This is a genomic window from Bradyrhizobium roseum (assembly GCF_030413175.1).
Classification (GTDB): domain Bacteria; phylum Pseudomonadota; class Alphaproteobacteria; order Rhizobiales; family Xanthobacteraceae; genus Bradyrhizobium; species Bradyrhizobium roseum.
The window spans coordinates 5,948,398-6,006,068 of sequence record NZ_CP129212.1; the positions used below are offsets into that span (position 1 = coordinate 5,948,398).

The 57,671-nt window shown below is 64.8% G+C and carries 44 protein-coding genes, 1 other RNA gene and 3 pseudogenes (2 of these 48 only partly in view); 14 read left to right on the forward strand and 34 right to left on the reverse strand.

Features of this window, described 5'->3' with window-relative positions; genetic code table 11:
* Positions 1-764, reverse strand: the 5' portion of a protein-coding gene (locus tag QUH67_RS28140) for a helix-turn-helix domain-containing protein (RefSeq protein ID WP_300942731.1). The gene continues 772 nt to the left of window position 1, outside the view; the window shows 764 of its 1,536 coding nt (coding positions 1-764); it begins with the start codon at positions 762-764; the stop codon falls past the left edge of the window.
* Between the two features lie 157 nt (positions 765-921).
* Here QUH67_RS28140 and QUH67_RS28145 point away from each other — a divergent pair, with 157 nt between their 5' ends.
* A complete protein-coding gene (locus QUH67_RS28145; RefSeq protein WP_300942732.1) occupies positions 922-1,764 on the forward strand; it encodes a class I SAM-dependent methyltransferase in 843 nt (280 codons plus the stop codon).
* Positions 1,765-1,839: 75 nt separating this feature from the next.
* On the opposite strand, the gene QUH67_RS28150 is transcribed toward QUH67_RS28145, so the two are convergent.
* Positions 1,840-2,013, reverse strand: coding sequence for a DUF1328 domain-containing protein (locus QUH67_RS28150; protein WP_300942734.1), 174 nt, complete (start codon positions 2,011-2,013; stop codon positions 1,840-1,842).
* Between the two features lie 289 nt (positions 2,014-2,302).
* Between QUH67_RS28150 and QUH67_RS28155 the strand changes: the two genes are divergently transcribed.
* From QUH67_RS28155 to QUH67_RS28170, 4 genes are all read left to right on the forward strand, one after another.
* Complete coding sequence (locus QUH67_RS28155) at positions 2,303-4,954, forward strand: ATP-dependent helicase (protein ID WP_300942736.1); 2,652 nt, start codon at positions 2,303-2,305, stop codon at positions 4,952-4,954.
* Between the two features lie 137 nt (positions 4,955-5,091).
* Positions 5,092-6,015, forward strand: a complete 924-nt coding sequence (locus QUH67_RS28160) for an ABC transporter ATP-binding protein (protein WP_300948200.1) — start codon at positions 5,092-5,094, stop codon at positions 6,013-6,015.
* Entirely contained in the window at positions 6,012-6,773 is a 762-nt protein-coding gene (locus QUH67_RS28165) for an ABC transporter permease (protein WP_300942738.1), read from the forward strand. Before QUH67_RS28160 ends, QUH67_RS28165 begins: the two co-directional genes overlap by 4 nt.
* Positions 6,774-7,096: 323 nt before the next feature.
* A complete protein-coding gene (locus QUH67_RS28170) occupies positions 7,097-7,885 on the forward strand; it encodes a L,D-transpeptidase (RefSeq protein ID WP_300942740.1) in 789 nt (262 codons plus the stop codon).
* 41 nt (positions 7,886-7,926) lie between these two features.
* On the opposite strand, the gene QUH67_RS28175 is transcribed toward QUH67_RS28170, so the two are convergent.
* Complete coding sequence (locus tag QUH67_RS28175; protein ID WP_300942741.1) at positions 7,927-8,385, reverse strand: DUF6691 family protein; 459 nt, start codon at positions 8,383-8,385, stop codon at positions 7,927-7,929.
* Positions 8,386-8,388: 3 nt separating this feature from the next.
* Positions 8,389-8,814, reverse strand: a complete 426-nt coding sequence (locus QUH67_RS28180) for a YeeE/YedE family protein (RefSeq protein ID WP_300942743.1) — start codon at positions 8,812-8,814, stop codon at positions 8,389-8,391.
* Positions 8,815-8,961: 147 nt separating this feature from the next.
* Between QUH67_RS28180 and QUH67_RS28185 the strand changes: the two genes are divergently transcribed.
* The gene (locus tag QUH67_RS28185; RefSeq protein ID WP_300942745.1) at positions 8,962-9,363 is read left to right on the forward strand and encodes a carboxymuconolactone decarboxylase family protein; all 402 of its coding nucleotides are present in this window, start codon (positions 8,962-8,964) and stop codon (positions 9,361-9,363) included.
* A 43-nt stretch (positions 9,364-9,406) separates the two neighbouring features.
* On the opposite strand, the gene QUH67_RS28190 is transcribed toward QUH67_RS28185, so the two are convergent.
* Positions 9,407-11,695 carry a fused MFS/spermidine synthase gene (locus QUH67_RS28190; RefSeq protein ID WP_300942747.1) on the reverse strand — a complete coding sequence of 763 codons (2,289 nt, stop codon included), beginning with the start codon at positions 11,693-11,695 and terminating at the stop codon, positions 9,407-9,409.
* A 156-nt stretch (positions 11,696-11,851) separates the two neighbouring features.
* Here QUH67_RS28190 and QUH67_RS28195 point away from each other — a divergent pair.
* Positions 11,852-13,465: pseudogene (locus QUH67_RS28195) on the forward strand (phytoene desaturase family protein); the annotation flags it as partial.
* A gap of 141 nt (positions 13,466-13,606) precedes the next feature.
* Here the strand turns inward: QUH67_RS28195 and QUH67_RS28200 are convergent.
* Complete coding sequence (locus QUH67_RS28200; protein WP_300942749.1) at positions 13,607-13,771, reverse strand: Flp family type IVb pilin; 165 nt, start codon at positions 13,769-13,771, stop codon at positions 13,607-13,609.
* Positions 13,772-14,308: 537 nt separating this feature from the next.
* On the reverse strand, positions 14,309-14,473 hold the full coding sequence (locus QUH67_RS28205; protein WP_300942751.1) for a Flp family type IVb pilin: 165 nt from the start codon (positions 14,471-14,473) through the stop codon (positions 14,309-14,311).
* Between the two features lie 196 nt (positions 14,474-14,669).
* Between QUH67_RS28205 and QUH67_RS28210 the strand changes: the two genes are divergently transcribed.
* The gene (locus QUH67_RS28210) at positions 14,670-15,560 is read left to right on the forward strand and encodes a 50S ribosomal protein L11 methyltransferase (RefSeq protein WP_300942753.1); all 891 of its coding nucleotides are present in this window, start codon (positions 14,670-14,672) and stop codon (positions 15,558-15,560) included.
* Between the two features lie 4 nt (positions 15,561-15,564).
* Here the strand turns inward: QUH67_RS28210 and QUH67_RS28215 are convergent, their stop codons facing one another.
* Positions 15,565-15,756: a hypothetical protein gene (locus QUH67_RS28215; RefSeq protein ID WP_300942755.1), complete on the reverse strand. Its 192-nt coding sequence runs from the start codon at positions 15,754-15,756 to the stop codon at positions 15,565-15,567.
* A gap of 245 nt (positions 15,757-16,001) precedes the next feature.
* Between QUH67_RS28215 and QUH67_RS28220 the strand changes: the two genes are divergently transcribed.
* Together QUH67_RS28220 and QUH67_RS28225 are read left to right on the forward strand one after the other, a co-directional pair.
* The gene (locus QUH67_RS28220) at positions 16,002-17,837 is read left to right on the forward strand and encodes an aminopeptidase P family protein (RefSeq protein ID WP_300942757.1); all 1,836 of its coding nucleotides are present in this window, start codon (positions 16,002-16,004) and stop codon (positions 17,835-17,837) included.
* 264 nt (positions 17,838-18,101) lie between these two features.
* Positions 18,102-19,379 (forward strand): multidrug effflux MFS transporter, encoded by a 1,278-nt coding sequence (locus QUH67_RS28225; RefSeq protein WP_300942759.1) that lies wholly within the window; start codon positions 18,102-18,104, stop codon positions 19,377-19,379.
* A 181-nt stretch (positions 19,380-19,560) separates the two neighbouring features.
* Here the strand turns inward: QUH67_RS28225 and ligA are convergent, their stop codons facing one another.
* The 21 genes from ligA to rsmH form a co-directional block, all read right to left on the reverse strand.
* A complete protein-coding gene (gene ligA / locus QUH67_RS28230; protein WP_300942760.1) occupies positions 19,561-21,717 on the reverse strand; it encodes an NAD-dependent DNA ligase LigA in 2,157 nt (718 codons plus the stop codon).
* 107 nt (positions 21,718-21,824) lie between these two features.
* Positions 21,825-23,510: a DNA repair protein RecN gene (gene recN, locus QUH67_RS28235; RefSeq protein WP_300942762.1), complete on the reverse strand. Its 1,686-nt coding sequence runs from the start codon at positions 23,508-23,510 to the stop codon at positions 21,825-21,827.
* A gap of 196 nt (positions 23,511-23,706) precedes the next feature.
* Positions 23,707-24,615 (reverse strand): outer membrane protein assembly factor BamD, encoded by a 909-nt coding sequence (locus tag QUH67_RS28240; RefSeq protein WP_300942764.1) that lies wholly within the window; start codon positions 24,613-24,615, stop codon positions 23,707-23,709.
* Positions 24,616-24,922: 307 nt separating this feature from the next.
* Positions 24,923-25,882: a UDP-3-O-acyl-N-acetylglucosamine deacetylase gene (lpxC, locus tag QUH67_RS28245; RefSeq protein ID WP_300942766.1), complete on the reverse strand. Its 960-nt coding sequence runs from the start codon at positions 25,880-25,882 to the stop codon at positions 24,923-24,925.
* A gap of 351 nt (positions 25,883-26,233) precedes the next feature.
* The gene (gene ftsZ / locus QUH67_RS28250; RefSeq protein WP_300942767.1) at positions 26,234-28,048 is read right to left on the reverse strand and encodes a cell division protein FtsZ; all 1,815 of its coding nucleotides are present in this window, start codon (positions 28,046-28,048) and stop codon (positions 26,234-26,236) included.
* 90 nt (positions 28,049-28,138) lie between these two features.
* Positions 28,139-29,458: a cell division protein FtsA gene (gene ftsA / locus QUH67_RS28255; protein WP_300942768.1), complete on the reverse strand. Its 1,320-nt coding sequence runs from the start codon at positions 29,456-29,458 to the stop codon at positions 28,139-28,141.
* Positions 29,455-30,444 carry a cell division protein FtsQ/DivIB gene (locus QUH67_RS28260; RefSeq protein ID WP_300942769.1) on the reverse strand — a complete coding sequence of 330 codons (990 nt, stop codon included), beginning with the start codon at positions 30,442-30,444 and terminating at the stop codon, positions 29,455-29,457. Before QUH67_RS28260 ends, ftsA begins: the two co-directional genes overlap by 4 nt.
* Positions 30,445-30,751: 307 nt before the next feature.
* On the reverse strand, positions 30,752-31,744 hold the full coding sequence (locus QUH67_RS28265; protein WP_300942770.1) for a D-alanine--D-alanine ligase family protein: 993 nt from the start codon (positions 31,742-31,744) through the stop codon (positions 30,752-30,754).
* Positions 31,744-32,667, reverse strand: a complete 924-nt coding sequence (gene murB, locus QUH67_RS28270; RefSeq protein ID WP_300942771.1) for a UDP-N-acetylmuramate dehydrogenase — start codon at positions 32,665-32,667, stop codon at positions 31,744-31,746. The genes QUH67_RS28265 and murB overlap by 1 nt, the downstream gene beginning before the upstream one ends.
* A gap of 2 nt (positions 32,668-32,669) precedes the next feature.
* Positions 32,670-34,073 (reverse strand): UDP-N-acetylmuramate--L-alanine ligase, encoded by a 1,404-nt coding sequence (gene murC / locus QUH67_RS28275; RefSeq protein ID WP_300942772.1) that lies wholly within the window; start codon positions 34,071-34,073, stop codon positions 32,670-32,672.
* A gap of 160 nt (positions 34,074-34,233) precedes the next feature.
* Positions 34,234-35,337 carry an undecaprenyldiphospho-muramoylpentapeptide beta-N-acetylglucosaminyltransferase gene (murG, locus tag QUH67_RS28280; RefSeq protein ID WP_300942773.1) on the reverse strand — a complete coding sequence of 368 codons (1,104 nt, stop codon included), beginning with the start codon at positions 35,335-35,337 and terminating at the stop codon, positions 34,234-34,236.
* A 50-nt stretch (positions 35,338-35,387) separates the two neighbouring features.
* Positions 35,388-36,539, reverse strand: a complete 1,152-nt coding sequence (gene ftsW, locus QUH67_RS28285) for a putative lipid II flippase FtsW (protein ID WP_300942774.1) — start codon at positions 36,537-36,539, stop codon at positions 35,388-35,390.
* 78 nt (positions 36,540-36,617) lie between these two features.
* Positions 36,618-37,358, reverse strand: coding sequence for a hypothetical protein (locus QUH67_RS28290; protein ID WP_300942775.1), 741 nt, complete (start codon positions 37,356-37,358; stop codon positions 36,618-36,620).
* A 324-nt stretch (positions 37,359-37,682) separates the two neighbouring features.
* The gene (locus QUH67_RS28295; RefSeq protein ID WP_300942776.1) at positions 37,683-39,032 is read right to left on the reverse strand and encodes a DUF5107 domain-containing protein; all 1,350 of its coding nucleotides are present in this window, start codon (positions 39,030-39,032) and stop codon (positions 37,683-37,685) included.
* 134 nt (positions 39,033-39,166) lie between these two features.
* Positions 39,167-40,567, reverse strand: a complete 1,401-nt coding sequence (murD, locus tag QUH67_RS28300) for a UDP-N-acetylmuramoyl-L-alanine--D-glutamate ligase (RefSeq protein WP_300942777.1) — start codon at positions 40,565-40,567, stop codon at positions 39,167-39,169.
* 31 nt (positions 40,568-40,598) lie between these two features.
* Entirely contained in the window at positions 40,599-41,705 is a 1,107-nt protein-coding gene (gene mraY / locus QUH67_RS28305) for a phospho-N-acetylmuramoyl-pentapeptide-transferase (RefSeq protein ID WP_300942778.1), read from the reverse strand.
* 182 nt (positions 41,706-41,887) lie between these two features.
* Entirely contained in the window at positions 41,888-43,270 is a 1,383-nt protein-coding gene (locus QUH67_RS28310) for a UDP-N-acetylmuramoyl-tripeptide--D-alanyl-D-alanine ligase (protein ID WP_300942779.1), read from the reverse strand.
* Positions 43,267-44,724 (reverse strand): UDP-N-acetylmuramoyl-L-alanyl-D-glutamate--2,6-diaminopimelate ligase, encoded by a 1,458-nt coding sequence (locus QUH67_RS28315; RefSeq protein WP_300942780.1) that lies wholly within the window; start codon positions 44,722-44,724, stop codon positions 43,267-43,269. Before QUH67_RS28315 ends, QUH67_RS28310 begins: the two co-directional genes overlap by 4 nt.
* A 46-nt stretch (positions 44,725-44,770) precedes the next feature.
* Positions 44,771-46,522 carry a peptidoglycan D,D-transpeptidase FtsI family protein gene (locus QUH67_RS28320; protein ID WP_300942781.1) on the reverse strand — a complete coding sequence of 584 codons (1,752 nt, stop codon included), beginning with the start codon at positions 46,520-46,522 and terminating at the stop codon, positions 44,771-44,773.
* The gene (gene ftsL / locus QUH67_RS28325; RefSeq protein ID WP_300942782.1) at positions 46,519-46,911 is read right to left on the reverse strand and encodes a cell division protein FtsL; all 393 of its coding nucleotides are present in this window, start codon (positions 46,909-46,911) and stop codon (positions 46,519-46,521) included. The genes QUH67_RS28320 and ftsL overlap by 4 nt, the downstream gene beginning before the upstream one ends.
* A gap of 3 nt (positions 46,912-46,914) precedes the next feature.
* Positions 46,915-48,093, reverse strand: a complete 1,179-nt coding sequence (gene rsmH, locus QUH67_RS28330; RefSeq protein WP_300942783.1) for a 16S rRNA (cytosine(1402)-N(4))-methyltransferase RsmH — start codon at positions 48,091-48,093, stop codon at positions 46,915-46,917.
* Between the two features lie 363 nt (positions 48,094-48,456).
* Here rsmH and QUH67_RS28335 point away from each other — a divergent pair, with 363 nt between their 5' ends.
* Together QUH67_RS28335 and QUH67_RS28340 are read left to right on the forward strand one after the other, a co-directional pair.
* Positions 48,457-49,245, forward strand: a complete 789-nt coding sequence (locus tag QUH67_RS28335) for an N-acetylmuramoyl-L-alanine amidase (protein WP_300942784.1) — start codon at positions 48,457-48,459, stop codon at positions 49,243-49,245.
* A gap of 127 nt (positions 49,246-49,372) precedes the next feature.
* Complete coding sequence (locus QUH67_RS28340) at positions 49,373-51,661, forward strand: heavy metal translocating P-type ATPase (RefSeq protein ID WP_300942785.1); 2,289 nt, start codon at positions 49,373-49,375, stop codon at positions 51,659-51,661.
* Between the two features lie 105 nt (positions 51,662-51,766).
* Here QUH67_RS28340 and QUH67_RS28345 read toward each other — a convergent pair.
* The 4 genes and pseudogenes from QUH67_RS28345 to QUH67_RS28360 form a co-directional block, all read right to left on the reverse strand.
* A pseudogene (locus tag QUH67_RS28345) lies at positions 51,767-52,411 on the reverse strand (RNA polymerase sigma factor); the annotation flags it as partial.
* Between the two features lie 52 nt (positions 52,412-52,463).
* Positions 52,464-53,903 carry an IS1182 family transposase gene (locus QUH67_RS28350; protein WP_300942786.1) on the reverse strand — a complete coding sequence of 480 codons (1,440 nt, stop codon included), beginning with the start codon at positions 53,901-53,903 and terminating at the stop codon, positions 52,464-52,466.
* Between the two features lie 64 nt (positions 53,904-53,967).
* Positions 53,968-54,576 (reverse strand): annotated as a pseudogene (locus QUH67_RS28355) (RNA polymerase sigma factor); the annotation flags it as partial.
* A gap of 6 nt (positions 54,577-54,582) precedes the next feature.
* A complete protein-coding gene (locus QUH67_RS28360; RefSeq protein WP_300942787.1) occupies positions 54,583-54,933 on the reverse strand; it encodes a YciI family protein in 351 nt (116 codons plus the stop codon).
* Between the two features lie 146 nt (positions 54,934-55,079).
* Between QUH67_RS28360 and rnpB the strand changes: the two genes are divergently transcribed.
* Together rnpB and QUH67_RS28370 are read left to right on the forward strand one after the other, a co-directional pair.
* Positions 55,080-55,498: RNase P RNA component class A (gene rnpB / locus QUH67_RS28365), an RNA gene on the forward strand.
* Between the two features lie 294 nt (positions 55,499-55,792).
* Positions 55,793-57,133, forward strand: coding sequence for an acyl-CoA dehydrogenase family protein (locus QUH67_RS28370; protein ID WP_300942788.1), 1,341 nt, complete (start codon positions 55,793-55,795; stop codon positions 57,131-57,133).
* Here the strand turns inward: QUH67_RS28370 and QUH67_RS28375 are convergent.
* On the reverse strand, positions 57,097-57,671 hold the 3' portion of the coding sequence (locus tag QUH67_RS28375; RefSeq protein WP_300942789.1) for a helix-turn-helix transcriptional regulator. 55 nt of this gene lie beyond the right edge of the window; 575 of the gene's 630 nt are visible here — the last part of the coding sequence; its start codon lies off the right edge, out of view; it ends in the stop codon at positions 57,097-57,099. The genes QUH67_RS28370 and QUH67_RS28375 overlap by 37 nt on opposite strands.

Here is a 57,671-nt window from a genome sequence, read left to right on the forward strand (position 1 = left end):
TTTCGCAGCGCGTGATCGATCTCGGCCAACCGCAGACTTGGCTGCAGCGCCGCCGCGATCCGGGCCGCAAGATGTTCGCCACTTGCCGTTTCGTCGCGCAGGACGCCATCGGCGCGATGTGCCCAGAGCTGGCGGCCGGTTTCGGTGTCGATCAGCCTGACGACGAGCTGGGTGTGGACGCCCGTGCCCCTGATCGCGGCGGTCAGGAGATGGCGGGCCACCCGCGTCCCGGTGACGACCGAAATCCCGGCGCGGGTCAGTGCAGCGACGAGATCGTCGGCCAGATCGGCAGCCATCTCGCGATTTTCCACCGACGCCTCGATTGGCCCGAACGCCATTGCCGGCCGGTCCCGGGCCGGCACAAGCATGGGGGGCATTCGGCCGAGCGAGGCGGTAAAGGCGGCCTGCCGCGTCAGCGTCTGCGATGGTGTCTCGCCGTAGCGACGGCGGTACGCGATCGAGAATCGCCCGAAATGCGGAAAGCCGCAGCGCAGCGCCACGTCCATGATCCTGACGCCGGGCGTCCCCTGCAACAGCTCGCGCCGGGCGCATTCGAGCCCGATCTCACGCAGCGCGGCGCGCGGGGTCTTGCCGATAAAGCTCAGGAACTGGCGTTGCAAGGTCCGGCCGGAAGTGCCGGCAATGGCAGCCAATTCCGTCAGCCGCCATTTGCGGCCGAGATTGCCACGCATTGCATCCAACGCGCGCCTGACCCCGCGGGGCACCGGCGACGTCGCCGACGAAATGTCCTGACTGGTAATCATCCGCAACTCCGAAGGTCCCTGGTTGTAGGTCCCCGGATCGGCCGAAAGGTTCACGATCGGGATAGCCGTGTCGCGAAGTGGATAGGCGTCTGAAGCTCCCCCGGCCTAAGCCCGGATGGCGCCCCACCGTCAGATCCACGCCTCAAGGAGCAAGCACATGGTTACATCCACTGCCGTCAAGACCGAACAATCCGGCCAGATCGACCTTTCCGCCCTCAAGACCAAGCAGCACGGCGCCTGGTCGTCCGGCGACTATGCCATTGTCGGCACCACACTGCAGATCGTCGGCGAGGAGCTGTGCGAGGCGCTCGACCTCCGGGCCGGCCAGAAGGTGCTCGACGTCGCCGCCGGCAACGGCAATGCGACGCTCGCCGCCGCGCGCCGCTGGTGCGAGGTGACCTCGACCGACTATGTACCGAGCCTGCTCGAACGCGGCCGCGCGCGTGCCACGGCGGAAGGCCTGTCGGTCCAGTTCAGGGAAGCCGATGCGGAAGCGCTCGACTTCGGCGACGCGACATTCGACGCCGTGCTCTCAACCTTCGGCGTGATGTTCACGCCGGATCAGGACCGCGCAGCCGCCGAGCTGATGCGGGTATGCAAGAGCGGCGGCAAGATCGGCCTCGCCAACTGGACTCCGGAGGGCTTTATCGGGCAGTTGTTCAAGACGCTCGGCAAGTACCTGCCGCCGCCGGCCGGCGCGAAATCGCCGGCGCTGTGGGGAACGCAGGCGCGCATCACGGAGATGTTTGACACGTCCGCGGCTTCCATCAAGACCGAGCGGCGTCAATTCACGTTCCGCTACCGTTCGCCGATGCACTTTCTCGACGTGTTCAGGACCTACTATGGCCCGACGCTGAAAGCCTTTGCCGCACTTGATGAAACCAACCAGCGCCGCCTCGCCGACGATATCCTGAAACTGATCGCCTCGATGAACCGCGCCGAGGATGGCACCATGGTGCTGCCGAGCGAGTATCTGGAGATCGTCATCGTCAAGCGCTGACGGCCGTCAAAAAATATCGGGGCGGCAACGGCCGATTCAGCCGTCACCGCCCCAATATCAATTCAGCGGCTTGCGCTAAGCGTTGCCTCGTCCGCGCACCAGCCCGACCACCGCCGAGACCAGGAACAGGACGATGGCGATGAAGAAGATCGCCTTGGCGATTTCGATGGAGACGCCGGCGACGCCCCCGAAGCCCAGAATACCCGCGATCAACGCGACGACCAGAAACGTAACGACCCAGCTCAGCATGACACCACCTCGATTGTCTGTTGCTCTCGCGACGACGGCGACTGCAGTGTCGCGCACCGACTGACTGAACAATTCAGCGCGAAAACGAAGGTTCCGGCGTGGGAAACCCCGAAATTTCACGATTCGGGCGGAACAAAATCGCGGGCCTGTCCCGAAATCCGGACTGCAAAAGCGCCGGGATAAAACCTGTCAAAACGACCGGACAGGCCCTATATGGCCCTTAATCCCTGCTATGAAGGCTCCCCTTATCCGCCTCACGGTGCCATCGTGGGGCCAAGACGATTCGAGCATGACCGAGCCGAGCAAACTGCCCCATCGCGACGTCCCCGAGCACCAGCCCGCGGCTGGCGGCATCGCCGCGCGTGCGCGGGCGGCGGCGGGTCCGCAATACCTGAACGGGCTCAATCCGGAGCAGCGCGACGCGGTCGTGACGCTGGATGGGCCGGTTCTGGTGCTGGCCGGCGCCGGCACCGGCAAAACCCGCGTGCTGACCACCCGGATCGCGCACATTCTGAGCCAGGGCCGGGCGCGGCCGCAGGAAATCCTGTCGGTGACCTTCACCAACAAGGCGGCGCGCGAGATGAAGCTCCGGCTCGGCCAGATGCTGGGCCAGGCGGTGGAAGGCATGCCGTGGCTCGGCACCTTCCACTCGATCGGCGGCCGTATCCTCCGTTTCCACGCCGAACTGGTGCAGCTCAAATCCAATTTCACCGTGCTCGATGTCGACGATCAGGTCCGGCTGCTCAAGCAGCTGCTGCAGGCCGAGAACATCGACGACAAGCGCTGGCCGGCGCGCATGCTCGCCGGGGTGATCGACGGCTGGAAGAACCGCGGGCTGACGCCGGCGCAGGTGCCGGCAGGCGAAGCCGCGATGTTCGGCAACGGCAAGGGTGGCAAGCTCTATGCGAGTTACCAGGAGCGGCTGAAGATCCTCAACGCCGCCGATTTCGGCGATCTGCTGCTGGAGAACATCCGGCTGTTTCGCGAGCATCCCGACGTGCTGCGGCAGTACCAGAACCGGTTCAAGTTCATTCTGGTCGACGAATATCAGGACACCAACGTCGCGCAGTATCTGTGGCTGCGGCTGTTGTCGCAGGCCCCGTCGCGGCCGGGCGTGCCGCTCTCGGCGGTGATCCCGGGGGATCTAACCTCGCCCCGCTTGCGGGGAGAGGTCGGATTGCAAAGCAATCCGGGTGAGGGGGAGTCTCCCCGCGCTGAGCTCGTGGAGGCAGCCCCTCACCCCGACCCTCTCCCCGTAAAGGACGGGGAGAGGGAGAAGATCGCACCTTCCGCCCCCCTCAAAAACATCTGCTGCGTCGGCGACGACGATCAGTCGATCTATGGCTGGCGCGGCGCGGAGGTCGACAACATCCTGCGCTTCGAGCACGATTTTCCCGGCGCCAAGGTCATCCGTCTGGAGCGCAATTACCGCTCCACCGGCCATATCCTCGCCGCCGCCTCGCATTTGATCGCACACAATGAAGGCCGGCTCGGCAAGACGCTGCGCACCGAGGATGTCGACGGCGAAAAGGTCACCGTCACCGGCTCCTGGGATTCGGAAGAGGAAGCGCGCGCCATCGGCGAGGAGATCGAGGAACTGCAGCGCGCGGGCGAAAACCTCAACGAGGTCGCGATCCTGGTGCGGGCCTCGTTCCAGATGCGCGAATTCGAAGATCGTTTTGTGACGCTCGGCCTGCCCTATCGCGTGATTGGCGGCCCGCGGTTTTACGAACGCGCCGAAATCCGCGATGCGCTGGCGTATTTGCGCGTGATCAATTCGCCCGCCGACGACCTCGCCTTCGAGCGCATCGTCAACGTCCCTAAGCGCGGGCTCGGCGACGCCACCGTGCAGATGTTGCACGACCACGCCCGTAAGCGCCGCATTCCGCTGTTCGAGGCGGCGCGTGCCGTGGTCGAGACCGACGAGCTGAAGCCGAAGGCGCGCGGCAGCTTGCGCGATCTCATCCTGCATTTCGACCGCTGGCGCGCACAGCGCGAGGTGACTTCGCATACGGAACTCGCCGAAATCGTGCTCGACGAGAGCGGCTATACCGAGATGTGGCAGAAGGACCGCTCGGCCGACGCCGCCGGCCGGCTCGACAACCTCAAGGAACTCGTGCGCTCGATGGAAGAGTTCGAGAACCTGCAAGGCTTTCTCGAACATATCTCGCTGGTGATGGACCGCGACGGCGGCGCCGCGGACGAGGCCGTGTCGCTGATGACGCTGCATTCGGCCAAGGGGCTCGAATTCGACAACGTGTTCCTGCCCGGCTGGGAAGAAGGCCTGTTTCCGAGCCAGCGCACGCTCGACGAACAGGGCCGCGCCGGCCTCGAGGAAGAGCGCCGCCTCGCCCATGTCGGCCTCACGCGTGCGCGCCGCCGCGCCAAGCTCTATTTCGCCACCAACCGCCGCATTCACGGCACGTGGTCGACCACGATGCCGTCGCGCTTTCTCGACGAGCTGCCGTCGGCCAACGTCGAGATCACGGAATCCAAGGGTGGCTCCGGCTGGGGTGGTAGCGGCGGCTACGGCCCGTCGCGCTTCGACAACGTCGAATCCTTCGGCTCCAGCTACGAGACGCCGGGCTGGCAGCGCGCGCAGGCCAACCGCAACCGCGGCCAACAGGGCGGCCGCGGACAGGCCCGCGGCGGCTTTGAGGAAAACCAGTCGCCATTTTCAGGCAGCGATCATTCAGGTTCGCGGGGCGATACCTTCTCGGGCGGCGGCTTCTCGCGCACCAAGCGCGGCCCGATGGTGATCGAAGGCGAGCTGGTCGCGAAATCCACCGGCACCGTTTCCGAATTCTCGCTCGATGACCGCGTTTTCCACCAGAAATTCGGCTACGGCAACGTGGTGAAGATCGACGGCAACAAGCTCACGATCGCGTTCGAGAAAGCCGGCGAGAAGAAGGTGGTCGATAGTTTCGTAGCGCGGGCTTAAAGGCTATAATTTTTCCCCGCGCGATTGAACAAGCGGCACAGCGTTCCTATCTCCCGGTTCCCACCCATCCTCCGCCTCGACCCGGCCGATGCGCCGCCTCGACGCGCCACCTTTCATTTCAGACTGCCATGCTCGCGATGCCATCCATCATATCCGTCTCCAATCTCTCGAAGACCTACGGCTCCGGGTTCAAGGCGCTGAACAACATCAATCTGGACATCAAGTCCGGCGAGATCTTTGCGCTGCTCGGGCCGAACGGCGCAGGCAAGACGACGCTGATCAGCATCATCTGCGGCATCGCCAATCTGAGCGAGGGCAGCGTCACGGTGGCAGGCCACGACATCAACCGGGACTATCGCGCCGCGCGGTCGATGATCGGGCTGGTGCCGCAGGAACTGCACACCGACTCCTTTGAAACCGTGTGGGCCACCGTCAGCTTCAGCCGCGGCCTGTTCGGCAAGCCGAAGAACCCGGCGCACATCGAAAAGGTGCTCAAGGACCTGTCGCTGTGGGACAAGAAGGATTCAAAGATCATCACGCTCTCCGGCGGCATGAAGCGCCGCGTGATGATCGCCAAGGCGCTGTCGCACGAGCCGAAGATCCTGTTCCTGGACGAGCCGACCGCGGGCGTCGACGTCGAACTGCGCAAGGGCATGTGGGAGGTAGTGCGCACGCTGCAGGCCGCCGGCGTCACCATCATCCTGACCACGCATTACATCGAGGAAGCCGAGGAGATGGCCGACCGCATCGGCGTCATCAACAAGGGCGAGATCATTCTGGTCGAGGACAAGGCCGGACTGATGCAGAAGCTCGGCAAGAAGGAGCTGAAGGTGCATCTGCAGAGCCGGATCGATGCAATCCCCGCCGCGCTCGCCCCCTACAATCTCGAACTGGCCGACGAGGGCCACGCGGTGATCTACGACTACGACACCAAGGGCGACCGCACCGGCATTACCAGCCTGCTCAATGACCTCCGCAATGCCGGCATTCGCATCTCGGACCTCGACACAAGGCAGTCATCACTCGAAGACATCTTCGTCAGCCTGGTGAAAGCGCCATGAACTATCGTGCAATCCGCGCCATCTACCTGTTCGAAATGGCCCGCACCTGGCGCACGCTGCTGCAGAGCATCGTCTCGCCGGTTGTCTCCACCTCGCTCTATTTCGTGGTGTTCGGCGCCGCGATCGGCTCGCGCATCACGGAAGTCGAGGGCGTCAGCTACGGCACCTTCATCGTGCCGGGACTGGTCATGCTGTCGGTGCTGACGCAGAGCATCGCCAACGCCTCGTTCGGGATCTATTTCCCGAAATTCGTCGGCACCATCTACGAAATATTGTCGGCGCCGATTTCCTATTACGAGATCGTGATCGGCTATGTCGGCGCGGCGGCGACCAAGTCGATCATCCTGGGCCTGATCATCCTCGCCACCGCGGCGCTGTTCGTGCCGCTGCACATCATGCATCCCTGGTGGATGCTGACCTTCCTGGTGTTGACCGCGGTGACCTTCAGCCTGTTCGGCTTCATCATCGGCATCTGGGCCGACGGGTTCGAGAAGCTGCAGATGATCCCGATGCTGGTGGTCACGCCGCTGACCTTCCTCGGCGGCAGCTTCTATTCGGTGAACATGCTGCCATCGGGCTGGCGCACCATCACCCTGCTCAATCCGGTGGTCTATCTGATCTCGGGGTTCCGCTGGAGCTTTTACGAGATCGCCGACGTCAGCGTCGCGCTGAGCCTCGGCATGACGATCGGCTTCCTCGTCATCTGCATGGTGCTGGTGTGGTGGATCTTCCGCACCGGATACCGGCTGAAGAACTGATGGTGCTGTAGTGCTGTAGCCCGGGCGAGCGAAGCGACCCCGGGAACAGTGCTCACAAACGCACGGCTATTCCATTTCGCGAACACCGTCCCCGGATATCGCTCCGCTCATCCGGGCTACGGATACTACGGATACGCTCCCACTCGCGAAAATGTCAGCACTTTGCCGCCGGTTGCGCCGTGCTGCGGCCTTGTTTGTGCCGCGGCAGGCGTTAACGATTACCCGTGCTGTTTCTGGAACCAGTACCGGTTTCGCGGCATAGTGTGGGCCGGGGACGGAGAGAGCCGGCAGCTTAGCTCAAAGGCCTGGAGGCCAAAGGTAAAATGCGTTCCTTCCTCATCGCCGTTACCGCCCTGACGCTGTTTGCATCGGGCGCCGCCCAGGCCAAAGTCGCCATCACCGTCGACAAGGACAACCAGCAGATGACCGTCGCCGTCGATGGCGTCGAGACGTATCGCTGGCCGGTGTCGTCGGGGCTACCGTCCTACGAAACGCCGAACGGCAGTTTCCGCGCGTTCCGGATGGAGGAGGACCACTACTCCAAGGAATTCGACGAAGCGCCGATGCCGCACGCGGTGTTTTTCACCAAGCTCGGCCACGCCATTCACGGCACCGACTCCGTCAACCGCCTCGGCTCGCCGGCGTCGCATGGCTGCGTGCGGCTGTCGCGCGAGAATGCCGCAAAACTGTTCGCGCTGGTGAAGGAGCAAGGCGTGCTCAACACCACGGTGACGCTGTCAGGCTCGTCGCAGGTGGCGCTGGCGCGCAATCCGCGGCCGCGCGTCAACACCGCCGTGGCCCGCCGCGCGCCGCTGCCGCAATACGAACAGCAATACGACGCTGCCGGCGATCCCACGGTGATTACGCCGCCGACTCAGCGCGTCGTGCCGCAGACCCAGGCGCGCGCCGACGATGGCTATATCTATCCCGCCGACGGTTCTTCCAACGAGGCGCGTTATCCGGCCCCGCCGAGCCGTCGCAGCTACGACACCCAAGCCTATCAGCAGCAGCCGCAGCAACAATATTACGACAACCGCGGCTACGTGCCGGCCCCGCAGGGCTACTACTACCAGCCGCTGCAAACCTATCAGCCGCGCGGGCTGTTCAACTAGCCGGGACTTTGATGCGGCTGGATTGATCTCCGGCCGCAGTCTCAACCGTCCGTCGCGCCCGCGAGCTGCCGATCGCGTTGGGCGTTCGGCCGCCGCTGTTGCCAGACGTCGTGAGCCATCATCCCCGCCGCCATCGCGCCGACGAAAACGATGATGCCGGGCGACAGGCTGGCGATGCTTTCCAGCGCCGGCCCCGGACACAGGCCGACGAGGCCCCATCCGATTCCGAACAGCGCGGCCCCCGCCACCAGTGGCAGATCGATGCCTGATTTGCCCGGCCGAAAATATTGGCCGGCAAACCACGGCCGCGCGCCGCGATCGGCCAGCCTGAAACCAGGCACCGACACCGCGAGCGCCGCGGCCATCACCACGGCGAGGCTCGGATCCCATGCACCGAAGATATCCAGAAAGGCCAAAACCTTGGCCGGCTGCACCATGCCTGAAATCAGCAGACCCGCGCCGAAGATCAGGCCGCACAACAAGGGGGCGATGATCCGCATGGCTCAACCTCCCAATACGTGGCGCGTGACCGCCACGGTGACGATCGCCATCACCATGAAGATAACCGTGGCGGCGACGGAGCGCGGCGACAGCCCGGCTATTCCGCAAATGCCGTGACCGGACGTGCAGCCGCCGCCGAGCCGGGTGCCGAACCCGACCAGCAGTCCCGCCACGGCAATGAACGTCCAGTTCGACGGCAAGGCAGGCTGCGCCATGCCGTAGCCGATCAGGCCGGCGAGAACGGGAGCGAGAATAAGCCCGGCGAGGAAAGCGATCCGCCAGCTCTTGTCTTCGCCGCGCACATTCAGCAGGCCGGCGAAGATGCCGCTGATGCCGGCGATCCGGCCGGTCGACAACATCAGCAGGACAGCGGAAAGCCCGATCAGCGCACCACCGATCGCGGCCGAGACGGGAGTAAAGTTGTCCATACCAGGCTTCCCTATCGTTGCCAGCCGCGCGTGAATCATAGCGGCGCGCTTTTGCGCATCGAATGTCGAATGCACCCTTGATCCATCGCAACGCCGGCCATCACACCGCTGATTATATCATGTCAGTCAACCACAAAGGCAAAATCGATGACCAATTGGCCGCAAGAGACCACCGATTTGAGCGCTCTGCTGCGCAGCCTTCGCGGAGCCGCGCCCGATGTCATGAAGGCGTTCGCGGGCATTGCGAAAGCGGCGACGGTTTCGAAGGCGCTGGATGCCAAGACCAAGGAACTGATCGCGCTCGGCATCGCGGTCGCGGTGCGATGCGACGATTGCATCGCTTTCCACGTCAAGGCGTGCGTGGAACAGGGTGCCACAAAGGAAGAGGTGAGCGAGACGCTCGGGATGGCGATCTATATGGGCGCGGGTCCATCGGTAATGTACGCAAGCCACGCGCTGGAAGCGTTCACGCAATTCGAGGCCGGTACGGCGAAACCATCGGACAAGCCCGCTGCGGTTCGCGATGAGGAAGAAGTCCGCCTCGAATGACAGGGACCGCTCGAAACATCGGGGCTCTCGGAGCCCACATCATCTATTCCTCGCCGCGTCTGAGCCGCCGCCACACCGCGCCCAGCACGTTGGAATAATCGTCGGTCCAGACCCGCTGGTGATCCTCGGCCTCGGTCAATGCCCATTTACCCGACGACGCCAGCTTGCCGACGTCGGCCTCTTCGCGCGCCGATGTCACCACAGAGGTCGAGAAGATGTATTCACTATCGCGGCCGGAATCCTCGTCATAGACCCAGCTCTTCATGTCGTTGGCGTCGGCGATGCCGACGACGACGCTCGAAAGCTCGAGATGCCGGTTGGAGACGTGCATCACGACCGCGCCCTGCGGCGCGAGCTTGGACTTGTAGATCTCCATCGCCTCCTCGGTCGCCAGATGGATCGGGATCGCATCGGATGAATAGGCATCGACGATGATCAGGTCGTAGACCCCGTCGGGCTCGCGGGCGAAGGTCAACCGCGCATCGCCGATCACGGGCTCCAGGTTGGGCTCGCAGACCTGGATGTAGGTGAAGTATTTCGGGTCGCGCGCCGTATCGACCATCGTCTGGTCGATTTCGAAGAACTTCCACTCCTCGCCGGGCTCGGCAGCGCAGACCAGCGTGCCGGAGCCGAGACCGATGACGGCGACGCGCAGCGGCGTTCCCTTGCGCTCGCGGATCGCCGCGATCGCCTGACCGATGCCGCCATCCCTGTGGTAATAGGTGATCGGCTCCGGCTGGCCTTTCACCGGCGTGCCGTCGTCATTCTTGAATTTCTCGGCACCGTGGATCGTGGTGCCGTGCATCAGCACGTGATACTGGCCGTTCGGCGTCACCACGATCTTGTGCACGCCGAAGAAACTGCGCACCGTTTCGACCCGGCCCTCGTCCGAGGGATACGCGCGCAACAGCAGCAGCGCGACGGCGACGGTCGCAAATATCTTCCAGCGATCGGCGTTGAAGCCGAGCGCCAGCAGCGCCGAGAGCACGCCGACCGCGCCGATCACCCAGACCCGGTTGGTGTCGAGCCAGATGAACAGTTTTCCGGTGTTCGCATAGGTCGGTGCGATCAGCGCGACCGCCAATACGGCGAGGAACGGCCAATACCATGCGCTCCAGCGCGGCAGGCGTTCGTTGCCGGACGGACGGCACAGCGCCGCCAGCGCCAGAAGAATCGGATATTCCGCGATCCATGAGAAGGTGAACGGCGCGATCAGCCCCGCGAACAGGCCGCCGACCATGCCGCCGAACGACAGCGCGACATAAAAACCGGTGAGATATCTTGCCGCCGGCCGGGTGCGCGCCAGTTCGCCATGGCAGGCCATCGCGATCACGAAGAAACAGATCAGGTGTCCGCCGAGCGTCAGCAGCAGATTCTGCTCGCCGCCGAATGCCAGCAGCACCACGACGCCGGCGATCGCCAAAGGCTGCGCCAGCAACATCCATTTGTGCGGCAGCAGCGGCCGCGACTGGAACACCAGCACCCAGGTCAACAGATAGAGCGATAGCGGCAACACCCACAGCAGGGGCGCAGCGGCGACGTCGGTGGAAATATGCGCGGTGACCGCGATCAGCAGTCCCGACGGCACGGCGGCCAGGAAGATCCAGCGGGCGCGCAGAATCCACGATGGGGCCGCCGCATCGCCCTCGTCGGCCGGCATGTTCAATTCCGCCGCCTTCGCCGGCGAGCGCAGCAGCAACATGCCGCAGCTCGCGATCAACACGATCAGCAAGCCATAGCCACCGGTCCAGATCAGGTTCTGCGTGCGCAGCGTGAACATCGGCTCCAGCAGGACCGGGTAGGACAACAGCGCCAGGAAGCTACCGATATTGGAGGACGCGTAGAGAAAGTACGGATCGGGACCGTTGGGGTGGCCGGTGCGGACAAACCAGGCCTGCAGCAGCGGATTGTTGGCGGCGAGCGCGAAGAACGGCAGCCCGATCGACACCGCAAACAGGCCGAGCAGCCACAGCGCATAGCCCGAAGTCGGCGGATCGCCCCACCCGCTCGAGATCGACAGCGGCAGCGTCAGCATTGCGCCAGCGAGCAGCACCAGGTGGATCGCCACGGGGATCGCGCGGTTGCGGAGCTGCATGAGAAAATGCGCATAGGCATAGCCGCCGAGCAGCAGCGACTGGAAGAATACCATCGCCACCGACCACACCGCGGGCGAGCCGCCGAGCCGCGGCAGCACCATCTTGGTGAACAGCGGCTGCACCGAGAACAACAGCAGCGCGCTGACGAAGATCGCGGCGGTATAGACGATCAGGACCAGCCGGTTCCGGCGCTCGGAGGGCAGGTCCGCGGTAGCGGACAGATCGGGAGAAATCATCAAAACTCCGGCAAGAAACCGGCGGGCACCGGCGGCGGGATCTCCGGCGGGGCCACCGGAAGCGCGCAATGGAGCACAGGGCGACACGGCGAGCAATGCGGGATAAGAAAGCACGGACAGGGCGCGTCGCGCGCTTGCCGATGAAACCTTTTTGAAGCTGAAGCGGACATGAACGAGACCGACGTTGTCATCATTGGGGCAGGCCATAACGGCCTCACCTGCGCCGCCTATCTCGCGATGGCCGGCCTGCGCGTCAAAGTGGTGGAGCGCCGCAAGGTGGTCGGCGGCGCTGCCGTAACCGAGGAATTCCATCCGGGTTTTCGCAACTCGGTGGCCGCCTATACGGTCAGCCTGCTCAATCCCCAGATCATTGCCGACCTGAAACTCGCCGAACACGGCCTGCGCGTCGTGGAGCGCCGTGCGCAGAATTTCCTGCCCGCCCCCGATGGCAGCTATCTCCTGACCGGCGAAGGCCGCACAAGGCAATCGGTGGCAAAGCTCAGCGAACGCGATGCCGCCACCATCGACGCCTTCTCGCGCGAGCTGGAGGCCATCGCCGACGTGCTGCGGCAGTTCGTGCTGCGCCCGCCGCCGAACCTCGTCGAGGGGTTTGGCATCGGCGCGATCCGCGAAGCCATCAACGCGATGGGCACGGCCGGCATCCTGCGCAAGCTCTCGCTGGAGCAGCAGCGCGACCTGCTCGACCTGTTCACGCGCTCGGCCGGCGACATGCTGGACGAGCGTTTCGAGAACGAACTGGTGAAGGCGCTGTTCGGCTTCGATGCTATCGTCGGCAATTACGCCAGCCCCTACGCCGCCGGCTCGGCCTATGTGATGCTGCACCACGCGTTCGGCGAAGTGAACGGCAAGAAGGGCGTCTGGGGTCACGCGATCGGCGGCATGGGCGCGATCACGCAGGCGATGGCGCACTCGGCGCGCGGGGCCGGCGCCGAGATTAAAACGGATGCAGGCGTGCGCGAGGTGATCGTCGAGGGCGGCCGCGCCATTGGCGTTATCCTCGACAACGGCAAAACCATCCGCGCGACATATGTCGTCTCCGGCGTCAATCCGAAACTGCTGTATACGCGGCTGATGCCGTCAGGCGCGCTGGCGCCGGAATTTCTGGCGCGGATCGCGCGCTGGCGTAACGGTTCTGGCACGTTCCGCATGAACGTCGCGCTCAACGCCCTGCCCTCCTTCGCCGCGCTGCCCGGCGAAGGCGATCACCTCACCGCCGGCATCATCCTGGCGCCGAGCCTCGGCTATATGGATCGCGCCTGGCAGGACGCACGCGAGTACGGCTGGAGCCGCGCACCCGTGGTGGAAGTGCTGATCCCCTCGACGCTGGACTCGTCGCTGGCGCCGCAGGGCCAGCATGTCGCGAGCCTGTTCTGCCAGCATGTCGCGCCGGAGCTGCCGGATGGAAGATCCTGGGACGATCATCGCGAGGAAGTCGCCGACCTCATGGTCTCGACCGTCGACAAGTTCGCGCCGGGCTTTGCGGCCAGTGTGATCGGCCGTCAGATATTGTCGCCGCTTGACCTTGAGCGGCAGTTCGGCCTGCTCGGCGGCGACATTTTTCACGGCGCGCTGACATTGAACCAGTTGTTCTCGGCGCGGCCGATGCTGGGCCATGCCGATTACCGCGGACCGCTAAAAGGGCTGTACCATTGCGGCTCAGGCGCCCACCCTGGCGGCGGCGTCACCGGTGCCCCCGGCCACAACGCAGCGCGTGCCATCCTGGGCGATCACCGCGCGCTGTTTGGATAACACGGGCATTGGCCGGGATTTCTGCAAGCTGCCAAAGCGCGGTGGACGGTGTGTGAATCGCCAACACCAACGCCGGCACACAATAAAAAAGAGACCGGGCGCTCAGCGCGCCCGGTCCCGAAAGCCCCTCGAAATGGACTATTACTTCAGCGAGCTGCTGATGGCCTCGAAGTTCGAGTTAAGCTTGCCGCCGAGGCCGTTGACGGCGGCGATGATCGCGACCGCAATACCTGCAGCGATCAGGCCATACTCGATGGCCGTGGCGCCGGATTCGTCGCGAAGAAATGACTCAAAGATCGATTTCATGGCTGCTCCAACCTGGGTTCAAATTTTCGGAACCCGGGTTTGGCCCCAGTTCCTGGAGGGAACCTAGGTCCGGAAATCTAAAGTCGAACTAACGCACGACGGACAACTTTTGAGGATATTTCAACTGCAATTGGCTCAAAATCGAGAGAAGCGCGGCTTCTCTTTCCAGTTTGCAGGGCGTTCAAAGACCTTTCCATACCCTCCACATCTCGCGCCAACTTTGCTGTCGGCGCGCGGGGCCAAGGATGTTGTAGATGCGTTAACCCACATAATTTTTTTCGGGATCACCCATTGCGGTGATCGGCCGGGACGCAGCGCGTGCAGAACCGGTGGACAAGGGCGAGAACAGCCTGTGGATAAACTGTCGTAAACCCGCCGGCGCGACTGTGGAAAAAGCCGGTATCGAATGTGTATGACGGGGTCGGCAATGCTCCGCAGCCTGTGGATAAAAGGCAGACATCACTGTACCAACGCCGCGCAAAATAAAAGGGACCGGGCGCGCGTCGCGCCCGGTCCCAAACCCCCCTGGAAGGGCCGTTACTTCAGCGAGCTGCTGATCGCCACGAAGTTCGAGTTGATCTTGCCGCCGAGACCGTTGACGGCCGCGATGATCGCGACCGAAATACCTGCGGCGATCAGGCCGTACTCGATGGCCGTGGCGCCGGATTCGTCCTTCAGGAATGACTTGATGATCGTTTTCATGACTGTTCGACCTGGGTTGATGTTGCTGGAACCCAGGCTTTCCCCGTAGTTCCTAGGGGAAACCTACGCAAAGGAATCTAAGGTTGGCCTAACGCGCAATGTACAACTTTCGCGAATATTGCAACCTGAAATTGGCTAAAAGTCGAACGAAGCGCGCTTGCGGCCACTCTCCAACTCGTTTTTATCAGGTTATTCAATGACTTCGATGCCCCCTACCTACCGTGTCAGCTTCGCCGTCGGCGATGAAACCGCCGCCAAGGGTGTTGTAGATGTGTTAACCGAGATTTTTTTTGAGGGCGAGGCAGCGATGGCTGCGTTCGAGCGGCCGGATGGTCGATGGGACGTTACGGTGCACTTTGCCGATCCGCCCGATCAGCCGCTGCTGCGCGAGCTGGTTACCAATGCCGCGGGCGCGGATATCGCCGCAGGCATCGTGTTCGACACGGTCGAGGCCAGGGACTGGGTCAGGGCCAGCCTTGAAGACCTGGTTCCCGTGCCCGCGGGGCGCTTCATCGTCCATGGCCAGCATGACCGCGAGCGGATCGCAGCCAACAAGCTCGGCATCGAGATCGAGGCGGCGCTGGCCTTCGGCACCGGCCACCACGGCACCACGCGCGGCTGCCTGCTATTGCTCGATCTTGTCCTCAAGTCCCGGCGGCCGCGTCGCGTGCTCGATCTCGGCACCGGTACGGGCGTGCTGGCGATCGCAGCGGCCAAGGCGCTGCACGAAAAGGTGCTGGCCAGCGATATCGATCCACCCTCGGTGCAGGTCGCCCGCGAAAATGCTCGGCTCAACGTTGCAGGACATCTGGTGCAGGCGATCCGCGCCACCGGGTTCGCGGCGCCGCAATTTGCGGGTGCCGCGCCGTTCGACCTGGTGCTGGCGAATATCCTCGCCAATCCGTTGCGGCAACTGGCAGCACCGATGGCGCGCCACCTCGCGCCGGGCGCTTTAGTCATTCTGTCGGGACTGCTGACGCCTCAGGCGCCGGCCGTCATCGCCGCCTATCGCGCCCGCGGGCTGGTGCCGGTGCGGCACCTGCGTATCGAAGGCTGGAGCAGCCTGCTGCTGCGCAAGGTGAACTGAGCTTCTACTCGGGCAATCGGCGCGGATTGCGGGCCGGCACGCCCTTCGCGTCGTCACGTTGTGCGCGCTTGATCCGCGCTTCTGCAAACCGGTCCAGCATCTGGACGATGACACCGCGCTGCTTCTTGTTGGCGACCGGTGGAATCGGGCCGCGGTCGGCCGGGGGCGAAATCTTCTCAAACGTGAAAACAGGCATGGTGCATCCCCTCTTCGTTGAGTTGAAACACTCCTCGAGCCTCCCAATACGCTGAAGCCAACGGCCAGCCCCGCAATACCGTTCCATCCGGCTCATGTGGACAGGTATAATTAAGCACGGATTATGCCAAAATGTGGTCGAACCCGGCGCGCTGCGGTCCGCTCCACCAAAACTTGACCGGCCACGGTTTCTTCGCGCGAAGCCGGTATCCACTTTGCACGAAAACGCGATAAAGTGACGCCGCAATGTTCGAAGCTCATTTCCAGACATTCGAAGAACCCGAAAGCGGCGTCGCGCTCGCGGCGCGGCTGGCCGCGTTCCGTGAGGAGCTGGCGCGGCGGAAGCTGACCGGATTCGTGGTGCCCCGCGCCGACCAGCAGCAGAACGAGTATGTCGCGCCTTCCGAAGAGCGGCTGGCGTGGCTCACCGGCTTCACCGGTTCGGCCGGCATGGCGATCGTGCTGACCCGCGAGGCCGCCGTTTTCGTCGACGGCCGCTATACGCTGCAGGCCGCCAAGCAGGTCGACCGCAAGGCCTGGCACATCGAGCCGCTGGCCGATCCACCGCCGGAACACTGGCTGGCCAAGCATCTTGTGGCCGGCGACCGCCTAGGCTTTGACCCGTGGCTGCACACTTCTACGGCAGCCGAGCGGCTGGCCACTGCCTGCGCGCGGGCGGGCGCCGAACTGATCGCGGTCGACAGCAACCCGCTGGACCAGGTGTGGACCGAGCGTCCCGCCCCGCCGCTCGGCCCGGTTTCGATCCATGGCGTGCAATTTTCCGGCGAGATCGAGGCCGAAAAGCTCAAACGGATCCGGCATGAGATCCACAGGCTCGGGGCCGAGGCGCTGGTGCTGTCGGACAGCCATGCGGTGGCCTGGACGTTCAATATCCGCGGCGCCGACGTCTCGTATACGCCGCTGCCTCTTTCCTATGCGCTGGTGCCGAAGGACGGTCGGCCTACCGTCTTCATCGACCACCGCAAGCTTTCCAACCTGACGCGCAACCATCTCGAGCAATCGGCCGACGTGCGCGATCCCGACGCGCTGGTGCCCGAACTCACCGCGCTGGCGCGCGGCGGCGCTGCGATTGCGCTCGACAGCGCCACCGCCGCGGACGCGCTCAGCCGCCTGATCGCGGGCGCCGGCGGCAAGCCGCTGCGCGGCGCCGACCCGGTCAGCCTGCTGAAGGCGGTGAAGAACCTCACCGAGATCGATGGGACCAGGACCGCGCACCAGCGCGACGCGGTGGCGCTGACGCGCTTCCTCGCCTGGATCGACCGCGAGGCGCCGTCCGGCGCCTTGACCGAAATCGACACCGTCGAGGCGCTGGAAACGTTTCGGCGCCAGACCTGTGCGCTGAAGGACGTTTCATTTCCGACCATCGCCGGCACCGGGCCGAACGGCGCGATCGTGCATTACCGCGTCACCCGCAAGAGCAACCGGCGGATTGCGCCGGGCGATCTGCTGCTGGTCGATTCCGGCGCGCAATATGAGGACGGCACCACCGACGTCACCCGCACGATCGCGATCGGCACGCCGACCGACGAGATGCGCGACCGCTTCACCCGCGTGCTGCGCGGACACATCGCGATCGCGCGCGCGATCTTTCCCGACGGCACCACCGGCGCGCAACTCGATTCCTTTGCGCGGCAATTTCTATGGCAGGCCGGCCTCGATTTCGAGCACGGCACCGGCCACGGCGTCGGCAGCTACCTGTCGGTGCATGAAGGTCCGGCGCGGATCTCGAAACTCGGCACCGCGCCGTTGAAGCGGGGCATGATCCTCTCCAACGAGCCCGGCTACTACAAGACCGACACCTACGGCATCCGGATCGAGAACCTCGAACTCGTCATCGGCGCCGATGTCGCCGGTGCGGAAAAACCGGTGAATGCGTTCGAGACGCTGACGCTGGCGCCGATCGATCGCCGCCTGATCGACGTCAACATGCTGAGCGCCACCGAACTGAAATGGCTCAACGACTACCACGGGCGCGTCAACCGGGTGGTGCGGCCGCATCTCGACGACAACGCCACCAGGCTGTGGCTGGACGAGGCGACGGCAGCGCTGCTGCCGCTTTAGGCGTCATTCTCCGCGTGGAGGGTGAGAAAGATCGTAGAGATAGATCGTTGCCTGCATGAGCGCTTGCGACATGCGGGATGCCGGTCCCGCATATCGCTGCGCTCATGACGGGCTACAGAAGTGGCCGCCTGCTTTCGCGCAGCGAAACGCGCCCCGCCTCCCCAATTCGGCATGGCGGCATGCTCAAACATCCCTATCCGGCCCGAGCCTGCGCGCTACAGTGCGATCCAACCAGAATCTTCAACCAGCAGGGATCAGAACTAAATGCACGGCGTCGCGGGCAAGCCGCCCGGCGCGGCGGCGGATGCCGTTGCGACCTCGAAGATCATGCTGCTGATGCTGGTCGCCATGACCGGCGTCGCGCCGATCTCGCTGTATATGCTGGTGCCGGCGCTGCCGGTGCTGGCGACGACGTTCGGCGGCGACATTTCGGTCGCGCAGATGACGGTGTCGCTCTACATGGTCGGCATCGCCTGCTCGCAGCTCATCATGGGACCGCTGTCGGACAAGTACGGCCGCCGTCAGGTGCTGCTCGCGGGCCTGGGGCTGATGGTGGCGGCCAGCATCGGCTGTTCACTGGCGCAGACGCTGCCGCAACTGATCGCCGCGCGTTTCCTGCAGGCGCTCGGCGGCGCCACCGGCATGGTGGTGAGCCGCGCCATCATCCGCGATCTCTATAGCCGCGACCGCATCAGCTCGATGATCAGCCTCGTCATCGGGGTGATGATGACCGCGCAGATGCTGAGCGCGCTGGTCGGCGGCCTGCTGGAGACCGCGTTCGGCTGGCGCGCGATCTTCTATTTCATCACCGTCGCCTCGATCAGCGTCGCGGTCCTGATCGCGCTGGCGCTGCCCGAGACACGCCGCGAGCGTGCTGCGAGCAGCAGCTTTCGCGGCGATATCGGCAAGCTGGTCCGCGACCGTGCCTTTCTCGGCTTTGTGCTGTGCCAGGTGCTGGCGTCGCAGATCATCTTCACCTTTGCGGGCGGCGGGCCGTATATCGTGGTGACGCAGATGGGCCGCACCACCGCCGAATACGGCGCGTGGTTCGCCACGACCGGGTTTGCGTATCTCGTCGGCAACCTGTTCTGTGTCCGCTTCGCGCCGCGCCATTCGCTGGAGAAGCTGATCTGGTTCGGCCTGGCGCTGCAATTTGGTGGCGCGCTTCTGAACCTCGTGTTCAGCCTCACCGGCACCAACCAGGCGCCGATGTGGCTGTTCGGCACCCAGATGATCGTGATGGTCGCCAACGCCTTCGTGATGAACAACGCCGCCGCCGGCGCTATCAGCGTCCGCCCCGAGGCCGCCGGCACCGCCGCCGGCGCGATGGGTTTTCTGCAGCAGGGCATTGGCGCACTGGTCTCGCAATTCGGCGCCTATCTCGGCGGCCACTCCACCACCACGTTGCCGCTGACGGCCGCGATCTTCGCGCTTTCGATCGCCTGTGCGTCGGCGATGTTCTTTCTGGTGCCGCGACAGACGGTCGTGGTCAGCGAGGAGTTGATCAAGAAGGCGGAGGAGGAAGAGAGCGGGATGCTGTGAGGGTGTTGTACGACGCTGGCGCCCCACTCTCCGCCGTCATCCTCCGCGAAGGCGGAGGATCCAATACGCCGCGACTTCTCGGTCTACCACTAGCGCCTCCGGAATACTGGGTCACCCGCCCCAGTGCGCAATTGCGGACAAGGCGGGTGACGACGCCGTCATGTGGGAGAGAGCGCGCGCCTCACTCCCCGATCAGCGTCAACCATTCATCCTCGGTTAGTACCGCCACGCCAAGCTCGCGCGCCTTGGTCAGCTTCGACCCCGCATCCTCACCCGCCACCACATAATCCGTCTTCTTCGACACCGAGCCCGCAACCTTGGCGCCGAGGCGCTCGGCCATCGCCTTGGCCTCATCGCGGGTGAACTTGGTCAGCGAGCCCGTGAACACCACGGTCTTGTCCGAAACCGGCGAGCTTTTGCGCGGCTGTTCGGCCGGCTTGACCTCGATCTCACGCAGCAGTTCGCCGAGCGCCTTCACATTGCGCGGTTCGGCGAAGAACTCCACCACCGCGTCCGCCACGATCTCACCGACGCCGCCGATATTGTTGAGGTCCTGATAGGCCTCGGTGGTGTTCTCCTCGTCCTTTGTCCCCTTGGCGGCGGCCAGCATCGCCTCGCGAAAATTCTCGATCGTGTGGTAGTGCCGCGCCAGCAATTTGGCATTGCCCTCGCCGACGTGTCGGATGCCGAGCGCGAAGATCAGACGATGCAGGTCGATCGAGCGGCGGGCGTCGATCGCATTGAACAGGTTGCGCACCGAGGTTTCGCCATAGCCCTCGCGCGCCATCAGCTTGCTGGCCGACCGCGCGTCGCGCTTCTGCAGCGTGAAGATATCGACCGGCGACATCACGAGGCCATCCTCGTAGAATTCCTGGATCTGCTTGTCGCCGAGGCCGTCGATATCGAACGCCAGCCGCGAGACGAAATGCTTCAGCCGCTCCACCGCCTGCGCCGGGCAGATCAGCGCACCGGTGCAGCGGCGCACCGCCTCGCCTTCCTCACGCACCGCGTGGCTCCCGCAAACCGGGCACGTCTCCGGAAACCTGTAGGGCTTTGCGCTGCTTGGCCGTTTGTCCATCACGACACTGACGACCTGCGGGATCACGTCGCCGGCGCGCTGGACGACGACGGTGTCGCCGACCCTGAGATCGACGCCGTCGCGGATCGGATTGCCGTCGTTGCCGATACCCTTGATGTAGTCCTCGTTGTGCAGCGTCGCGTTCGAGACGACGACGCCGCCGACGGTGACCGGCTCGAGCCGCGCCACCGGCGTCAGCGCGCCGGTGCGGCCGACCTGGATATCGATGCCGTTGAGGACCGTCGTCGCTTGCTCGGCCGCGAATTTGTGCGCGATCGCCCAGCGCGGGCTGCGCGAGACGAAGCCAAGACGATCCTGCCAGTCCAGCCGGTCGACCTTGTAGACCACGCCGTCGATATCGTATCCGAGAGAGGCGCGCTCCTCGCCGATCTTCTTGTAGAATTCAAGAACCGCGTCGACATCCTTGCAGAGCGTGGTCAGTGGATTGACGGCAAAGCCGGCCTTGTCCATCCACGCCAGCATACCGTGCTGGGTATCGGCCGGCCGCTCGCTCAGTTCGCCCCAGGTATAGGCAAAGAATTTCAGCGGCCGCGACGCGGTGATCGAGACATCCTTCTGGCGCAGCGAGCCGGCCGCCGAGTTGCGCGGGTTGGCAAACACGGTGTCTTCGGCCTCGGCCTGCTTCTTGTTGAGCTCGAGAAAGTCCTTCTTGAGCATGTAGACTTCGCCGCGCAGTTCGCAGGCGGCCGGAATGTTTCGCCCTTTCAGCGCATGCGGAATGTCCTTGATGGTGCGAACATTGGCGGTGACGTCCTCTCCGGTAAACCCGTCGCCGCGCGTGGCCGCGCGCACCAGTTCGCCATTTTCGTAGCGCAGCGAGAGCGACAGGCCATCGATCTTCGGCTCGGTCACCAGCGCCGGAATATGCTCGGCATCGAGCTTGAGAAAGCGGCGGATGCGATCGACGAACTCGGTGACGTCCTCGTCGCTGAAGGCATTGCCGAGCGAGAGCATCGGAACGGCGTGCTGCACCTTGGCAAAGCCGCGCGCCGGCGCGGCGCCGACCTTCTGCGTCGGCGAATCCGTGGTTACGAGATCGGGAAATTTCGCCTCGATCGCCTCCAGCCGCTGGCGCAGCGCGTCGTAGGCGGCGTCCGAAACGGTCGGCGCGTCCTTCTGGTAGTAGCGCTCGTTGTGCGCCTCGAGCTCCAGCGACAGCCGCTTGTGCTCGACCTTGGCCTGGGCCTTGGTGAGCTTATCGATTTCAACGGGGGTTCTGGCTTTCGCGGTCTTGGACATAGAGATTAAATACGACGAAGCAGGCCCTGAAGCCAAGTCGCGGGGTCGCGCCCCGGAGCGGCCCGGCGCGTAGCAGCACGCTGCAAAGCCCGCGCACGAAGGGCTCGCTAGCTCGCCGCCTGCAGCAACCGCCTCGCCGCCGCCCTCGCCTCCGCGGTGATCTCCGCGCCCGCCAGCATGCGGGCGATTTCCTCGCTGCGGTGGTCGGCGGCGAGTGCGTTGACGCGGGTGGCGACGCGCTTGCCCCTGTCGAGCGCGTCCTTGGAAATCAGCAGATGCTGGCTGGCGCGCGCGGCGACCTGCGGCGCATGCGTCACGGCCATCACCTGCACCCCCTCGGCAAGCCGTGCGAGGCGCGAGCCGATGGCGTCCGCCACCGCGCCGCCGACCCCGGTATCGATCTCGTCGAACACCAGCGTCGGCGCCGAGCCGCGGTCGGCCAGCACCACCTTGAGCGCGAGCAGGAAGCGCGACAGTTCGCCGCCGGAGGCGACCTTCATGATCGGTCCCGCCCTCGTGCCTGGATTGGTCTGCACCCAGAATTCGACACGGTCGATGCCCTGCGGTCCCGGCGCGTTGGCGTCGCTCTCGACCTGGGTCATGAACTTCGCACGCTCGAGCTTCAGCGGCGCCAGTTCGGCGCTGACCGCCTTGTTGAGCTTGTCGGCCGACTTGCTGCGGGCCGCGGAGAGTTTTGCCGCCGCCGCGCCGTAGCGCGCGTCGGCCTCGGCGGCCGCGGTTTCCAGCTTCTTCAACCGGCTCGCACCGGCATCGATCAGCGCGACATCGGACGCGAACTTCGCAGCCAGCGCCGCCAGTCCGTCGACCGGCGTCGAATATTTGCGCGACGCGGCGCGCAGCGCGAACAGCCGCTCCTCGATGCGCTCCAGTTCGGCGGGATCGAAGTCAGCCGCAACCAGCGCGGCGTGGAGATGCTGGTCGGCCTCCTCCAGCGCGTTGATCGCGATATCGATCGCCCGCACCGCCGGCTCGACCAGGGTGGGCGAATTGGCGGCGCGACGTTCCAGACGGCGCACGGCCGCCGCCAGCGCCGGCACCGGGGAATGCGGACCGCCGACCGCCTCCTGCGCCTCACGCAGGTCGCTGGCGATCTTCTCGCCCTGCATCATGATGGTGCGGCGCGCGGCCAGCGCGGTTTCCTCGCCATCCTCCGGCTTCAGCGCGCGGAGTTCGTCGGAGGCATGGCGCAGATAGTCCGCCTCACGGGCGGCGCGTTCCATGCTGGCGCGGTGCGCGTCGAGTGCGGTGACGGCGGTGCGCCGTGCCTCCCACAGCGTCTCCAGCGCCGCGACCTCCTTCTCCAGCCCGGCAAAGGCGTCGAGCAACTGCCGGTGCGTCGAGGCGTCCACCAGCGCGCGCTCGTCGTGCTGGCCGTGGATCTCCACCAGCGTCGCGCCGACGGCCTTCAGCGTCTGCACGCTGACCGACTGGTCGTTGATGAAGGCACGGGTGCGACCGTCGGCGAGCTGGACACGGCGAAGGATCAGTTCGCAAGATCCTTGAGAACTCGCATCGTCCAGGCCATTGTCGGCGAGGATCTTGGTCGCCGGATGCCCCTTCCGGATGTCGAAAGTGGCGGTCACTTGCCCCTGCTCCGCGCCGTGGCGCACCAGTCCGGCGTCCCCGCGGCCGCCAAGCGCCAGTGCAAAGGCGTCGAGCAGGATCGACTTGCCCGCACCGGTCTCGCCGGTCAGCACCGCAAGGCCACGGGAAAATTCGAGATCGAGGCGTGCGATCAGCACGATGTCACGGATCGACAGACGCGCCAGCATGTGACGGCAACTCCCACTGGTCAGGTTCTGACACCGGCCCCGCCCGGGAGCCGACTCTGCAGGTGTTAGAATCGACACATCACTAGCAGATCTTGGGAGCGTTTTGTACTATATTTGTTCACGTTATGGACAGAAGATGAATGTGCTTACGCTGCAAGCCCTGAGGTATCAGCCCAGAGGTATCAGCCCAGACTTGTCAGCCCAGCCCCATCTTCTTGAAGGCCCTGGAGATATAGGAACCCTTGTTCTCGCTCGGCTCGACACCGCCGCCCTTCACGAGATTATAGGCGTCCTTGTACCACTTGCTGTCCGGGAAATTGTGCCCGAGCACGGCGGCGGCCGTCTGAGCCTCGCCGACGATGCCGATCGCCATATAGGCCTCGGTAAGCCGCGCCAGCGCCTCCTCGACGTGCCGGGTGGTCTGGTAGCGGGTCACGACCGTCTTGAAACGGTTGATGGCGGCGGTGTAGTCGCGCTTTTCCATGTAGTAGCGGCCGACATCCATCTCCTTGCCGGCGAGCTGGTCGCGGGCGCCCTCAAGCTTGGCCTTGGCGGAGTTCGCGTATTCGGACGTCGGGTATTTGCGAATCACCTCTTCCAGCGCCGCGATCGCCTTTTCGGTGCGGCCCTGGTCGCGGGAGATGTCCGGGATCTGGTCGTAATGCGAGGCCGCAATCAGATATTGCGCGTAGGCCGCATCCGAACTGCCGGGATGCAGCGTGACGTAACGGGTAGCCGCGCCGATGCAGCTGTCGTAATCGCCCTGATTGTAGAAGGAATAGGCCGACATCAGCAGCGATTTGCGCGCCCAGTCGGAATAGGGATGCTGGCGGTCGACTTCCTCGAATTTCTTCGCCGCCGCCTTGTTATCCTTGCGCTGGTTCATCAGGTACAAGCCCTCATTATAGAGCTTGTCCGCCGGTTCCTCGTTGAAGGTGTCGTCCTTGGCGGTGAACTTGTCCCACAGCGCGCCGGTGCCGCATCCGCTCAGGGGTATCGCAAGTGCAATCAGGCCTGCCGCCAGCCGCAGCGACCGTCCGGCTCCGGCGAAGCCGGAAAACCTGAATGATTTGCGTGGTTCAAGCGTCATACGCTGTGCCGCCATTGAATCTGTGACCTGACGCCGTTGATACGTTTGATGATCGAGCCCGCCGCTCCATGAACTGCGATCATGGATGCCATATACCCCGTGGCCAATGCTTGGTACCCAATTCTTCGAGAGCCCGTGGTGCGGGCCTGCGGATCTCTACTAGCCGAAAAATGGTCCTCGACCAACCGAATACGCAGCCAATTCGCCCGGATTAAGGCGGCTGGACGCCACTGTTACCAGTTGTGGGTGATTGCGGAAAACGGGCCCGTTCGGTTTCAAGGCCCGGCATTTGTGGAACGCCGCGACGTTTCGAAGCCGAAAGTCAGGAGACGTCCGGACCGTAGGCCGGGGCGATCAGGCCGCCCACCATGCCCGCGCCGGCCTCCGCGTGACCGCGGGAACGGCGGGCCGGTTCGGCCTCCACCACCCGCCAGGCGCTGCGATCGGCCAGCAGGGCCGTCAGAACGGCGTGATTCAGCTTGTGGCCGCCGCGCACCGAACGGAAGGCGCCGAGCAACGGCAAACCAGCCAAGGTCAGATCGCCGACCGCGTCGAGCGCCTTGTGGCGGGCGCATTCGTCGGCAAAGCGCAGCCCTTCCGCATTGAGCAGGCGGTCTTCGTCGAGCACCACGGTGTTCTCGAACGAGGCTCCGCGCGCAAAGCCGGCGCTCCAGAGCCGCGCCACGTCGTTCATGAAGCCGAACGTGCGGGCGCGCGCGATTTCGCGGCGGAAACTTTCGGGATTGAGATCGAGCGCAAAATTTTGCCGGCCAATCACCCGATTGGCGAAATCGATCTCGACTTCGACGCGGAGTCCGCCGGCATGCGGGCGCAATTCACCAAAACTGTCACCGATCGCAACCTGCACCGGCCGGAGCACCTGGATGAAACGGCGGGAGGCCGACTGGGTGACGATGCCAGCCTGATCGATGGCGGCAACGAAGGCGGCCGCGCTACCGTCCATGATCGGAACTTCGGGCCCATCGACTTCGATAATGGCGTTGTCGACCCCCATGCCGCGCAAGGCCGCGAGCACATGTTCCGCGGTGGAAACCAGCGGGCCTTCATGGTCGCCGAGCACCGTCGCCAGATCGGTGGCGGTGACGGATTTGGCGAGGGCCGGAACTTCGCGATCAGGTTCATCAAGGCTGGTGCGGACAAAAACAAAGCCTGCATCGACAGGTGCAGGCCCAAGCGTCAGACTGACAGGTAAACCGGAATGAACGCCAACACCCGTGACGGTGGCTTGCGCCCGAAGCGTGGTTTGGCGACTGAATTTCATCGATAACTGCCCACTACCCGACTTACCTGAAGACAGGAACCGCGCGTGAGCGCCGATTCGCGTCATAGGCATCCCCAAGTCACGGCGGACCATAGTCATTGCCCCAAAGCGCGCCAACTCACGCTTCTTTACCGATTATTACCCGATCTCTGCCGCATTCGCGCCAAGGGTTAACCGGATTGCAGCACGGCCAGGCGCCCTTTTCGCTGGAACAGTCGACCATGAAATGAATAATTAATGATTTAAAATCAGTTGGTTGACTGCCATATCAAGGCTCGACACCGCGCCCAAGAGAAAGGCCCCGGCTGTTCCAGCCGGGGCCTTTTGCTTCACGACGATTGTAACAAAAACTCAGTTTGCCTGACGCCGGAGGAAGGCCGGGATATCAAGATGGTCGTCTCCCTGTGGCGCTGGAGCAACAGGTGCTGGACGGCCATGCACATCCAAACCCTGAGGTGCCGGGCGTTTCGCGTACTCCGATACCGGATCCTGATTCGCCATCTGCTGGGCCACGGTGCGCTGCGGCTTGCGTTCGGGCAGCGGCGGCAGCGGGGCCATCGACGGGCCGGAGGCGCGGGCCGCGATCGGCGGCTCGGTCTCTTCGTCGCGGCGGCCGAGGCCGACGTTGGCGAGGCGCTGCAACAGCGACAGCTTGGCCTTCTGCGGGTGATCTTCGTCCGCATCGCCGCGGGCCTGCCGGATCTCGTTCTGGGCCGGCATCGGGAGTTCCTCGAACTTGGGCATGCGCGGGGTACGGAGCGGTGCCCGTTCCGCCGCCTGCGGAATGAACGTTTCAGGCGTCGCGGGCTGCTCGGGCTCGACCCGGGCGGACTCGCCGTGATCCGGGAACAGGCTCGGCTTCTGCGCGATCGGGCGGACGGTAACGTCGCCATAGGACGCCGGCTGGATCGGGGCTGCCGGCGACGTTTCGACGGCTGCGGCGATCGCAGCAAGCGCTGCACGCTCGACATTGTTCCCTGCGCGGCCAGGCGAGGCGGCGGGCGCGGCCTGCGTCGGAGCCGTCGCCTGCGGCGCGGGCGCCGGCTCGAGCTTCTGGGCGCGTTCGGCCAACCGCGCATTGTCGGCGCGCAACCGGGCGGTCAGTTCGGCCAGGCGGCTGTCGGGCGAGGTGGTGGCTGCGGCGGTCGCGGTCGCCGTGGTTGCGACCGCCGGCGCGGCGGCGGCGTTGCGGGCGATCTGCGCCTGCTCGATGCCGGTCGCGACAACGGAGACGCGGATGATGCCGTCGAGGTTTTCGTCGAAGGTGGCGCCGACGATGATGTTGGCGTCCTGGTCGACTTCCTCGCGAATTCGGGTGGCGGCTTCGTCGACTTCGAACAGGGTCAGGTCCTTGCCGCCGGTGATCGAGATCAGCAGGCCACGGGCGCCCTTCATCGAGGAGTCGTCGATCAGCGGGTTGGCGATCGCCGCTTCGGCCGCAGTCAGCGCGCGCTTCTCGCCGGTGGCTTCGCCGGTGCCCATCATCGCCTTGCCCATTTCACGCATCACGGCGCGGACGTCGGCGAAGTCGAGGTTGATCAGGCCTTCCTTGACCATCAGGTCGGTGATGCAGGCGACGCCCGAATAGAGCACCTGGTCGGCCATCGCGAAGGCGTCGGCGAAGGTGGTCTTTTCGTTAGCGACCCGGAACAGGTTCTGGTTCGGGATGATCAGCAGCGTGTCGACCACCTTGTGCAGTTCGGCGATGCCGGACTCGGCGGTGCGCATGCGGCGCGCGCCCTCGAAGTGGAACGGCTTGGTCACGACGCCGACGGTGAGGATGCCCATTTCGCGCGCGGTCTTGGCGATGACGGGGGCCGCCCCGGTGCCGGTGCCGCCGCCCATGCCGGCGGTGACGAACACCATGTTGGCGCCGGTGAGATGGTCGCGAAGCTCGTCGATGACTTCCTGCGCCGCCGCCGCGCCGACGTCAGGCTGGGACCCCGCGCCAAGGCCCTGCGTCACCTGCGTGCCCATCTGAACGATGCGCTGCGCCTTCGACATGGTCAGCGCCTGCGCATCGGTATTGGCGACGACGAAATCGACGCCCTGCAACCCGGCAGTGATCATGTTATTGACGGCATTGCCGCCTGCTCCACCGACGCCGAAAACGGTAATCCGCGGTTTCAGCTCGCTGATGTCAGGGGGGGTCAGATTGAGTGCCATGATTGCCTCTCGATTACGACGCGCGCGTTGGTTCACCCCGGCCGGCGGCCGCGGGGTTTGGTGAAAATCGTTTCGTCACTGGACCGGTCATCAGAAGCCCTCGCGAAGCCATCGTCCGACCTTTCCGAAATAGCCGTCAGTCCCTGTCCTGAGCTGCCGCGTATGCCGCGGTTCGACGTGTTCCAGGTGAGCGTATTGCGGGTAGACCAACAGACCGGTCGGCACCGAAAACGAGGCGCTCTTGGCCTCGCTGGGCAGCCGGCCGAAGCCGAGCGGACGGCCGATCCTGACCGGGCGGTTGAGAATGCGGGCGGCAAGCTCGACCGTGCCGGTCAGCTGGGAGGCCCCGCCGCTCAAGACGACCCGCGCCCGCGGCTCTGCCGCAAATGGGGAATCCGCGAGCCGGTCCCGGACCATTTCAAAAATCTCCTCGGCGCGATGCCGAACGATGTTCGCGATCGTGGCGCGTGAGACGATCTGCGGAGCATCGTGCTCCTCCCCTGCGGTCGGAACAGACATCAGCTCGCGCGCGTCAGACCCGCCGGTCAACACGGTCCCGTATAAAGTCTTGATTCGCTCGGCATCTGCAATGCATGCGCCGACGCCGCGTGCAAGATCCATCGTCACGTGCTGCCCGCCGAGCGCGAAACCGCTGGCATGAACGAAGCGGCCGGCTGAATAGGTCGCGATCGTGGTGGAACCCGCGCCCATTTCGACCACGGCGGCGCCGAGATCGGCCTCATCGTCGGTCAGCACGGCCAGGCCTGCGACATAAGGACTCGCCGCCATGGCCTCGACGTTGAGGTGGCAGCGCTCGACCACAAGCATCAGGTTGCGGGCAACGGTGGCATCCGCGGTCACCACGTTCATGTCGACCCCAAATTGCCGGGCCACCATGCCCCGGGGGTCGCGGATGCCCTTGACGCCGTCCAGCGCGTAGCCGACCGGCAGGGTGTGGAGCACGGTGCGGCCCTCGCCGGTGGCGTGGCGCATGCCGGCGGAGGTCACCCGGGTGACGTCATCGGCGGTCACCGCCCCGCCCCTGATATCGGCGGCGGCCTCGACCAGCTGGCCCTGAAGCCTGCCGCCGGAAACCGACAATAATACTGACTCGACGCGGACCTTGGCCATGCGCTCGGCCAGCGCCACAGCCTGGCGCACCGCCTGCTCGCATTCGGCGAGGTCGACAACGGCGCCGGCCTTGACGCCGCGCGACTGGATCTGGCTGTAGCCGATCAACTCGACGGCATGGGTACGACCGCGCAGCGCATCGCTCGGCGGCGACGGCTTCAGCCGCGCGATCATGCAGGCGATCTTGCTGGTGCCGATATCGAGCGACGCGACCAGCGCCGTGCGCTTGTGGTCGACGGGCCGGGTCTTCGGGGTCTGGTTGCGATCAAGCCCGCTCATGCCGAATCACCCGGCTTCTTCTTGGGCTTCTTGTCCTTGAACAGTTCTTCGCGGGCCTTGGCCGCGTCTTCCGACAATTGTACCGTGAGACGGTCCGGCAGGCGCATGTCGACCGCGACGATGTCGCGCGAGAACAGCCGGTCCTCCTTGTCGAGCTTGCTCAGCAAGGCCAGCGCATTGCCGACGTTATTCTCCGGCAGGCGAATGTCGAGGCCGTCGTTCAACCGCAAATTCCAGCGCCGCTCGCCGACCAGGATCGCCGCCTTGGTCACGGCGCGTACCTGCGGGTAGCGGTCCAGAAGGGCGATGAAGTCGCGGGCCCTGCTGTCGGCGCCCTTGCCCACCACCAGCGGCAAAGTCACGAAGCGGCGCGACACGTAGGGTTCCAGTACCGCGCCGTCTTCCGAGATCACGGACAGCCTTCCGTCCTGCTGCCACAGCGCGAACGCGGTGCGCTCGACGATGTCGATGCGCAACTGACCGGGATAGAGCTTCAGGATCGTCGCGTCCGCAATCCAGGGATTGGCCTTGAGCTTGTCGCGCACCGAGGCGGCGTCGAGGAACAACAGCGAGGAGCGGCCATTGACGCCGCCGATCGCGAGCACCTCGTCCTGGCTCACATGCTTGCGGCCGCTGATGGCAACCTCAGTGATGCGGAAGCCGGCCGAATTGGCCAGCGCATTGCGGGTATCGCTCAGCCCCGCCAGGAAGTCGTCGACATGGCCGCCCTTGACGATGCCGAGGCCGGTGCTGCCGAGCAGCATCAGCGCGGTCAGCGCGACGCCCGCGCGATTCGGAAGATAGGTTTCGACCAGACGGACCAGGCGATTCGGCCGCGCGCGATCGTTCACGGGCCGAGCAGGGACGCTGGCGCGACGGCTCAGCCACTCGCGCAGCAGCACGACCGCTCCAATAGCGGCCGCTTTCAGGTCAGCCTGGGGCCCCCGCGATCTCACCGACCGGTTGGGGCATCCTGCACGATCCATTGCACGAGCCTGTCCAAGTGTTGTTCCCGCAAGCGTTTTTGCGGATTCCGGGCTCTTGTGGTGCCTCGGTCTTGCCGGGCCCGGTGCTGATCGGAAGTCGGAACAGCGCACGCCCCGGCAGCCAAACGCCACGCGCGCCGCCAGCGTTAACCTTCGGACTTACTGGTAAACAAAGTGTAAAATCGGGGGGGCACCCACACGATTTGATACGTCTTTTGAGTGATTTGCCGGTCAACTGTTAGGATTTTGAAACAATTTTCGTGGTCGGGCCGAGGTTCCCCGGTTAACGGGCCCGGGCGGTGACCGGTCAGACCCGCGCCCGGCTCCGCCGTTCGGCCAGCACGATCTGGTCGCGCAGAAAATCGGGAAATTCGATTCCCTGGGCCTGCAGCGCCTTCGGGTAGAGCGATGCCGCGGTCAGGCCGGGCAGTGTGTTGGTTTCCAGGTAGACCAGCCCCTTCGGCGAGACGATGAAGTCGGTCCGGGAATAGCCGCTGCAGGACAATGCCCGGTGTGCCCGCATCGCCTGGTCCTGCAGTTGCGCCGTGACTTCAGGCGTAAAGCGCCCCGGGCAGATCTCCTGGGTCGATTTGAGCAAATATTTGGCCGCGTAGTCGAAGGTGCCCTCGCCCGGCACGATCTCGATCGGTGGCAGCGATATCAACGTGCCGTCCGGCTGCTCCAGTACCCCGCAGGTCGCTTCGCCGCCGGCAACGAACGGCTCGATCAGATAGTCTTCGGTCCTGGCGGCGTTGCGGACAGCAACGAGGTCCTGTTTCGCGTTGACGAAGATCAGGCCATAGCTCGAACCGTCCCGCGCCGGCTTGGCGATCAACTTGCCGTATTCGGCAAACGCCGCGTCGAGGTTTTCCAGGGCCACGCCTGCCGGGACCGTCACGCCCGCGATCTCCGCAAAGCGTTTCGCCGCCGCCTTGTCGAAGGCGAGGTTCGACGACGCCGAGCCGGAGCCGGTAAAAGGAATGCCGCGCAGTTCGCACATCGCCTGCAATTCGCCATTCTCGGCCCGGCCGCCATGCAGGCCGAGCACCAGCACGCGATCTTCGGCCTTTGCCTTGTCGAGCGCGGCTTCGAGCGGCAGGCCGCGGTTGCCGGGTTCGAATTCATCCTCGAACGGCCGCGAATGTTCGATCAGCTTTTGCGATGCGACCTCATGCACGGTATCGGCGACGTCCCAAAACCAGAGGTCGGCTTCCGGCAAGGCGCGATGCAGCGCCTGTGCACTTCCGACCGAGACCAGCCGCTCTTTATTAGTGCCGCCGAAGAGAATGGTGGTCCGCATCAGCCTTGCCCGATTCCGATCCGCTTGATTTCCCAATGTAGCTCGATTCCAGAATTCGCTTTAACCCGCTCGCGCACGGTTTCACCCAGCGTTTCAATATCATGGCCGGTGGCGTTGCCGGTGTTGATGAGGAAATTGCAGTGCATTTCCGAGACCTGGGCGCCACCCACGCGCAAGCCCCGGCAGCCGGCGGCGTCGATCAGTTTCCAGGCGCTGTGACCGGGCGGATTCTTGAAGGTCGACCCGCCAGTCTTTTCGCGTATCGGCTGAGCCGTTTCGCGGTGGCTCTGCACCTCGTGCATCCGCGCGCGAATGACGTCGGCGTCGGTGATCTGCCCGCGAAACCGCGCCGAGGTAAAAATGATCGAGGGGTCGACGCCGCTGTTGCGGTAAACGAACTTCATGTCGGCATTGCCGAAGACATGCCGCGTGCCGTCCCGGCCGATGCCGGTGGCCTCGACCAGCACATCCTTGGTCTCGCCGCCATTGGCGCCGGCGTTCATCCGCAGCGCGCCGCCGATGGTGCCGGGAATGCCGAAGAAGAATTCCATCCCGCCGATGCCGGCCGCAGCCGCGGTCTCGGCCACGCGCTTGTCGAGCGCGGCCGCGCCGGCGCTGACGGTATCGCCTGACGCCGACGTCTCGCCGAACGCCCGCGGTGACAGGCGGATCACCACGCCCTCCATGCCGCCGTCGCGCACGATCAGATTGGAGCCGACGCCGACGACGTAGACCGGCAATTGCTTACCAAGATGCTTGAGGAAATACGCAAGATCATCCTCGTCCGCCGGCGTAAACAGCACCTGCGCCGGCCCGCCGACGCGAAACCATGTCAGCTCCGCCAGCGACTGGTTCGCCAGCAGCCGTCCGCGCAGCTCCGGCATGGCGGCCTTGAGGTCAGGCGTGATGTCGGGAAAGGTCACGGCTAACCCAACGCCTTCAATTCGCCCGGCAATGCGTAGGCCCATTGCGTGATGTTGCCGGCGCCGAGGCAGACGACGAGGTCACCGGGGCCCGCGATACCGCGGACGATTTTGGCCAGTTCGTCCGCGTTAGGCAGCGGGATCACCTCGCGATGGCCATGGGCACGCAGGCCGAGCACGAAATGGTCGCGGTCGATGCCTTCGATCGGCGCTTCACCGGCCGGATAAACCTCGGCGACCACAACGGAGTCGGCATCGTTGAAACAAGTGCAGAATTCCTCGAACAGCGATTGCAGCCGGGTGTAACGATGCGGCTGCACCACGGCGACGACCTTGCCGTTGGTGGACTCACGCGCTGCTTTAAGAACGGCCGCGATCTCGACCGGGTGGTGACCATAATCGTCGATCACGGTGACGCCGTTCCACTCGCCGGTCCGGGTGAAGCGCCGCTTGACGCCGCCGAACCCCGCGATCGCCTTTCGGATCGCTTCGTCGGACATGCCGAGCTCATGCGCCACGGCGATCGCCGCCGTCGCGTTCGAGGCATTGTGCCGCCCGGGCATCGGCAGCATGAGGTCCGATATCTCGTGGGTCGCATCGGTCTTGCGGTTACGGAACACCACCTTGAATTTCGAGCCGCCGCCGCTTGGCGTCAGGTCAACCAGCCGCACATCGGCTTGGGGGTTTTCACCATAGGTGATGATGCGGCGATCCTCGATCCTGCCGACCAGGCTCTGCACCACGGGATGATCGGTACACATCACAGCAAAGCCATAGAACGGCACGTTCTCGACGAAATTGCGGAACGCCTCCTGGATCGCCTCGAACGTCTTGAAGTGATCGAGATGCTCGGGGTCGATATTGGTGACGATCACGACATCGGAGGGCAGCTTGAGGAAGGTGCCGTCGCTCTCATCGGCTTCCACGACCATCCAGTCGCCGGCGCCGAGCCGCGCATTGGAGCCGTAGGCGTTGATGATGCCGCCGTTGATGACGGTCGGATCGATGCCGCCGGCATCGAGCAGCGTCGCCACCATCGTGGTCGTCGTGGTCTTGCCATGGGTGCCGGCAATCGCGACGCAGCTTTTCAGCCGCATCAGTTCGGCCAGCATTTCGGCGCGGCGCACCACCGGGATGCGCTGGGCGCGCGCCGCCATCAGTTCCGGATTGTCGCGCTTGATCGCCGTCGAGACCACGACGACGTCGGCGCCGTCGACATTCTCGGCCTTGTGGCCGACCGAAACCTTGACGCCCTTGTCGCGCAGCCGCGCGACGTTGCCGCTTTCGGAGGCGTCCGAGCCCTGCACGGTATAGCCGAGATTGACCAGCACCTCGGCGATACCGCTCATGCCGATGCCGCCGATCCCGACGAAGTGAATGGGTCCGATCTCGCGCGGCAGTCTCATGGATTTGTCCTTGGCCGTCATCGCCCGCCTTGTGCGCGATTGCGCACGGCAGCGGAGCAATCCAGTATTTCGCGAAGCCGAGGCTCAAATCAGGCGCCGCCGCCTACTGGATGCCCCGCTTTCGCGGGGCATGACAAGCGCTTTTTGGGCCGATAGGGCGTCAGATTCCGGCCACTTTTATCACCAGATCGGCCAGCCGTTCGGCGGCGTCCAGCCGGCCGACTTTTCGGGCGGCGACCGCCATCGCGGTGAGCCGCGCCGGTTCGGCGGCGAGCGCGGAAATTTCCGCAGCCAGCCGGTCCGGCGTGAACTGCTCTTGTGGAATCCGGAGAGCCCCGTCCACCTTCGCCAGCACGCCGGCATTGGCAAACTGGTCCTGATCGATCGCGCCGGGCAGCGGCACCAGGATCGAGGGCCGGCCGATCGCGGCGAGTTCCGCCACCGTGCCGGCGCCGGAGCGCGAGATCACGAGATGGCTGGACGCCAGCCGCGCCGGCAGATCGGTGAAGAACGGCGCGAGTTCGGCATTGATCCGGCGCCGCTCATAGATCGCGCGCACCCGCCCCATATCTTCCTTGCGCACCTGCTGAGTCAGGATCAGGCGGCTCCACAGCATCGGCTCCAGCTTTTCGATCGCGCCGGGCACGATATCGCTCATCACCCGCGCGCCCTGGCTGCCGCCGACCACCAGCAGTCGGAGCGGCCCGTTCGGTTCGGGCTGCGCAAACGGCACGGCGGCGGCGGTGAGGACCGCGGGCCGCATCGGCGTGCCGACGGTCACCGTTTTTCCCGCGAGATCAGGATCGCGATCGAGCACGCCCGGCAGCGAGGTGGCGATGGCGTTGACGCGGCGGGAGAGAAAGCGGTTGGCGCGGCCGAGCACGGCGTTGGCATCGTGAATAATGCCGGGCACGCCGAGGAAGCGCGCCGCCATCAGCGGCGGCAGCGTCGGATAGCCGCCGAAGCCGACCACGGCGGCGGGTTTCAGCCGTCGCACCAGCCGGGCAGCCACCAGCGTACCGTGACCGAGCGTGGTGACGGTGCGCAGCAGCGCCATCAGCGAACGGCCGCGCACGGTCTCGCTCGGCACGACGTCGATATCATCAGCAGTGAACAGGCCGCTGTAGTGCAGCGCGCGGGCGTCGGTGACCAGCCGTACGCGCAGGCCGCGCCTGATCAGTTCGACGCCGAGCGCTTCGGCCGGAAACAGATGGCCGCCGGTGCCGCCGGCGGCCAGGAGAATGAGAGGCGCGTTCTTGTCCATGGGGCTTCAAATAGCCGACGGCGGGGCCGCCGTCACCACGGACGTTGCGGTCAGGCGTAGCTGCGCGACACGCCGGCCGCATTCATCGATTCCACCTCGGTGCGCGGACGCTGCCGGGTCAATGCCAGCATCATGCCGACACCATAGGCCAGCGAAATGATCGAGGAACCGCCGTAGGAGATGAAGGGCAGCGTCATGCCCTTGGCGGGGATCAGTTGCAGGTTGACCGCCATGTTGATCGCCGCCTGCACGCCGAACAGGATCGCCAGGCCGGAGGCGGCAAAGCGCGCGAACATGTCCTCGCTCGCATAGGCGCGGGTCAGCGTCCGGATCACGACGAAGGCAAATAGCGAAACCAGCGCCAGGCACAGGATGATGCCGAATTCTTCGGCGGCGACCGCGAACACGAAGTCGGTATGGCTGTCCGGCAGGCTGCGTTTGGCGATCCCCTCGCCCGGCCCGAGGCCGAACCAGCCGCCGTTCCAGAACGCTTCCATCGCCATGTCGACCTGGAACGTGTCGCCCGAAGCCGGGTTCATGAAGCGCTTGATGCGGCCCGCGACGTGCGGCACCAGCAGGTAGGCGCCGAACAATCCGGCCGCCGCGGCGCCGGCAAGGCCGGCCACCCAGATCATCCGCATCCCTGCGATGAAGAACAGCGCGCCCCACACCATCAGGACCAGCATGGTCTGGCCGAAATCCGGCTCCATCACCAGCAGCGCCACCAGCGTCAGCAGCAGCACGATCGCCATCGACGTCGCCGGCATTTCCGGACGTTTTGTCGACTCCGCAAACAGCCATGCCGCGATGACCACGAAGGCAGGCTTGGCGGATTCGGACGCTTGAATATTGACGCCAAGCAGCGTGATCCAGCGCCGCGAACCCTTCACTTCCGCGCCGAAGGCCAGCGTCGCCACGATCAGGATGACACTGGCCACGAACACCAGCAGCGCAAGGCGGCGGATCTGCTTCGGCGACAGGAACGACACCCCGATCAGCACCATCAGGGAGGGCGCCAGGAACAGCACGTGCCGGCCGAAGAAATGGAAGGGATCGAGCCCGATCCGCGTCGCCACCGGCGGGCTCGCCGCCAGCGACAGGATAACGCCGCCCAGCATCAGCGCCATGATCGCGCCGAGCAGCAGCTTGTCGATGGTCCACCACCAGTCCGAAAACGGCGTGCGTTGGTCTCGGTGCAGCATGGACGTCCCCGAATACAGAGGTAACGCCCATTGGTGGCGGAGGATGGTTTACGAGGGGTTAATGGGGTGGGTAACTTTTCAGGTGACGGGCGCCGACGCTACCGGCGACGATCGAAGATTGGCAGGCGTGCCATGCGCGATCAGCCTGGGATACATCTCTGGGCCATGGGGTATCTTGCTGATCACCTCGCCGCCGTTCTGCCGGACAAGTGTCAGGATCGTGTAGGCCACGACATGCGCACTCGCGTCCAGATGGGCGACTGAAACAATCACACGATTCGGTATCAGGCGATAGCGATGAAAAAGGACTCCTATCCGAAACGGATTCTGCCAACAGCTAACGGGACTGCGAAGCTGCAGGTCAACGCTCAACAAGCGACCATTGAGGAAGCCGACCGATCGCACGGAAGACCATGGCACGGATAGCCCGGAACGACGATCGCGCAATCGATCCATGCCGATCTCCAGGACGGGGTCGCCTCGCACGGCATCCCACAAGCAGGTGAACGCCGCGCCAATGAACCCTACGCCAATGCCTATTCCAAAGACGGCCATGAATGTCAGAACAAGCACCATCGATAGCGATAAACCATCGCCCGCCCGACCAAATGCACCCGACAGACCGAGGCCACAGAGCAGACCGGTCGAAAGAGAAATTACCCCGACAGCAAGACAGAGCAGACCTGACCAGAAGTTCTTGACCCCGTCCGGCCACGCGATCATCGGCAATGGCACGGTGACAGGTGGAGGGATCGGATTACTCAACTGGAGTTCCCCGGGGATCACGACCGATGCCGTTGTGCTTGTGCTATCGCTCAAGGCCAGCTCCTCTTCGAAAGCTTCCACATCGCAGCATACGGTACCGAGAATGGATGGGACGATGGCGAATGCCCATCAATTCCAGTTCAGAGACGGCAGCTCTTCGCAGAGGGTTAACGAGATCATTACGCGATTGATCGCACGACCGCTCTGCAAACAGGCGTCATCCACGCGAAGGTGGGTATCCGGTAGGCCGCGGCCCCTCGATTCTCTCGCTGAGGCCTCTGGATACTGGGTCACCCGCCCGAGCCTGTCATCGGGCGGCCATTCGGCCGACCCGGTGGCGGGTGACGACAGCTGCGCGTAGCAGATTCAGGCCGCGAATTATCTTATGCTCGCCTCCGCTGCGATCAGCTCCTTGCCATCGGCGCCGGTGATCGTCAGCCGCATCTGTTCGCCGCGGTTGCCGGCAGGCATCGTCGCCGAAACGCGATTGCCGCTTTTGGGATCGGCCTGCATGGCGCCATTGAACACCACCGTATCGCCGCGCTTCAGCGTGACGCGCAATGGCGCGGCCGGCTCGATGCTGAAGAATTGAAGGTTTACGCCCGATGCCGTGGCCGAGAAATTGATCAATATATTCTCGTTCGCATGCGTCACATTGCTCATGCCGACGGTCGGGCTGTAGGTCTCCGGGATGGAGACCTCGCCATGCGCGGGCAGTTGGGCGCGGTGGAAAAACTGGTCCGATACACCGGCCCACAGTTCGACATAGGGCTGCGCCTCGCTCGGCTGCTTGCGCGCGTCAGCCTGGTTGGTGAACGACGGAAATCCCCACGTCCACATCTTCAAACCCCGCGTGAGCCTGTTGTCGGCGATGCGGATGATCCCTTCTTCATTGTCGTGGTTGATCACGCCCCAGAAATTGCCGCCCTGCATGTCGGGGGCCGCATAGGCGATGCCCATCGTCGGCCAGTTCCTGAAGTGGCGCAGCTTTTCGAAACGGCTGCCCGCCCCCGTGCGCTCGTCGCCATCGGCCAGATGGGCCCAGTAGCGCGGCGTGGTGTAGGCCTCGACCGGCGCAATGATTTCGGCGCCGCCGGTTGTCCTGGGATGGTTCGTGTCCGATCCCGGCGCCAGCGTCGTGCACGTCCAGTATTCATAATCGACCGCGCGATCTTGCGAATTCTTCAGCACCACACGGGCGTCGAGCGCGGCGCGATCGGCTTTCAGCGTCACATAGTACGTCGCCTCGATGCCGGTCGCGCCCTTGAAAAACCGGCCGGGCGCGGCGGGATAGGCGACGTCGTCCCTGAACGACATCGACACCGTCACTTCGTTGGCAGTCTCCTTGACGACCTTGAAGTCCCACGGCTTCGACCATGCCCTGCCGTGCTCGGGATCCGGGAAGGTGGGGAAGATGCCACCATACACCATCAGCCAGTCGTAATAGAAATTGCCGGCGTTCATGCCAAAGGGCACGCCGACCTCGGTGCGGTAGAGCTGTTCGCGGCCGGTCGGCTTGTAGATCATGGAAAGGATGCGCCCGCCGAATTCGGGGACGAGCGTGACCTTCAGATATCGGTTCTCGACAACGTAGGACTTGAACGTGCGATCGACGATGGCGCTCTTGTCGAACGAGCCGCTGACAAAGCCGTTCTCCGCATCTGTCGCGTATTTGACCGTGCTCCACGCGATCGTCGACTCGGTGAGCGTTACATGGTCGGAAGCCAACGCGATGGTGCCTGTGACCGCTTGAAACGCAACGGCCGATAAAAAGACAGCAGCATAAAAACTCGCGCGTGAGGGAACTTGAACCGGCATTGACGATGCCCTCGACCAGCAGGATGGGCTCCACCTATCCTACATCAAACCACCGGTTTGACACCGGGGATGGCCGTCACCAGATCGCGGAACTTGGCGCCGCGGATTTCGAAATTGCGGTACTGGTCGAACGAGGCGCAGGCCGGCGACAACAGCACCACCGGATCGGGGAGTCCCGAGGCTTCCGCGTCGCGGGCGGCGTTGGCAACCGCCACGTCCAGCGTTTCGGAAATCTCGTGCGGCACGTGCTCGCCGAGCGTACCGGCAAACTCCGGCGCGGCCTCGCCGATCAGATAGGCCTTGCGGATGCGCGGAAAATATTCGGTGAGGCCTGCGATGCCGCCCTGCTTCGGCTTGCCGCCGGCAATCCAGAAGATGTCGCCGAATGACGACAGCGCATGTGCGGCGGCGTCCGCATTGGTGCCTTTTGAATCGTTGACGAACAGCACGTTGCCGCGGCGGCCGACCTGCTCCATGCGGTGCGCGAGGCCGGGAAAGCTGCGCAGGCCCTTTTGCAGGACTTCGAACGAGATCCCCATGGCAAGCGCGCACGCCGCGGCGCAGGCCGCGTTCTGTGCATTGTGCAACCCGCGCAGCGAGCCGATGCCGCCGAGCCTCGCGATCTCGGTGCGCGCGCCGCCGGCGGCCTGCACGATGGTTTCGCGCTCGACATAGATACCGTCGGGCAGCGGATACTTCACGGAGATCCGCACCACGCGTTTTCCCGATTGATCGAGCCGGTCGGCGATGCTGCGGCACCAGCCGTCGTCGACACCGACGATGGCGGTGCCCTGCGGCTGCACGCCCGCAACGAGCCGCGCCTTCACGGCGGCATAATGCTCCAGCGTGCCGTGCCGATCGATATGGTCCTCGCTGACATTGAGCAGAATGCCGACCGACGGATCGAGCGACGGCGCCAGGTCGATCTGGTAGGACGACATCTCGACCACGTGCACGCGGCCCATGCGCGGCGGCTCCAGCGACAGGATCGCGGTGCCGATATTGCCGCCCATCTGCGCGTCGTAGCCGGCGACCTTCATCAAATGCGCGATCAGCGCCGTGGTGGTCGACTTGCCGTTGGTACCCGTGATGGCGACGAACGGCGCGTCCGGCGCGTGACGCCGCCTCTCGCGGCAGAACAGTTCGATGTCGCCGATCACCTCGCAGCCGGCCTGCCGCGCCATCAGCACCGACCAATGCGGCGCGGGATGCGTCAGCGGCGCCCCGGGGGTGAGCACCAACGCGGCAAAATTCGCCCACGACACCGTGCGCAGATCGGCGGTGGTGAAGCCGGCCTGCGCCGCCTTGGCGATGTTCTCAGTGCTGTCGTCGCCCGCGATGACTTCCGCGCCACCGGCCTTCAGCGCGTGGCAGCTTGCAAGGCCGGAGCCGCCGAGGCCGAACACGGCGACGGTCTTGCCCGCGAAGGAGGTGACGGGGATCAAGGCTTGACCTCGGAAGTCCGATGCAAGGCGATCACCGCAGTTTCAGCGTGGAGAGGCCGGCCAGCGCCAGCATCACGGAGATGATCCAGAACCGGATCACGATCTGCGGTTCGGTCCAGCCCTTCTGCTCGAAATGATGGTGCAGCGGCGCCATCCGGAACACGCGCTTGCCCGTCATCTTGAACGAGGCGACCTGCACGATGACCGAGACCGCTTCCAGCACGAACAGTCCGCCGATCACGGCCAGCACGATCTCGTGCTTGACCGCCACCGCGGTCGCACCGAGCATGCCGCCGAGCGCGAGCGAGCCGGTGTCGCCCATGAAGATCGAGGCCGGCGGCGCGTTGAACCAGAGGAATCCAAGTCCGGCGCCGAGCACCGCGCCGCACAGCACCGCAAGCTCGCCCGTGCCCGCGACGTATCTGATCTGCAGATAGTCGGAGAACACCGCGTTGCCGGTCAGATACGAGATCATGCCGAAGCTGGCGGCGGCGATCATGACCGGCACGATCGCCAGACCGTCGAGGCCATCGGTCAGGTTCACCGCATTGCCGGCGCCGACGATCACGAACGCGCCGAAGATCACGAAGAACCAGCCGAAATTGATCACCATATCCTTCAGGAAGGGGATCACGAGCGACGTCGAGGTTGCGTCGCGGCCGAGCCGCACCAGCGCGTAGCAGGCCACCAGCGCAATCACCGCCTCGATCAGGAGCCGCAGCTTGCCGGCAAAGCCGCTGTGGCTCTGCTTCGTGACCTTCAGATAGTCGTCATAGAAGCCGACGAAGCCGAAGCCCAGCGTCACCGCCAGCACGATCCAGACATAGGGGTTGAGCGGATTGGCCCACAGCAGCGTCGAGACCACGAGGCCGGACAGGATCATCAGCCCGCCCATCGTCGGCGTGCCCTTCTTGGAGATCAGATGCGATGCCGGACCGTCGGTGCGGATCGGCTGGCCCTTGCCCTGCCGCAACCGCAGATGGTCGATGATCCAGGGCCCGAACAGGAACACGAACAGCGCGCCCGTCACCATCGCGCCGCCGGTGCGGAAGGTGATGTAGCGAAACACGTTGAAGGCGCCGCGGAAGATGCCAAAACCTGGAACGGTATTGGAAAGCTCGATCAGCCAATAAAACATTCAGTTCGGCCCTATCACGCGGCTTGGTTGCGCCGTTTTTGGCAGGAAGCGCGCCGGCAACGCATTCGTTCCGGTGACGCCTTGATAATCGTTTTCATCCTCAAACCAAGCAAATCTTGGCCACGCACGCGGTATTGACGAATCGCCACCGGCGGACACGACAGCCGTCAAGTGCGGCCAGTTTACGCCTTTGCCTGCAAGGCGGCCACCAGCCTGGGCACAAACTTGTTCACCCAGAACATCTTTTTGCTGCCTTTGACGACCACCACGTCCCCGTCCCGCAGCAATGCGGCGATTTGTTGGGGATCAAGCGTGGCCGGGTCTTCATGCCAGCCGAGCGCCCGCTCCGCCGGCACCAGATCATGGAGATGGCGCATCAGCGGGCCGACGCAGTAGACGCCGTCGATACCCGACAGGTCGGCGGCGAGTTTCTCGTGATAGGCGGGCGCATCATCGCCCAATTCCAGCATGTCGCCGAGAATGGCGATACGCCGGCCGGCCTTCACCGGCCGTGCCTTCAAACTGCCGAGCGCGGCCACCATGCTGGCCGGATTGCCATTAAAGCTGTCGTCGATCACGGTGACGCCACGGGCCGCCTGCTCGACGCCGCGGCCGGTCATGATGCCTACATGATCGAGCTGTTTCGCCAGCACCGCGGGCTCCAGCCCGGCGGCGTGAATAGAAGCCAGCGCGGCCAGCGCGTTCTGCAGGCGATGCGGCGCACCCGGCGTCAGGCCGAACGCGATACGGCCGCCGCTTACCTCTACCTCGACATCCCAACTTTCGCCGCGCGCGGCATGTTTCAAGACGTGCACGTCGGATCCTTTGCCGAAGCGAACCACCCTGCCGCGCCATTCCGGCGCCTCGACATCATCGGGCAGCACCAGCACGCCGTCGGCAGGCAGCCCTTGTGCGATGCTGACCTTCTCACGCCGGATCGCTTCCAGGCTGCCGAGCTTTTCCAGGTGGACCGGCTGCACGTTCACGACCAGCGCGACGGTCGGCTTCGTCAATTCGCTGAGCCGCGCGATCTCGCCGGTCTGGTTCATGCCCATTTCGACGACCCATACGCTCGCTGAGGGGCTCGCATTGCACAGCGTCAGCGGCACGCCCCAGAAATTATTGAAGCTGCTCGGGCTGGCATAGGCGTTGGGATAGGCGGCGAGGAATTCCTTGGTGCTGGTCTTGCCGGCGCTGCCGGTCAGGCCGATCACCGGCCCCGTGAACCGCGCCCGCGCCGCACGCGCCAAGGTCCACAGGCCATCGATCAGCGTGTCCTTGACGATCAACTGCGGGACGCTGACGCCGTCGATCCGATGCGGAACGATCATCGCCACCGCGCCGGCCGCTTCCGCCTTGTCGGCAAATTCCCAACCGTCGCGGGCGCTGGCGAAACTGGAAATGAAACCACCGCTCGGCGTGCCGCTCAGCGCCACGAACAGGCATCCCGGTTTCACCAGGCGGCTGTCCTGCGTGACGAAATCGATCGGCTTGTCCGGGAATTCATCCGATACGCCGAGCGCGCTGGCAACTTCGGCAATCGTCCATAGCGGCGTCGTGCTCATGCCACCCTCGCTGCAAGCGCGGCGGCCACCGCCTCGTGATCGCTGAACGGCAACACCTTGTCGCCGACGATCTGGCCGGTCTCGTGCCCCTTGCCGGCGATCAGCAGGGCATCGCCCGGCTGCAGCGCTGATATTCCAGCTTTGATCGCCTCGGCGCGATCGCCGATGTCGCTGGCACCTTTGGCTTCGGCCAATATCGCGGCGCGGATCGCTGCCGGATTTTCGCTGCGCGGGTTGTCGTCGGTGACAATGACATGATCGGCGTTTTCTTTTGCAATCGCGCCCATGATCGGACGCTTGCCGGCGTCGCGGTCACCGCCGGCGCCGAAGATGACGACGAGCTTGCGTTTTGCATAGGGCCGCAGCGCCTGCAGCGCCTTCGCCAACGCGTCCGGCTTGTGGGCGTAATCGACAAAGATCGGCGCGCCATTGTGTTCGCCGACACGCTCCAGCCGCCCTTTGGCGCCTTCGAGATGTTCCAGCGTGGCCAGCACGGCGGCCGGCTCGCTGCCGGTCCCGATCGCGAGCCCGGCGGCGACCAGCGCATTCTCGATCTGGAATTCGCCGACCAGCGGCAGCTTGATCGTATGCGTGTGCCCGCGATGTTCGAGCGTGAGCTTTTGCGCAAAGCCTTCGACATTGGCATCAGCCAGACGGATGCCCTCACCTGCGCCATCGGCGTTGCGGCCAACGGCGATGATCCGCAAGCCCCGCGCCCGGGCCGCTTCGATCACCTGCGGCGAGCAATCATGATCCGCGGAGATCACGGCCGCGCCGCCTGATGGAACGAGGTCGCGGAACAGCCGCAGCTTGGCGGCCAGGTAATGCGCCTCGTCCGGATGATAGTCCATGTGGTCGCGCGTCAGATTGGTAAATCCGCCGGCTGCGATGCGCACGCCGTCGAGGCGGAACTGGTCGAGCCCGTGCGAGGACGCCTCGAAGGCGAGATGCGTGACGCCATCGCCGGTGATTTCGTCGAGCTGCTTGTGAAGCGCGATCGGATCCGGGGTCGTCAGCGAGCCGTAGACGGTGCGCTTCGGCGAAACCAGCCCGATGGTGCCGATGCTCGCCGAAGCATGACCGAGCCGTTCCCAGATCTGGCGCGTGAACGCGGCGACCGACGTCTTGCCGCTGGTGCCCGTCACCGCCGCAATCGTCGCGGGCTGGCGCGGAAAAAATCGCGCCGCCGCGAGCGCCAGCGCGCGCCGCGGATTCGAGGTGGCGACAAAAGGCACGGCAAGGCCGGTCGGCGCATGGTCGCCGGCTACCGCCACCGCGCCCGAACTGATGGCGGCATCGATAAAGCGCGAACCATCGGTCTTGCTGCCGGCGAGAGCGAAGAACAGGTCGCCCGGCTTCACCGCGCGGCTATCGACGGCCAGGCCTTTCACATCGACAGCTTCCGCCTGCGGCTCGATCGCAGCGTCATCGCTGAAGAGGTCGCGAAGTTTCATCGTGTTCCAGTCCGGCCGGCGCAGCTTGGCGCGCGTGATATGAGCCTTACTGGGTTGTCCTCGATGTCGCAAGAATAAGGCGATCAGACGGCGGCAGGTCGAAGCGCGGCTCGATTCCCAGCAGCGGCCCGATGCGGGCGATGATTTTGCCGCCGGCCGGCACCGTGTTCCAGCCCGAGGTGATGAAGCCATGGGTTTCGGGCAGCGCCTTGGGCTCGTCCAGCATGACCAGCAGCTGGTACTGCGGATTGTCGGCCGGGATGATCGCGGTGAATGAGTTGAGCACCTGCTTCTTGGAATAGCGCCCGTTGACGACCTTTTCCGAGGTGCCGGTCTTGCCGCCGATATAGTAGCCCTTGACGTCGGCCTTCTTGGCGGTGCCGATCTCGGCGTTCAGCCGCATCAGATAGCGCATCTTGTCGGAGGTTTCGGTCCGGAGCACCCGCTTGCCGATAGCCCTGGCTTCCTCTTCCGACCGCTTCAGGAAGGTCGGAGGAATCAAGAACCCGCCATTGATGCAGGCGTTGATGCCCATCACCGCCTGCAGCGGCGCCACCGCGATGCCGTGACCGAAGGACGCCGTGATGGTGTTGAGTTCGGTCCAGCGCTTCGGCACGATCGGCGAGGCGCTCTCAGGAAGTTCGGTGCGCAGCCGGTCCATCTGGCCGAGCTTTTTCAGGAACGCCTTGTGCGCCTCGACGCCCTGCCCCAGCGCGATCTTGGCAGCGCCGACGTTGGAGGAGAAGGTGAACACTTCCGACAGCGTGATGTTGCGGCCGACGGGGTGGGTGTCGTGAATGGTGAACTTGCCGAACTTCAGCACGCCGCGGCCATCATATAGAGTGTTGAGCGTGGCCTTGCCGGAATCCAGCGCCATCGCCAGCGTCAGCGCCTTGAAGGTCGAGCCCATCTCGAACACGCCCGTGGTCAGGCGGTTGATGCGGTCCGGGTCGTGCGCCTCTTTCGGGTTGTTCGGATCGAAATCCGGCAGCGACACCAGCGCCACGATCTCGCCGGTCCGCACGTTGGAGACGAGGCCCGACGCGGCCTTGGCCTTGTATTTTTCCTTTGCCTTCAGCAACTCATCGCGAAGCGCATGTTCGACGCGCAGGTCGATCGACAATTCCACCGGCTTCTGCAGGCGATCGGTCGCAAAGCCGGCGCGGTGCAGATCGGCCAGACCGTTGTTGTCCAGCCACTTCTCCATCCCGGCGATGCCCTGGTTGTCGATGTTGACCAGGCCGATGAGATGCGCGACGGCCGCGCCGGTCGGATAGACCCGCTTGTTTTCGCGCAGGAAGCCGATGCCGGGAATGCCGAGCTTGTGGATGTCGCGCTGCTGCTTCGGCGTGATCTCGCGCTTCAGCCAGACAAAGCCCTTGCGCCCGGACAGCCGCGTACGCGCCTCCGCCTCGTCGAGGTCCGGAAGTGCGGCGGTCAACAGTTCGATCGCCTCGTCCTTGTCGATGATGCGCCGGGGCTCGCCGAACAGGCTCGGCGCCTTGACGTCGGTGGCAAGCACCTCGCCGTTGCGGTCGACGATATCGGGCCGCGCGGTGGCGATCGCGTCCTGCGAGCCGGCGCGCCGCGCGCCATGGCTGTCGGCGCCGACTGCGAACATCACAAGACGTCCGGCCAGTACCGCATAGACGGCCACGAACAGCAGGATGGCCAATCCGACGCGCGCCCGCGCCTTGGCGGCGCGATCGACGTTGCGCCCGTAGAGCAGGCTGCGGATCAACCGCTGCCGCCACGGCTCGGCGGGCCGCTCGACATGGCTGCGCGTCCGGCCGGTCATCGCTGGTCTCCCGACGCGGGCACCGACCCGGTGGTGGGCGGTGCGTCGGCGGCGGCCTCGATGGTGTTGATCATCGCGCCGATCGGATCGGGGGAGCCGGGCCTGGCAAAAGCGGGCGGCCGTTCCGGCAAGTTCTTCAACTGATCGTATTGCGTGGCGTTGAGCGGCTGCAGTTTGAGATGGCGTTCGGCGAGCCCTTGCAGCCGCATCGGCGCATCGAGCCTGGCCCATTCGGCGCGCAGCGCAGCGATGGCGTCGCGCTGCTCGCGGATCTCGGCGTTGAGCCGCAGCACGCGCTCGACGCGCGCCGTCGATTCCATCTTGATGCGGTAGACATAGGCAGCGGCAAAAATCAGCGCGCCGATGACGAGGAGATGGATGATCCGCATGGCTCAGCCTCCCCGCATCACGTCGGCGAGAACGGGCCAGGCCGGTAAACGATCGGCCGCGTGCGCCGGCGCCGAGGTACGCTCGCCGGCGCGCAGCTTTGCGGAGCGCGCACGCGGATTGGCGGCCACTTCGGCTTCGCCGGGGGTCACGGGACGCTTGGTCAGGATCTGGAAGCTCGGCGCGGCCTGTGCCAGTTCGGGCAGGTGCCGCGATCCGCCGCCGGTCTTGCCGCGCGCGTTGAAGAAATCCTTGACGATGCGGTCTTCCAGCGAGTGGAACGAGACCACCACCAGCCGCCCGCCGGGCTTCAGCACGCGCTCGGCGGCCGTCAGCGCCAGATGCAATTCGTCGAGTTCCGCGTTGACGAAAATTCTCAAGCCCTGGAACGTGCGCGTCGCCGGGTGAATCTCGTTCGGTTTCGAACGCACCACCTTGCCGACGATATCGGCCAGCGCCTGCGTCGTCGTGATCGGCGCTTCCTTGCGCGCCGCCACGATCGCGCGCGCCACGGCGCGGGAGTAACGCTCTTCGCCGAAGATATAGATGATGTTGGCGAGATCCGCCTCGGAGGCCTTCGCCACCACGTCCGCCGCCGTCGGGCCGTCATGGCCCATCCGCATGTCGAGCGGGCCGCCGAGCCGGAACGAGAAACCTCGCTCGGCCTGGTCGAGTTGCATCGAGGAGACGCCGACGTCCATCACAACGCCGTCCACCCCGGCCACGCCTTCCGCCGCGCAAACCTCCGCGAGGTTGGAGAACCGGTCCTCAACCAGGGTCAGCCTGCCCTCGGACTGCTCGACCAGGTCGAATCCGCCGGCCACCGCCGATCGGTCGCGGTCGATGCCGATCACCCGCGTTCCAGGGACAGTGAGGATCGCACGGCTGTAGCCGCCGGCACCAAAGGTCGCGTCGACATAGACGCCGCCGGCACGGGGCGCGAGCATTTCGACCGCTTCGCGGCCGAGCACGGAGATATGACGCGGGGCAGCCGGGCTCACGCGCCGTGCTCCGGCGTATGGCAGCCTGCGAATCGGAAGATGGACGCGAACGGCCCCATTGCGCCTCAAATCTCTGCGTCTTGCCGGGCTTTTCCGGCCCAAGAGCCGGGAACAGGTACCATCACCAGCCCCGGCCCGGCCCTGCGCCCCCTCATTTCCAGACGGAATTTGCTGGGCTGCCATGGCGATTCGAGCGCGAAAAAGGGCTTCGGCCGTCCCCAACCCGGTTCGGCTCTTCACCACTTAGTAACGGCACTTAGCGTTAAGAAAGCGTTGATGGTCGGCCGCAGGTTTAAGGCTGCTGTCCGCCCGTCGAAATCCGGTGATGCGCGGCACACACACCCGATCGAAATGCGGGCTGGAACCCGGTCGCCGCATTGCGCCGGCGCAAGGTAAACGAATAGTAAACGGTATTATCGCTCGAACATGATATTGCCGTTCTCCCGCCCGGTTTGGTTTTGAAAAATGACTTCTGGTTCGTTCGCATCTGCTGGTATTGATTCGAAGCGTCAACGCGCCCTTCACGTGGCCAGGGCCAACGCCGACATGAAGACCTTCACCCCGGATTCCTCGATCGCATCCGACGTCATTCCGTCGCCGAATCACGGCGACCGCAACAATGGCCGCCTCGCAGACATGATCCTGCTGCACTACACCGGCATGCCCGATGTGGAGGGTGCGATCGCCCGGCTGTGCACCCCCGGCACCGACGTGTCGGCCCATTATATCGTGCTGGAAGACGGCCGCATCGTGCAATGCGTGCCGGAGGCCAAGCGCGCCTGGCACGCCGGCGTCTCTTCCTGGGCCGGCGAGGACGACATCAATTCCTGTTCGATCGGGGTCGAGATCATCAATCGCGGCCACGACTGGGGCTATCCGGATTTTCCGCTGCGCCAGATCGCCGCCGTGATCGCGCTGTGCCGCGGCATCATGCTCCGCCGCAGGATTCCTTCGTATCGGGTGCTCGCGCATTCCGACGTCGCACCGGCGCGCAAAAAAGACCCCGGCGAAAAGTTTCCGTGGCATTCGCTGGCCAATTCCGGTGTCGGCCATTGGGTGCAGCCCGCGCCGATCGTGCGCGGCGAAACGTTGAAGCTCGGCAGCATCGGCGGCGACGTTGCAGGGCTACAGGTGGCGCTCGCCAGATACGGCTACAACGTCCCGACGCACGGCAAGTTCGATGGCCCAACCATGGAAGTGGTCACCGCCTTTCAGCGTCACTTCCGTCCGGCGCGCGTCGACGGCATCGCCGATCACTCGACCTTGAGCACGCTGCATGCGCTGCTGGCGAGTTTGCCGCCGGATGCCATGACGACGGCGGTCGCGGCGAAGTAGTCCGCTCCAGACCGAAGCCTTGCGGCCGTGACTGCGGCTGGACCGGCCGCGCCGATTGATTTCCCTCAATGGCCGAGCGGGCTTTTTCGGCGACAAGCCACCAACGGCTTGAGCACGGAATGGACCAATGTCATTTGAGCGCGCCATGCGATGGACGCTGGTCTCGATCGCAGTCGCGGGACTTGCGACCGGAATCGGCGCTGTAATCGCTGGCCGGCCGGTACTCGCCGATATCTGCTGGACACTTGCAACGCTGCCCGTGATCGCGGGACTGGCGATTTCGATTGTGCGCGACCTGCTGGCCGGGCGGCTCGGCGTCGATGCCATCGCGCTGGTGTCGATGAGTTCAGCGATTGCGCTCGGCCAGCCGCTGGCCGGCGCCGTCGTGGCGTTGATGTATTCCGGCGGCAATGTGCTCGAGGAGATCGCGGTGGCCCGCGCCGAGCGCGACCTGCGTTCACTGGTCGATCGCGCGCCGCGGGAGGCGCATCGCCTCGCCGAGGGCCGCGTTGAGGACGTGCCGATATCCGCCGTCGCCATCGGCGACCGGCTGCTGGTGCACGCGGGCGAGGTCGTACCGGTCGACGGCGTCATCAACTCGCACGCTGCCGCGGTCGACGAATCGGCACTCACGGGCGAACCGATACCGGTCGCCAAGGCGCGCGGCGCCGCGATCTTTTCCGGCTCGCTGAACGCCGGCGAAACCTTTGAGATGTCGGTGTCCGCGCTGGCGGGCGAGAGCACCTATGCCGGCATCGTGCGGCTGGTGACCGCGGCGCAAACCGCCAAGGCGCCGTTCGTGCGGCTGGCCGATCGCTATGCGTTGATCTTCCTGCCGGTCACGCTGGCGCTCGCGCTCGTCGCCTGGCTGATTTCGGGCGATCTGCTGCGCAGCCTCGCGGTACTGGTGGCGGCAACGCCGTGCCCGCTGATCCTCGCGGCCCCGGTCGCCTTCATCGCCGGCGTGGCGCAAGCCGCCCGGCGCGGCATTCTGGTCAAGGGCGGCGGGCCGCTGGAGGCGCTGGCGCGGGCGCATACCGTGCTGTTCGACAAGACCGGGACGCTGACGGTCGGCGGCGCGCGGCTGCTCTCGGTCGAAGCGGCGCCGGGCGAGAATGCCGACGAGATCTTGATGCTGGGCGCTTCGCTGGAGCAGGCGTCGCATCACGTGATCGCCAACGCCATCGTTCAGGCCGCGACCCAGCGCGGCCTGAAACTCGAACTGCCCGAGCAAGTCAGGGAGTCCATGGGGTCGGGACTGGAGGGCGTGATCGCAGGACGCCGCGTGGTCGCCGGAGCGCGCGAAATGGTCTTCACCGATGGCCGCGTTTCGGATTGGGCCACACGGGCCATCCGGCGCGCCTCATGGCGATCGGCCCTGATCGTCTTCGTCGCGATCGACGGCCGGCCGGCCGGGGCATTGCTGCTGGCCGACGAACTGCGCCCCGACACGCCGCGCGCGATCCGCCTGCTGCGCGAGGCCGGTATTGCCCGCATCCTGATGGTCACCGGCGACCGCGCCGCCGCCGCGCAGGCGATCGGCGCCGCGCTCGATCTCGACGGCGTGCTCGCCGAACGCGTTCCCTCCGACAAGGTGGACGCGGTGCGCTCCGAGCAGCGGCTGCATCCCACCATCATGGTCGGCGACGGCATCAACGATGCGCCGGCGTTGGCCTCGGCCGATGTCGGGATCGCCCTCGGCGCGCGCGGCGCCAGCGCCTCCTCGGAAGCCGCCGACGTGGTCATTCTCGCCGACCGGCTCGATCGCGTCGGCGAGGCGATCACGATCGCGCGGCGGGCGCGCTCCATCGCTATCCAGAGCATCGTCGTCGGCATGGGATTGTCGATGCTGGCCATGCTGGCCGCGACGCTCGGCTGGCTGATGCCGGTGCCGGCCGCGATCCTTCAGGAACTGATCGACGTCGCGGTGATCCTCAACGCATTGCGGGCGCTCAGGCCGGGCGGCCTGCGCAGCGGCCGAACCATGACCGTCGAGGCCGGCCGCGAACTGCATCACAACCATCTCGCCCTGCTCGGCGATCTCGACCGGCTGCGGTCGATCGTCGACGCGCTGGACGATGCCGTCTCCGAGCGCGCCGCCGCGCTGATCGCCGAAGCCAACCTGCTGGTTCAGGACAAGGTGGTCGCGCATGAGCGCGACGACGAAGGCCATGTCTACCCCCAACTCGCCGCGGTGTTGCTGGAGGCCCACGGGCTATCGGCGATGAGCCGGGCACATCGCGAGATCCTGCATCTCGCCCGGCTGCTCGACCGCGTCGCGCATGAACTGCCCTCGGAGAATGTCGACCGCTATCTCATTCGCGACGCGCAGCGGCTGATCGAGGCGATCGAGACCCTGGTCCGCCTGCACACCGCGCAGGAGGAAGACATCTACGAGGCGGTCGCGGCGCATTGACTGGAGCAATCGGGTTCCAGAGGCCATGCACCTCCCCTCCGGGGCCCAAAAGCAAAACATCGAAAACAACCCCATGCAAAGTAGGATGGCCGGGGCCCGCAGCGCCTACAGCGTTCCACCTAACCCCTCGATGCGCCACGCATAAAACCGCCGCAACGGCTCCAGCTGCGTTGCTGCGGTGGCTTGCAGATAGGCCGCCCGCGCAGCGTCGTTCCGGCCGAGACGCCGCAACAGATCGGCGCGCACCGCCGGCAGCAGCTCGTAGCCCTTCAGTCCGCCGCGCGCCTCCAGCGCATCGATCAGGTCCAGCGCCCGCGCCGGACCGTCGACCATCGATATGGCGGCGGCGTGGTTCAGTTCGATCACCGGCGACGGGCTGATACGCAGCAGCACTTCATAGAGACCGGCGATCTGGCGCCAGTCGGTTTCTTCGTAACTCGCCGCGCGGGCATGCAGCGCGGCGATGGCGGCCTGCACCGCATAGGATTGCGGGCGGCCCGGCATACAGAGCGCCTCTTCCACGAGACGCAGGCCCTCCTCGATCTGCCTGTGGTCCCACAGCGTGCGGTCCCGTTCTTCCAGCAACACGATATCGCCGCCTGCGGTCTGACGGCCGGCACGGCGTGAATCGTGCAACAGCATCAGGGCCAGCAGCCCCTTGATCTCGCCGCGGCCTGGCATCAGCGCGTCGAGCAGCCGCGCCAGCCGGATGGCTTCGCGCGCGAGGTCCGGCCGCATCAGGTCTTGGCCGTGTAAAAACCCCATTCCAGAGAAGCCGGAGAGAAGGTCGGACCGGTCGGCCTCAGGCCGCGATCGCGGCCATCAACGGCTTGGTCCCAACGATGTTCATAACCCGGGTCAGATTGTAGGCCAGGACCGAGAGGGCCATCTCGGCGGCTACTTTAGGAAGCGTTTTGGTCAGGAAGTGCGTCGCACCCATGCGCGCTTTCATGGTGCCGAACGGATGCTCGACGGTCTCGCGACGTAGTCGCATGGCGAGCGGGTTCGCATCGAGCCGCTGCTGCACGGCGTCGAGCAGATGCTCGTGTTCCCATCGTGTGATCCGTCGCTCGGACCCGGGCGTGCACTGGGATTTGATCGAACAATTCTTGCAGGCGTTGGTCCAGTAGCGCCTCAGCATCTTGTCGGCTTCTTCGTTTGTATAGCGATAAGGCAAACGCTCCCCGGCCGGACAACGATAGGCATCGTCCTCCGGCAAATAGACGAAGTCCTGCTTGCCGAAGCGTCCGTCCGACTTGGCGCCCGAAGTCATCGGCTTGGGCAGGGTTATCGTGATGCCGGCCTCGTGGCAGGCGAGGATCTCCGGGCTGTTGAAGTAGCCGCGGTCGGCAACGGCCTCGAGGGTCTCGGTCTGCAATACAGCCTTTGCTTGCCTGGCCATATTGGCGAGTTGCGCCCGATCCGAGCCGCTGTTCGTCACCTCATGGGTAATGATCAGGTGATGATCGGTATCCACAGCGACCTGCACGTTGTAGCCGACGACGCCCGAGCCACGGCCGCTGGTTGCCATCGAGCGACTGTCGGGGTCGGTCAGAGATATCTGCTGGTCGGGCGAAGCCAGCATCTGCTTCTCGTAGACAGCAAGCTTGCCCATTTGCTCCTTCACCTTCGCCAGCTTCTCCTTGAGTCTCGTCACCTTCCCGGCCAGCGCTTCGGTCGGCTCCTGCCGGTCGGCGGTGTCAAGCTGGCTCAGATAGCGGGCAACGCTTTCCTCCAGTTGGGCACGCCGCCGCTCCACCTTTGCCCGCGTGAAGTTCCTGTCCCGGTTGTTCACGGCCTTGAACTTGCTGCCATCGATGGCAACGCTCGCCGTCGCGAGAAGGCCCATCTCACGGCAAAGCTCAACGAAGCGCGCGCAGACCTTGCGGAGCCCCAGGCCGTTGTCCTTGCGGAAGTCTGCGATCGTCTTGTGATCAGGCACGAGCCGGCCCAGCAGCCACATGACTTCGACATTGCGACCGGCCTCTCGCTCCAGCCGCCGGCTCGACTGCACCCGGTTAAGGTAGCCGTAGATGTAAAGCTTCAGGAGAACCGAGGGATGGTACGACGGCCGTCCGGTCGCCGCCGGGTCCACCCCATCGAAGCCCATTTCCGCCAAATCTAGCGCATCGACAAACACGTCGATCACCCGAACCGGGTTGCCTTCGTCAATGAAATCATCGAGGCATTCGGGCAGCAGCGTCGATTGCCCACGATCCGCCTCTTCAATGAAGCGCCTCATCAATTCTCTCCCGAGAATCATCGAGGGAATCATAGCAGCGCAATGGCGTTTTCACACAGCCAGGGTCATCGCCCGACGTCGCTACATAGCCTTCGGTGAACACCAGGTAGATCACGGCGAGCACACCGCCGAGCCGCGGCTCCAGCGCGTCGCGCTCCGGCACCTCATAAGGAATCCCGGCGAGACGAATCTTCTGCTTGGCCCGCAACAGCCGCTGCGCCATCGCGTCCTCGCTGACGAGAAACGCACGCGCGACCTGTGGCGTCGTCAGCCCGCACACGGTGCGCAGCGTGAGCGCGACCTGCACCTCGACGGCAAAGGACGGGTGGCAGCAAATGAAGATCAGCCGCAGCATGTCGTCGGCGAGCACGCTGTCGGCGTCCTCGTCCGGTGCGGGCGCGTTGAGCAGGATTTCGTGCGCGAGTGCCTGCTGTTTGCCACGAAACGTGACGTTGCGCCTGACGCGATCGATCGCCTTGTTGCGCCCGACATTGACCAGCCATGCCCGCGGATTGGACGGCAGGCCTTCACCAGGCCAACGCGCCAGCGCCGCCGCGAACGCGTCCTGCAACGCATCCTCGGCCAGATCGAAATCGCCGACGAGGCGGATCAGGGTCGCCAGCGCCCTGCCCGCCTCGTCGCGAAATATTGTCTCGATGTCGCGAGGTGTCATAGGCCGTCAGTCATAAGCCCAGATCGGCCGGACCTCGATCGACCCGATCCGGGCGCTGGGAATGCGCGCGGCAATGGCGAGCGCCTCGTCGAGATCCTTTGCCTCGACCAGATAATAGCCGCCAAGCTGCTCGCGGGTCTCCGCGAACGGACCGTCGGTCGTCAGCGTCTTGCCGTCTCGGACGCGCACCGTGGTCGCGGTCGAGGTCGGCTGCAGCCGGTCGGCAGCCTTGAAGTTGCCGCTGTGAATGATGGACTGAGTGAAGGCGCCATATTCCTGGAGCATCTTCTGGGTCGTTGCAGCGTCGTTGCTGGCGTACTCGGCTTCGCTTTGATAGATCATCAGCAGGTACTGCATTTCAAAACTCCTGTTTATCGGCTGGATCGCCGACACCCAGTCGAACGGGATCAGCGCGCAACGACATCTTCAGGATAATTTAATTTGAGGGCCGATGGCGCCCATATCGCTTGACGTGGCAGCCCCAAGTCTCCATCACAAGCCCGTCAGTCGGCCGGACGGCCGCTCCCGCTATGGTCGAAAGGCTGCGGGGGAGGAAAGTCCGGGCTCCATCGACATACGGTGCCGGATAACGTCCGGCGGGGGCGACCCCAGGGAAAGTGCCACAGAGAACGAACCGCTCCGTCTCCGGACGGAGCAAGGGTGAAAAGGTGCGGTAAGAGCGCACCGCGTATCCGGCAACGGAAACGGCATGGCAAACCACACCGGGAGCAAAACCGAATAGGGACGGCAACGCGGAAAGTTCGCCTTCGGGCGATAACTCCGCAGGGCGATGTCAGGCTCGCCGTCCGGGTAGGTTGCTCGAGGCCATGTGCAAATATGGCCCCAGAGGAATGGCCGTCACGTAGCGCTTGCGCAAGCAGGCGGTGCCCTACAGAACCCGGCTTACAGGCTGGCTGATATTTGATGAATGAGGGGTTCGGCGCAAACACGCCGGACCCCTCGCCATTTCCGCTAGGCTCTTGCCCGCCTTTCGGGCGCTCTTTCCTCTGCCACTTCGCCTGCGAGTGCGGAGCCGAGCTGTTACCGACATTGGCATTCCGGGGAGCAATCTGCCTTTAGCAGCTTAGGCCGGCGCCACGCGCCATCGACCGACGCGTCACTGCCATCAATTGGATCATCGTGCACACATTAAGACCACACCGGGTGAGTTTGGATATGTAAAACTGTCTTTAGGTCGAGCGACGGAGAGACGGTGATGGCGATTGACTTCACGCTCACATCGTATCAGCGCCGCCTGCAACGGATCGCCCGCGAATTCGCCACCGAAATTCTCGCTCCCCTGGTGCGCGCGGCGGACGAGGACCCGGATCCCCAAAAGGCTTTCCAGGCCGTCAAGGGCGCCTATGTCGAAAGCTACAAGTTGGGTTTTGCCACCGGCTTCATCCCCAAGAAGTACGGTGGTGGCGGGGTTTCCAACGTCGACCTGCAGATCGTGGTCGAGGAACTCTGCGCCGTCGATCCCGGCTTCGCCACCATCCTTCTCGTCAACGGACTGGCTTTGATGCCGCTGGTCTGGTTCGGCTCCGAACAGCAGAAGCAAAAATGGCTGGTACCCGCGACCGGTGATCCGCGCGGCGAGTATCTGGCCGGATGGACCGTCAGCGAACCGCCGGGAAGCCCTGGTGGAACGGCCAATTTCGACGGCGCAGCACCCTGGCCGGCAGGCATCGGCCTCACGGCCATCCACGACCGCAAGAATGGCGAATACGTCCTGAACGGGCGTAAATTCTGGCCGGTGAATGCCGGCGGCTGGGATCTGAAGGGCGCGGATACCAATGTGTGCATCGTAAGAACCGAGCCGCAGGCCGAAGGATCGCGCGGCCTCAGCGCCATTATCGTCCCGCGCGGAACGCCCGGCATTTGCTACGAGCAACCGATCTCGAAGTCGGGCCACCGCATCTGCCAGAACAATTCCGTGGTATTTTCGGACTGCCGTGTGCCCGAGGAGAACGCCTTCGCGGTCGGCAACGGCGACCTTGTCGTCAACAAGGCGTTCACATGGTCCGGACCGGTTGCCGCGATCGCATCGGTCGCTGTCGCCCGTTCTGCCTACGAATTCGCCCTGGCATGGGCCAAGAAATACACCGGCGGCGGAGACAGGCCGATCATCAACCACCAGATTGTCGCCTATACGCTGGCGGAAGTTGCAATGAAGGTCGAAGCGGGGCGCGCCTTCGCCTGGAAAGCCGCGCACTACCACGATCTTCACAACGCGGACGGCCATGCCATCGGGCCGATGGCAAAGGTGTTCTGCAGCGAGATGCTGTTTACCGCCGTATTCCAGGCCATGAAGGTCGTTGGCGTCAACGCGCTGGACAGATCCCATCCGCTCGAGCGCTATCTCAGGGAGGCATCGGTATTCCCGCTCTATGACGCGGGCAATATCGGCATGCAGATGCGGAAGATCTGCGCCGTCATGGCCGAGCCGGACTTCGACCCGCGCGCGATCGCAAGTTCTCGCGCCACGCCGTTCGGAAAGAAGGCGCCGCCGCCCGAAATTCAGGCCGTCGGCAGGAACCTGAAACGGCAGGCCTGACCGCCGCGCTGCATGCACTCCTGATGTTCGATCGGCGCGCCCATCAGGCCGGACAAAAATCCGAGATCGAACTGGCAGACCTCGGTGTAATCCTTCGAGAGGTCGTGAAACACGCAGTTCTTGCACTCGATGCGGGGAAGCTTTTCGCCCTTGCCGGGCGAGATCACGCGCGCCGCGAACCCGGTCTCGTTCATGATCTTCACGATTTCGACGACGCGCTCAACCCGCGTCTTGCCCACCAGTCGCGGAATCGCCGCCGCCGACATGTCGACCCCGAGTTCGAACATGTAGGCGCCGAACTTCGACGCGCCGATCTTCTTGCGCAGGCTCTCGAACATCACCCGCGAGAACCATGAATAACGCTTTGGGAACAGATCTATTCCGCTCTCGGTGAGCGTATACAGAAAGCGCGGCCGGCCGCCGCTCTTGGAAGAGGTGTGCTGCACATAGCCCGACCGTTCCATGCCGGACAAATGCTGCTTCACGGCGCTGCGCGTGATCTCCACTGCGCTCGCCAGTTCATCGACCGTCAATCCGG

Coding starts and splice junctions, on each gene's coding strand:
- QUH67_RS28150 (WP_300942734.1), bottom strand. CDS start 2,013: ATGCTGAGCTGGGTCGTTACGTTTCTGGTCGTCGCGTTGATCGCGGGT.
- rsmH (WP_300942783.1), bottom strand. CDS start 48,093: ATGGCAGCCCAGCAAATTCCGTCTGGAAATGAGGGGGCGCAGGGCCGG.
- QUH67_RS28225 (WP_300942759.1), top strand. CDS start 18,102: ATGCACGGCGTCGCGGGCAAGCCGCCCGGCGCGGCGGCGGATGCCGTT.
- QUH67_RS28260 (WP_300942769.1), bottom strand. CDS start 30,444: ATGGATCGTGCAGGATGCCCCAACCGGTCGGTGAGATCGCGGGGGCCC.
- QUH67_RS28160 (WP_300948200.1), top strand. CDS start 5,092: ATGCCATCCATCATATCCGTCTCCAATCTCTCGAAGACCTACGGCTCC.
- ftsA (WP_300942768.1), bottom strand. CDS start 29,458: ATGAGCGGGCTTGATCGCAACCAGACCCCGAAGACCCGGCCCGTCGAC.
- QUH67_RS28350 (WP_300942786.1), bottom strand. CDS start 53,903: ATGAGGCGCTTCATTGAAGAGGCGGATCGTGGGCAATCGACGCTGCTG.
- QUH67_RS28145 (WP_300942732.1), top strand. CDS start 922: ATGGTTACATCCACTGCCGTCAAGACCGAACAATCCGGCCAGATCGAC.
- QUH67_RS28200 (WP_300942749.1), bottom strand. CDS start 13,771: ATGAAATCGATCTTTGAGTCATTTCTTCGCGACGAATCCGGCGCCACG.
- QUH67_RS28185 (WP_300942745.1), top strand. CDS start 8,962: ATGACCAATTGGCCGCAAGAGACCACCGATTTGAGCGCTCTGCTGCGC.
- QUH67_RS28240 (WP_300942764.1), bottom strand. CDS start 24,615: ATGGCGGCACAGCGTATGACGCTTGAACCACGCAAATCATTCAGGTTT.
- QUH67_RS28215 (WP_300942755.1), bottom strand. CDS start 15,756: ATGCCTGTTTTCACGTTTGAGAAGATTTCGCCCCCGGCCGACCGCGGC.
- QUH67_RS28190 (WP_300942747.1), bottom strand. CDS start 11,695: ATGATTTCTCCCGATCTGTCCGCTACCGCGGACCTGCCCTCCGAGCGC.
- mraY (WP_300942778.1), bottom strand. CDS start 41,705: ATGTTTTATTGGCTGATCGAGCTTTCCAATACCGTTCCAGGTTTTGGC.
- QUH67_RS28340 (WP_300942785.1), top strand. CDS start 49,373: ATGTCATTTGAGCGCGCCATGCGATGGACGCTGGTCTCGATCGCAGTC.
- QUH67_RS28205 (WP_300942751.1), bottom strand. CDS start 14,473: ATGAAAACGATCATCAAGTCATTCCTGAAGGACGAATCCGGCGCCACG.
- murC (WP_300942772.1), bottom strand. CDS start 34,073: ATGAGACTGCCGCGCGAGATCGGACCCATTCACTTCGTCGGGATCGGC.
- QUH67_RS28155 (WP_300942736.1), top strand. CDS start 2,303: ATGACCGAGCCGAGCAAACTGCCCCATCGCGACGTCCCCGAGCACCAG.
- ftsL (WP_300942782.1), bottom strand. CDS start 46,911: ATGCGGATCATCCATCTCCTCGTCATCGGCGCGCTGATTTTTGCCGCT.
- QUH67_RS28360 (WP_300942787.1), bottom strand. CDS start 54,933: ATGCAGTACCTGCTGATGATCTATCAAAGCGAAGCCGAGTACGCCAGC.
- recN (WP_300942762.1), bottom strand. CDS start 23,510: ATGCTGGCGCGTCTGTCGATCCGTGACATCGTGCTGATCGCACGCCTC.
- QUH67_RS28175 (WP_300942741.1), bottom strand. CDS start 8,385: ATGCGGATCATCGCCCCCTTGTTGTGCGGCCTGATCTTCGGCGCGGGT.
- QUH67_RS28165 (WP_300942738.1), top strand. CDS start 6,012: ATGAACTATCGTGCAATCCGCGCCATCTACCTGTTCGAAATGGCCCGC.
- ftsZ (WP_300942767.1), bottom strand. CDS start 28,048: ATGGCACTCAATCTGACCCCCCCTGACATCAGCGAGCTGAAACCGCGG.
- QUH67_RS28220 (WP_300942757.1), top strand. CDS start 16,002: ATGTTCGAAGCTCATTTCCAGACATTCGAAGAACCCGAAAGCGGCGTC.
- ftsW (WP_300942774.1), bottom strand. CDS start 36,539: ATGCTGCACCGAGACCAACGCACGCCGTTTTCGGACTGGTGGTGGACC.
- QUH67_RS28180 (WP_300942743.1), bottom strand. CDS start 8,814: ATGGACAACTTTACTCCCGTCTCGGCCGCGATCGGTGGTGCGCTGATC.
- ligA (WP_300942760.1), bottom strand. CDS start 21,717: ATGTCCAAGACCGCGAAAGCCAGAACCCCCGTTGAAATCGATAAGCTC.
- QUH67_RS28320 (WP_300942781.1), bottom strand. CDS start 46,522: ATGACCGGCCGGACGCGCAGCCATGTCGAGCGGCCCGCCGAGCCGTGG.
- QUH67_RS28265 (WP_300942770.1), bottom strand. CDS start 31,744: ATGCGGACCACCATTCTCTTCGGCGGCACTAATAAAGAGCGGCTGGTC.
- QUH67_RS28315 (WP_300942780.1), bottom strand. CDS start 44,724: ATGAAACTTCGCGACCTCTTCAGCGATGACGCTGCGATCGAGCCGCAG.
- lpxC (WP_300942766.1), bottom strand. CDS start 25,882: ATGAAATTCAGTCGCCAAACCACGCTTCGGGCGCAAGCCACCGTCACG.
- murG (WP_300942773.1), bottom strand. CDS start 35,337: ATGGACAAGAACGCGCCTCTCATTCTCCTGGCCGCCGGCGGCACCGGC.
- QUH67_RS28335 (WP_300942784.1), top strand. CDS start 48,457: ATGAAGACCTTCACCCCGGATTCCTCGATCGCATCCGACGTCATTCCG.
- QUH67_RS28170 (WP_300942740.1), top strand. CDS start 7,097: ATGCGTTCCTTCCTCATCGCCGTTACCGCCCTGACGCTGTTTGCATCG.
- QUH67_RS28370 (WP_300942788.1), top strand. CDS start 55,793: ATGGCGATTGACTTCACGCTCACATCGTATCAGCGCCGCCTGCAACGG.
- QUH67_RS28310 (WP_300942779.1), bottom strand. CDS start 43,270: ATGAGCACGACGCCGCTATGGACGATTGCCGAAGTTGCCAGCGCGCTC.
- QUH67_RS28210 (WP_300942753.1), top strand. CDS start 14,670: ATGACTTCGATGCCCCCTACCTACCGTGTCAGCTTCGCCGTCGGCGAT.